This is a genomic window from Tritonibacter mobilis (assembly GCF_001681715.1).
GTDB classification, from domain to species: Bacteria; Pseudomonadota; Alphaproteobacteria; order Rhodobacterales; family Rhodobacteraceae; genus Epibacterium; species Epibacterium mobile.
Genome location: NZ_LNWY01000014.1, coordinates 57,672 through 115,342 on the forward strand (window position 1 = coordinate 57,672; position 57,671 = coordinate 115,342).

Below are 57,671 nucleotides of genomic sequence, written 5' to 3' on the forward strand. Positions count from 1 at the left end.
GCTTATGCAAATCCTCGACGACGATCATGTCATGTAATCCCCTGCCGTCATATTTCGCGGCCCTTTTATTTGGAACAGCCCGAGGCACTTGCGGCTCCCGGGCTGATCAGATCTCTAATGTGCGAAGATGGCCCGCCTTAGCGGAATTTCACCGTCACGTTCTTTCCGTCCTGAACTTCGATCTCACGGAAGGAGCCTGCGCTCTCGCCGGGACCGATGAGGTTCACGCCGGTCGCGCCCTCATAGTCGATTTCACCGCCGTTGGCGAGAATTTCGAGCGCTTTGCCCAGCTCACCGGGGTTGATTTTCTCACCCGGGGCGTTGGCGACTTCGGTGATCTTGGAGACGTAATCTTTGGGATCAACCGAACCGGATGCCTGCATCGCGAGCAGGAAAAGTGCTGCCGCATCATAGGATTCCGGGGAATAAGCGGAGGTGCCGTCAAAGCCCAACTCAGAAGCCTTGCCCGCAAAGATTTCGGCACCTTCGCTGTCGGAACCTGCGATCTGACCAAAGGAGCCGTTGAGGTCCGAACCGACGTTTGTCGGCAGCGAATCACCGATCATGCCGTCGGGCAGGCCGAAGGTGTCGAATGCACCGGTATCGAGCGCACCCTGAATGATGCCCAAACCACCTTGATCCAGGTAGCCCGCAACCACAAGGATGTCGCCACCCGCAGATGCCAGCGCCGCGACCTCGGCAGAATAGTCACCTTTGCCATCTTCATGTGCGGTCACGATGGTCACTTCACCGCCAGCGGCTTCGAAGGACGACTGGATCGAATCCGCCAGACCCTTACCGTAGTCATTGTTGGTGTAGGTGATGGCGATGCTATCGACGCCGCGATCAGCAAGAATCGACGCCATGATCTCGCCCTGACGGGCGTCCGAGGGGGTGGTGCGGAAGAACAGACCGTTGTCTTCCATAGAGGTCAGACCCGGCGAGCTTGCGGAAGGAGAAATCATCACCATGCCGTTCGGGATCGCGACGTTTTGCAGGATCGCACCGGTCACACCGGAGCAGTCGCCACCCACGATGCCGCTTGCACCCTCAGCGATCAGCTTTTCGGCGTTTGCAGTAGCGAGACCGTTATCAATACATCCGGTATCTGCGCGCAGCGGCGTTACTGTTGCGCCATCGAACAGTTTGCCGGACTCGGAGACCTCGGACATGGCGAGTTCGGCGCCAGACGCCATGGTCGGTGCCAGAGATTCGATCGGGCCGGTGAAGCCAAACAGGATGCCGAGTTTGACTTCCTTGGGTTGGCCCTCTGCAAACGCGGTGCCAGCGCTCAATGCGATGGCTGCAGTCGCGGTCAGCAGTTTTTTCATTTGAAAACTCCCTTGTTGGAACAATGTTGTTCGAGAGGAACCCTATGCAAGCCCCGCAGGAAAGGGAAGAGCGATCAGACAGGCTTTTTGTTACGTTACATTGTCTGCGCTAACACCTCTGCATCAAAGGAGAAAGCCAATGCTACGACCCTTTGCCGTGATCGCGGCACTCACGTTTGGAGCCACCATCCTGCAGTCCATTTCCGCAATCGCAATGGAAAGCTCGCAAGGTGAACTGCGGGTTGAAAAAATGGCGGATGGCTTTGATGTTCCTTGGGCTTTTACCTTCCTGCCCGACGGTGCGATGCTGGTAACAGAACGAGCCGGGCAACTTTGGTACCTGAAAGGTGATAGGCGTCATCAGGTCAAAGGCGTGCCAAATGTTGCGGCTGACGGGCAGGGTGGTTTGCTCGACGTTGTGGCCGCGCGGGACTTTCCCCAAAGCCGGACTGTTTACCTGACTTTCTCACGCCCACAGGGACGCGGTGCCGGAACCGCTGTGGCGCGTGGGCGGCTTAGTTCCGATGCCACACGATTCGAGGATATCAAAGTGATATTTGAGGCCACACCCGGTGCGCGCGGGGGGCGTCATTTTGGCTCTCGCGTGCTCGAAGCGCAGGATGGCAGCCTGTTTGTAAGCCTCGGAGAGCGCGGCGACCGTCCCAGCGCGCAGGATCTGGCGCGCGAGCAAGGATCAATCATCCGCATTCTGCCGGATGGGCGTATTCCCAGTGATAATCCCTTTGTCGATGTTGCGGGCGCACGTCCTGCAATCTGGTCTTATGGCCATCGAAACCCGCAGGGCATGGCGATGGACGCGAAGGGCAATATCTGGGCGGTCGAACACGGTGCGAGAGGTGGCGATGAGGTGAACCGGATTGAGCGCGGTGCAAATTATGGCTGGCCGGTGATATCCTATGGCAGGCATTATTCCGGCCTCAAGATTGGCGAAGGCAGCGCCAAACCGGGCTTGCATCAGCCAGAATGGTATTGGGACCCTTCAATCGCGCCGTCTGGAATGTTGATCTATTCTGGCGCGCTGTGGCCAAAATGGCGTGGCGACATCTTTGTCGGATCGCTGAAGTTCGATTACATATCGAGGCTGTCCGGAACAAAGCTGCAGGAAGTAGAAAAGCTGCAATCCCCCGAGACAGGCCGTATACGTGACATCCGCGAAGCCCCGGATGGCGCGATCTGGTTCGCATCTGAGTATGAGGGGGCCCTTTACAGGATCACCCCAGAGTAGACGTCAGGTGATCTGACGCACACCTTTGCTGCCACGCTCGCGATAGGGCGTTGTGTCATAATGTGCCCGGTAACATTTGGAAAAATGCGACGGGGAGGCAAACCCGCAGGCCAGCGCCACGTTGATCACACTCATATCTGTCTGCATCAACAGGTTACGGGCCTTTTGCAGGCGCAGTTCCATGTAGTAGCGCTTGGGGCTGCGGTTCAGGTAGCGGCGAAACAGCCGTTCCAACTGACGGGTGGACATGCCGACATCCTCAGCAAGAACCGACGGGCTGATGGGCTCTTCGATGTTTTTCTCCATCATCTGGATCACCATCGAGAGTTTCGGATGGCGTACACCAATACGCGTAGGGATCGACAGTCGCTGGGTGTCCTGATCGGTCCGGATCGATGAATAGATCAGCTGATCCGCCACCAGATTTGCCAGTTCTTCGCCATGATCGTCGGCGATGATCTTCAGCATCAGATCGATCGAGGAGGTCCCACCCGCAGTCGACAGACGGTTGCCATCAATCACAAAGACCGATTTGGTCAGATCAACGTCCTCGAATTCTTCGGCAAAACTGTCAGAGTTCTCCCAGTGGATTGTCGCACGTTTCCCATCCAGCAAGCCCGCTTTGGCCAGCGTGTAGGACGCAGTACAAAGTCCGGCGATCGTCAGCCCCTTGCGCGCCTCGCGCCGAAGCCATGACAAAACCCGCTTCGAGGTCGCTTTCTGAACTTCGATCCCGCCACACACCATGATGGTGTCATCGCGCTGAAGCTCGGAAAAATCAGAATCCACCTGAAACACCGTCCCGGCAGAACAGGTGACGGTTTCGCCACCTTCACCGACGAGGTTCCACGAATAGAGCTCCCGCCCAGCCATCCGGTTGGCAATACGCAGCGATTCCATCGCAGCGGAGAAGCACAGCAATGTGAACTGATCCAGAAGGACAAACGTAAACCGGCGATGTTTACCGCCCGAAGTCAGTTCAGGAAGCGTCTCTGGCTTGGTTTGCATGGCTCGGGTCCTTACAAATCGGGTCTTTTTAGACGGAGCTGGGAAAGCCACGCGACACGGAGGCCGCGAATTCGGGAAACCTGCTCACAGGATAGCGTCCGGGTCAAGATGTGGAAATTCTAAACTGGCCACTGTTAGCGCTCTTATGTATACGCTTCTTTCGTAAATCACGGTTCCAAAGTCATTTTCGGAGTGAAAACCATGAGCAACTGGCAAAAATCGAACTGGCGCAGCAAGCCGCGGGTCCAGATGCCGGACTATACCGACCAGGATGCACTGCACTCTGTCGAAGCGCAGCTGGCCAAGTATCCGCCACTGGTTTTTGCAGGCGAAGCGCGCCGCCTGAAGGCGCAACTCGGCGCAGCCGGCCGGGGCGAGGCGTTCTTGCTTCAGGGCGGCGATTGTGCGGAAAGCTTTGAACAATTCAGCGCCGATGGCATTCGCGATACCTTTAAGGTGATGCTGCAGATGGCGATGGTTCTGACCTATGGCGCAAAGGTGCCGGTGGTCAAAGTTGGCCGTATGGCTGGTCAATTTGCCAAGCCACGTTCCGCCCCAACGGAGACCATCAATGGGGTCGAACTGCCGAGCTATCGTGGGGACATCATCAACGAGCTGGCTTTCACCCCCGAAGCGCGCATTCCCGACCCGAAGAAAATGCTGCAGGCCTACACGCAGGCTGCCGCAACGCTGAACCTGATCCGTGCCTTCTCTACCGGTGGGTATGCAGATGTGCATCAGGTCCACGCGTGGACGCTGGGTTTTACCGAAGGCGATAAAGCCGAAGCCTATCGTGACATGGCGAACCGGATCACCGATACGCTTGATTTCATGAAAGCGGCAGGGGTGACCAAGGACAACGCGCACACGCTGCAGACGGTGGAATATTACACCAGCCACGAGGGCTTGTTGCTCGAATATGAAGAAGCGCTGACCCGTCTTGATTCCACCTCTGGAAAATGGCTGGCGGGATCTGGTCACATGATCTGGATCGGTGACCGTACGCGCCAACCCGATGGCGCGCATGTCGAATTCTGCAGTGGGGTGCTGAATCCGATTGGTCTGAAATGCGGTCCAACCACCACAGCCGACGACCTCAAGGTATTGATGCAAAAGCTCAATCCTGAGAACGAAGAAGGCAAGCTGACCCTGATCGCACGTTTTGGCGCAGGCAAAGTTGCAGATCATCTGCCCCGGCTTGTACAAGCGGTAAAGGACGAGGGTGCCAAGGTTACTTGGGTCTGTGATCCGATGCACGGCAACACGATCAAATCCGCAAGCGGCTACAAAACGCGCCCGTTTGAATCGGTGCTGCGTGAGGTGCGTGACTTCTTTGGCGTTCATCAGGCCGAGGGCACAATTCCGGGCGGTGTTCATTTTGAAATGACCGGTCAGGACGTAACCGAATGCACAGGTGGCGTACGCGAGGTGACCGACGAAGATCTCAGCGATCGGTATCATACAGCCTGTGATCCGCGTCTGAATGCCGATCAATCTCTGGAACTGGCGTTCCTTGTGGCGGAAGAGCTGTCACGTCTTCGGACGCCTGACGATTCTCGCGCCGCGATCTAACGCGCGCAGGCTTTCCTTCAAACTCAACGGCTCGCATTTTTTGCGGGCCGTTTTTTTGTGACCGTTCTCGATTTGCGTCATACTCAAAAAAGAACACCCGGAACGCGTTCTGCGTCCGGGCGTCAATGCTTCAACGTCTATGTCCAGTAGGTTGAAACTTAAGCTAATTCTCGGTGCTTTCGATTCGAATTTTAGTAATCAGTCCCGCGAAACCACAAGGCGCAGGTGTGGTGCGCCATTCTTGAGCTTGCCACCGCGAGGCGGGCGCGACACCAGTTTTTCGGCTTCTGTCGTCGAGACGGTTTCCAGCGCGACCGGCGCGGGTTTTGCGTCCGAGCGAGAGGGCGAGCGCGTGGATTTCAACGCATCCTTGTTTTCGCGGCGGGCGCGATCCAACAAAGAACGGGCCTCATCCATCAAGCTGGTGGATTTACGCTCAAAAGTTGAACGCGGTTCACCAAAGCCGTCCGTTTGCGGCGTTTTATTGGTCAAATCACGCTGTGACATGTCCTGCAGGTGCGGATCGGACACCCGAGGCGTCGCTTTGAACTCCGGAGCAGCCTTCGATTGCTCGTTTTTGGTGATTTTGCGAATCTCACAATTGTCGACGAGGAAGCGCTGCGAAACGCGGCTTGCCCCGCCTTCGGAAACCATCACACCCAGCGCGCGGCTTACATCGCCCAGATCACTGCGCAGTGGCAGCAGGATCATCTTGGCAGTGCGGCTACCGCGAAGGCGTGTTGCCTCAGTGTGCAGATCAAACTCCAGAATGGAGGGATCGTCGAACATATGTTCCAGCGCGGCGCTGACGGTCTTGCGTGACTCGGCGGTGAAGAATGCGGTCAGAGGCATGCCGCGAACTTCCATTCCGGCCAGTTCGTTGACCTTCTGACCAGCAAGACGGAAACGTGCGATCCCCGGTGCAACGCGCTCCAGAATGAAAGTCTGGCTGAGGATATTTTCCAGACCACGCGGATCAACCTGCGAGCGGCTGGGAATGTCGTCGCCACGACGCAGAGCAGTCCAATAAGCCTCGGCCTGACGCAGAGGCGACACGTTTGAGCGTGTGCGAAAGCGATCCATTGCTACCACTTTATCCAACCCTGTCTTCTTGTCTGCGCCGTCGTGACCGCGAAAAATCATTATCTTGTCCTCTGCATCCGGTTCCAGCATCGAAACTTGGCAAGAGGCCCATGCCCAAGTGTTAACGCCGAAGTGGTTACCTTGGAGTTAACATGACACAATCTGAATAAAGTTTGGACCAATAGTTTAATCAATGGTTAACACTTTGGTATAGGCGGTCTCTGCCTTTGCAGTGTGCGGGCATACGCCCGGCCATTGACCCCGCTCTGTGCCACTGTATTCAGGATGCAGGAGGGTCACAGATGACTTTGCATTCGATGACGGGATTTGCCTCCGGGCAGGGCGCGGAGGGCGCATATACATGGGTCTGGGATATCAGGTCTGTAAACGCCAAGGGGCTGGACGTGCGCGTCCGGGTTCCAGATTGGCTAGAAGGCCTTGAAAACGAAATAAAAACCCGCGCGTCCAAAAAACTTGGTCGCGGCAATGTGACTGTTGGTCTGCGCCTTGGCCGCGCGGAGGATTGCAAGGGGCAACTCCATATCAACGCGGCTGCGATGGAGGCGATGCTGGCCGCCATTGCTGCCACACAAGCACAGGCGGCGCAGGTGGGATTGCAACTCGCTCCGGTGCGCGCGACCGATATCCTTCAGATGCGCGGGGTATTGGAACAGGCCACAGCGGAGAATGAATCCGAACATCTGGTTAAGCGGCTCCTATCCGAATTCGACTCACTTTTGGCCGACTTTATTAACATGCGTGCGAGTGAAGGTGCGGCTCTGCACGCGGTGCTGACAGAGCAGCTCTCGCGGATTGAGGCCCTGACCGATGCCGCAGCCCAGCGCGCAGCGGATCGAGAGGTCCAGATCAAAGAAACGCTCCAAGCCAATCTCGCGCGCGTGATGAGCAACAGCGACGGCGCAGATGCGGATCGCGTGGCCCAAGAACTCGCATTGATCGCAGTAAAAGCCGACGTGACCGAAGAACTCGACCGGCTGGTGGCCCATGTGGCTGCCGCGCGAAAACTGATCGGGCAGGGCGGTCTGGTGGGACGCAAGCTCGACTTTCTGATGCAGGAATTCAACCGCGAGGCCAACACACTCTGTTCAAAGGCGCAGAACGCGGCCTTGACCGAGGTGGGATTGGAACTCAAAACCGTGATCGACCAGATGCGCGAGCAGGTTCAAAACATAGAATAAGGAGAGCACCCTCATTATGGCACACTCAAAAGCACAGCGACGGGGCCTTCTCATTATCCTGTCTTCTCCCTCCGGTGCGGGGAAATCAACATTGGCCAAGCGGCTGCGGGCCTGGGACAGCGACATCAGCTTTTCGGTGTCGGCCACCACACGGCAGCCGCGCCCCGGTGAGGTCGACGGGCAGGACTATCACTTTGTGTCGGTGGATTCGTTCAAACATGACGTGGCAGATGGCGAGATGCTGGAACATGCGCATGTGTTCGGTAATTTCTACGGCTCACCCAAGGGGCCGGTGCAGAAGGCCATCAATGAAGGCCGCGATGTGCTATTCGACATTGACTGGCAGGGCGCGCAGCAGATCACCAATTCGGATCTCGGCAAACACACGCTGTCGATCTTCTTGTTGCCGCCCTCCATCACCGAACTGCGTCGTCGCCTGGAAAGCCGGGGGCAGGATGATGCCGAGACCATCCAACGCCGCATGCAAAAGAGCTGGGACGAGATCTCGCACTGGGGCTCCTACGATCATGTGCTGATCAACGAGGATCTTGATGAGACCGAAGAGGCACTGAAGACGATCATCACGGCCACCCGCCTGCGCCGCATTCAACAGCCTTCGCTGATCGAACACGCCCGCACCCTGCAACAGGAATTTGAGGATCTGTCATGAGCATCTACGCGCTTGGTGAACACCGCCCGCAAATCCACGCAGATACCTGGGTTGCCCCGGATGCCAATCTGATTGGCAAAGTTGTGCTGGAAGAGGGGGCCTCGGTCTGGTTCGGCGTCACCATCCGCGCCGATCACGAGGAAATCCGCATCGGGCGTGGCTCCAATGTGCAGGAAAACGTGGTCATGCATATCGACGCAGGCTATCCGCTGACCATCGGCGAAAACTGCACCATTGGCCATAAGGTCATGCTGCATGGTTGCACCATTGGCGAGAACTCCCTGATCGGGATGGGGGCGACCATCCTGAACGGCGCCAAGATTGGCAAAAACTGTCTGATCGGGGCGGGCGCGCTGATTACGGAGAACAAGGAAATTCCTGATAATTCTCTGGTCATGGGCGCACCGGGTAAGGTGGTGCGCGAGGTGGATGCCGCCCTCGTCGCCAATTTGACCGCCAGCGCCGTGCACTATCAGGAAAACATGCGCCGTTTCAAAGCGGAGCTGAAGGAGATTTGACCGTGAAGAATTCCCGCCCCTCCGTGATCCGCCCGCATGGTCTGCTTGAGAGTGCAAGCCATCCTGTGGTGACTCCGCTCAGCCCCTCGGTGGTCTATGCGTCCGAAACCCCGGATGCGCTGGACGATCAATATGAGGGCCGCGTGCATGGCTATACCTATTCCCGTGAGGGGCATCCCAACGCCGATGTGATCGCGCGGCGGCTTGATGACATGGAGGGCACAACCGGGGGCGTTGTGACCGGCTCCGGTATGGCGGCAGTCTCCGCAGTACTCATGGGGCTGTTGCAGACAGGTGATCATGTCATCGGTGGCGATCAGCTTTATGGGCGTTCGCTGCGGCTGATGAAAGAAGACCTGCCGCGTCTGGGGATCAACACGTCTCTGGCCAATCCCGGCGACGTCGATGCAATCCGCGCCGCGATCCGCCCAGAGACCAAGCTCATTCTGGTGGAGGCGGTGTCGAACCCAACGCTTGCGGTGGCCGACATCGACGGAATCGCCGCGCTGTGCCGGGAACACGGCATTCTGCTGGCGGTGGACAACACCTTTACCACGCCTCGCGCGTTCAAACCGTTTGAGCATGGCGCGGATATTGTCATCCACTCCGTCACCAAACTGCTTGCGGGCCACTCCGACGTGATGCTGGGTTATGTGGTGGCCAAGGACCCCGCGCTCAATGATCGGATGCGGGTGTTTTCCGTCACCACCGGTATGACGCCGAGCCCGTTTGATTGCTGGTTGGCAGAGCGGGGGCTGTTGTCCTTTGATCTGCGTTTTGACCGCGCCGAGGCCACGGCAGCGCGTCTGGCCGATCACATCGCTGGGCTGCCGGGGGTGAAGCGCGTCATTTACCCGACGCGCCAGGACCACCCGGATCATGCCCGCGCGCAGGCGCTATTGAAGGGCAAGGGCTGCAACATGGTGAGCTTTGAACTCGACGGCGGTCGCGAGGCGGCCAATGCGTTTACCCGCGGGGCCGAAGGGCTGTCCTTTGCGCCGACGCTTGGGGATGTGGGCACCACGCTCTCGCACCCGGCCTCTTCGTCACACCGCGCCCTCACTCCGGAATATCGCGCAGCACTTGGTCTGCACGAGGGGTTCTTTCGCGTGTCGGTCGGGCTGGAAGACCCAGACACGCTTTGCGCGATCTTTGAGGCAGCAATCAACTCTGCCATGTCATAGTTACATTCAAACCCTAAGAAGGCCGTCACGACGCAATGACGAGGCAAAAAATCATGTCGCAAGAGCTGATCGACGGGCTGCTGGCCGCGTTTCCGATGCCTGCCGTTCTGATCGATCAGACTGAGCGTTTGATTGCGGCAAATGTCGAAGGCGCAACCCTGCTTGGCCCTCAGGTGATCGGGCGCCATTTTGCCACCATCCTGAGGCAACCCAATGTGACCGCCGCAATCGAGTCCTGTCTGTTGGATCGCAAACCGCGCACGGCGCGGCATCTGTCCAATGACGGCGCGCAAGATACCACCTTTGAGGTCACATTGCGCTATGTTCCCGGCGTTGGAGCGGTCAATGGCGGTGCGGTGCTGATCTGTTTTGACGACATCACAGATCGCGAGCACGCCAGCCAGATGCGTCGTGATTTTGTCGCCAACGTCAGCCATGAGCTGCGCACGCCTCTGACTGCATTGATGGGCTTCATTGAAACGCTGCGCGGCGCGGCCCGTGACGACGCCAATGCGCGGGATCGTTTCCTTGAAATCATGGAAGGCGAAGCCAGCCGCATGAACCGGCTGGTCGGCGATCTTTTGTCGCTGAACCGGGTTGAGAGCGAAGAGCGTGTGCGCCCCAAAGAGCGTATAGATCTGGTGGCGTATCTTAGCTCTACCATCAAATCACTCGGTCCCATCGCAGAGAGCGGTGGTCGCAACCTCACTCTGGACGCGCCAGATATGCCGATTGAAATTCCGGCGGACCCCGACCAGATTCAGCAGGTTTTCACCAATCTCATCGAGAATGCGCTGAAATACGGTGGTGAGAATGTCACTGTCTCTCTTACGGCGCTGGATCGCGATCCGGCGCTCAGATGTCCTGCGGTGCGGGTACAGGTGATAGATGATGGCCCCGGTATTGATCCAGTGCACCTGCCACGCCTGACGGAGCGGTTTTACCGCGCCGACAACCACCGCTCGCGCGAGCTGGGCGGGACGGGGCTTGGGCTTGCGATTGTGAAACACATCATCAATCGCCACCGCGGACGCTTGCGGGTCGAAAGCGATCTGGGAAAAGGCGCGACCTTCACGGTCATCTTGCCGCAATAAACCTGTCGCGACCTCGATCACGCCCACTTCACATGCCCCAAGAGGGCAAATCTGCCATTTTGTGACAATGGGTTAATCAATCAGATCGCGTGCACGACGCACGTAATACGTGTTTCATTCAACATTGCCGGGCGGCGGACCAAGTGTTTCGGTTTTTTTTCACTTCAGGGCTGCGGTTGTCATACAGCTGTTACACAGCTGTCACAAAAGCCACATCTGAGCCTTCTAGGAGGGGCTCAAGATCATCTTGGGGGTGATCGTAAACTTCTTAAACTCATGGAGACTTCAATGTCCTTTGTGAAACTGACCGCATCCACCCTGGCCATCGCCGCCGTATCGGCCACCGCAGCTGCTGCGCGTGATCAGGTGCAGGTCGCAGGCTCCTCCACCGTTCTGCCTTATGCTTCGATCGTTGCGGAAGCCTTTGGCGAGAACTTTGACTTCCCGACACCGGTTGTCGAATCCGGCGGCTCCTCTGCTGGCCTTAAGCGTTTCTGCGAAGGCGTTGGTGAGAACACCATCGACGTTGCAAACGCCTCCCGCGCGATCAAAGAAAAAGAGATCAAGGCCTGTGCCGAAGCTGGCGTGACCGACATCATCGAAGTCCGCATCGGCTATGATGGCATCGTGTTCGCCTCCGACATCAACGGCAACGGGTTCGAATTCACCCCGACCGATTGGTTCCTGGCACTGTCCGACAAAGTTTCCGTTGACAGCAAGCTGGTCGACAACCCGAACAAAACCTGGGCTGACGTGAACGGCGACTTCCCGGCACAGGCCATTCAGGCGTTCATCCCCGGCACCAAGCACGGCACCCGTGAAGTGTTCGAAGAAAAAGTGATCCTCGCAGGCTGCGAAGAAACCGGCGCGTTTGAGCTGTTCAAAGAAGCCAATGGCGGCGACGAGAAAGCAGCTGAGAAAGCCTGTATCGCTCTGCGCACCGACGGCGTGTCTGTGGATATCGACGGCGACTACACCGAGACCCTCGCACGTATCGAATCCAACAAAGACGGCATCGGCGTCTTTGGTCTGGCCTTCTACGAGAACAACACCGACAAGCTGCAAGTCGCAACCATGTCCGGTATCGTTCCCTCCACCGAGTCGATCGCAACTGGCGAATACCCGGTCTCCCGCCCGCTGTTCTTCTACGTGAAGAAAGCCCACATCGGCGTGATCCCCGGCCTGAAAGAATATGCTGAGTTCTTCGTCTCTGATGAAGTTGCAGGCCCCGACGGCCCGCTCTCCGAGTACGGCCTTGTTGCTGACCCGGAACTGGCAAAAACTCAGGAAGCTGTTGCTTCTGAAGCAACCATGGGCGGCAACTCCTAAGAGCCCCGCGCACGGTTAAACCAGGCCGGGGCGGATCATACGTCCCGGCCTTTCGTATCAAAAGCAAACCTGTTTCCCCTTAATTTGCACCGTCAAACGGAGCTCTTGATGCCCACCTTCTGGCTTGTCCTCGCCCTGATCGCACTGTCGGTCGCCGGTTTCTTCCTCGGCCGCAATCGCGCTCTGGTTTCCGCTGGCGGAAACTCCAAGGACCTTCACTCGCTGCCCTCTTACTACGGGCACAACGTGGCGCTCTCGGCCTTGGTGCCAGCGCTCGCACTTCTTGCAATTTGGTTGCTGGTGCAGCCAATGATCATTGATCAGCGGGTATCAAGTATGATCCCCGAAGAAACAATTTCTGAAGGGTCCACCATTGGCCTCGTTATGAGTGACGTGCGTCGGGTCGCCGAAGGGCTTGATCTGGCGGTGGCCGAAGGGGCAATGACCCAAGAACAGGCCCGCAATCTGCGCAGTGAGTTTTCTGATGTGCGCGGACGTCTGGGCGAAATCGGCGTGGCCCTTGGCGCGGATGTGCGCCCCGAAGTGCTGCGCGCCGCTCAAACCTACCGGACCCTTTCGAACACCGGCAATATTGCAATGACCGTGATGGTTGCCTTGGTCGCGCTGGGTGGGTTTGGCTGGTCTTATGGCCGCACACACAAGGATTTTCGTGCCCGCAATGTGGTCGAGCAAGGCATTCTGGCGCTGCTGATCCTTGCAGCCTCGCTCGCGATCCTGACCACCATTGGTATTGTGTTGTCGATGCTGTTTGAGACACGCAACTTCTTCTCGCTGCATTCCTGGACCGACTTCTTCTTTGGCGGCACATGGGCACCAAACTTCCGCGGCGACTCGGATCTGTCGATCCTGCCGCTTCTGTGGGGTACACTCTATATTTCAGTGATCGCATTGCTGGTCGCTGTTCCAATCGGTCTGTTTGCAGCGATCTATCTCAGCGAATACGCCAGCAAAACAACGCGCTCTTTTGCAAAACCACTTCTGGAGATCCTCGCCGGTATCCCGACCATTGTTTATGGCCTCTTTGCGCTTCTGACTGTCGGTCCAGCACTTGTGCGGTTCTTTGGTCAGGGCGAAAACGGCATCCTTGGGGTCGAGTGGATGAGTGGCGCAACCTCTGTTCTGACCGCAGGCGTGGTGATGGGCATCATGCTCATTCCCTTCGTGTCGTCGCTTTCGGATGACATCATCAACGCGGTGCCTCAGGCGATGCGCGACGGCTCTCTGGGTCTGGGCGCAACCAGATCCGAGACCGTTCGTCAGGTGGTCATGCCCGCAGCGCTTCCTGGTATTGTCGGTGCCGTCCTGCTGGCCGCCTCACGCGCGATTGGCGAGACCATGATTGTGGTTATGGGGGCAGGGGCGATTGCGAAATTCTCGCTCAACCCGCTGGACTCCATGACAACAATCACCACCCGGATCGTCAGCCAGCTGACGGGTGATACTGACTTTGCCAGCCCCGAAACGCTGGTCGCCTTTGCCCTTGGTCTGACTCTCTTTGTGCTGACCCTCGGCCTTAATGTTCTCGCGCTCTATATCGTGCGCAAATATCGGGAGCAGTACGACTGATGACCGATCATAGCCAAACTCCCGCCTCCGGAGACGTCCCTATGCCTCGCAAACATGGCAACTCCCTGCTCGAACTGACGGATCGCACCAAGCGCCGCAACGCCGCCGAGGCCCGGTTCAAGGCCTATGGCATCGCGGCCATTGCGGTCGGCCTGTTGATGCTGGTGGTTCTTGTGACGACCATCTTCAGCAAAGGCTTAGGCGCCTTCCAGCAGACTTTCATCACGCTTCAGGTGGAGCTTTTGGAAGAGAAACTCGACAAAAACGGCAACCGCGATCTGGACGACATCAAGAAGGTCACCACCTTCGGATATGCCCCGATCATCCGCAACGCCGTAGAGACGAAAGTGACCGAGCTGGGTGTCGAAACACCGCTCAAGGGCAAAGACATGGCTGGGCTTCTGTCCAAGGACGCCGCAGCAACCTTGCGCGAATTTGTCATCGCCAACCCCGACGAGATCGGCAAAACGGTCGAATTCCGCTTCCTCGCTCAGAGCCGCGTTGACGGTTATCTGAAAGGGCGCGTGAGCCGTGATAGTATTGAGAACGACAAGAACATCTCTGCCGAGCAACTCGATCTGGTGGATGCGCTTGTCGCAGCGGATGTGATCGAGAAGACCTTCAATCTCGACTTTATTCTCGGCGCGGATGCATCGGACGCGCGCCCCGAAGCCGCAGGCATGGGGGTCTCCATGCTGGGCTCGCTCTTTATGATGTTTGTGGTGCTGGCGCTGGCATTGCCTATTGGTGTGGCGGCCTCGATCTACCTGGAGGAGTTCGCACCGCAGAACTGGCTCACCGACATCATCGAAGTGAATATCTCAAACCTCGCGGCGGTTCCGTCGATTGTGTTTGGTATTCTGGGGCTTGCGGTCTTTATCAACTACATGCACCTGCCGACCTCTGCGCCGCTGGTGGGGGGGCTGGTTCTGACCTTGATGACGCTGCCGACCATCATCATCTCTACCCGCGCGTCGCTGAAGGCGGTTCCGCCGTCTATCCGTGATGCCGCGCTTGGTGTTGGTGCGTCCAAAATGCAGGCGGTGTTTCACCATGTCCTGCCGTTGGCCGCACCGGGCATTCTGACCGGAACCATCATCGGTCTGGCGCAAGCGCTTGGCGAAACCGCACCGCTTCTGCTGATCGGCATGGTGGGCTTCATCGCCTCAAACGCACCGGATAGCATTGCCTCAGGCCTGCTTTCACCCAATTCTGCCATGCCCGCGCAGATCTATGAGTGGGCCAAGCGCGCTGACCCGGCGTTTTACGAACGTGCCTGGGGCGGTATCATCATTCTGCTGGTCTTCCTGATCACCATGAACACACTGGCCGTGATCTTGCGCCGCCGATTTGAACGCCGCTGGTAAGAGGGGGCACTACAATGAACGATATGACAGCAATGGATAGCACCGTGGAAACCCAACGTACCAAGATCGCAGCCAATAGCGTCAACGTCTATTACGGCGACAGCCATGCCATCAAAGACGTCAACGTCGAGATCGAGGACAAGACCGTCACCGCCTTTATCGGCCCATCGGGCTGCGGCAAGTCGACGTTTCTGCGCTGCTTGAACCGTATGAACGACACGATTGATATCTGCCGCGTGACGGGCGATATCCTGCTGGAAGGCGAAGACATCTACGACAAGCGCGTCGACCCGGTTCAACTGCGCGCTCAGGTCGGTATGGTCTTTCAAAAGCCAAACCCGTTCCCGAAGTCGATTTATGACAACGTGGCCTACGGCCCGCGCATTCACGGCCTTGCAAAGAACAAGGCGGAATTGGATGAAATCGTTGAGAAATCTCTGCGTCGCGGCGCGATCTGGGATGAGGTCAAAGACCGTCTTCATTCCCCCGGAACAGGTCTTTCTGGGGGGCAGCAGCAGCGCCTGTGTATCGCACGCGCCGTTGCCACCGAACCTGAGGTTCTGCTGATGGACGAGCCCTGTTCCGCGCTTGACCCAATCGCCACCGCCCAGGTCGAAGAACTGATCGACGAGCTGCGCGAAAACTACTCGGTCGTGATTGTGACGCACTCCATGCAACAGGCCGCCCGTGTGAGCCAGAAGACCGCGTTCTTCCACCTCGGCAACCTTGTGGAGTTCGGCCCAACTGGTCAGATCTTTACCAACCCAGAAGATCCGCGCACCGAAAGCTACATCACTGGCCGTATCGGCTAAGTTGGAGAAATATCAAATGGTTGAACAACATATTGCATCTGCATTCGACCGCGATCTAGAGGCCATTCAGGCCCGGATCATGAAGATGGGCGGCCTTGTTGAGGCAGCCATCATGGAAGGCGCTCGCGCACTTGAGGCCCGCGATGAAGAACTCGCAGCAAAAGTGGTCAAAGACGATGCGGCGATCGACGGCCTTGAGGAACTGATCAACGAGGATGCAGCGCGTGTCATCGCCATTCGTGCGCCCGCCGCGGTTGATTTGCGCGTGGTACTGAGCGTTATCAAAATCTCGGGCCATCTGGAGCGTGTCGGTGACTACGCCAAGAACATGGCAAAACGCACCGGCGTTCTGGCCCAAAGCCCGGCCGTTGCCGACAGCGCAGCAGCCCTGCGCCGGATGGCGCGCGAGGTCGAGCTGATGCTCAAGGATGCGCTCGATAGCTACATCCAGCGCGACGATGAATTGGCCCGCGACGTGATTGATCGTGACCGCGATGTGGACCAGATGTATAACGCTCTGTTCCGGGAATTCCTGACCCATATGATGGAAGATCCGCGTAACATTACATCCTGTATGCATTTGCATTTTATTGCAAAAAACATCGAACGCATGGGCGACCATGTCACCGCGATTGCCGAGCAGGTTGTCTATCTGGTGACCGGCAACAAACCCGAAGAAGAGCGTGCTAAAGCCGACACCACGTCGGTCACGACGCAGGAGATCTAAGCTATGGCAGTCGATCAGCCCACTGTTCTGGTCGTCGAGGACGAACTGGCTCAGCGTGAAGTGCTGGCCTATAATCTGGAAGCCGACGGCTTTCGGGTGATCAAGGCGGAAAATGGCGAAGAGGCATTGTTGCTCGTTGAAGAGGATATGCCTGACATTATCGTTCTGGACTGGATGATGCCCAATCTCACCGGGATTGAGATTTGTCGTCGCCTGAAAACACGCACTGATACGCGTGGGATTCCGATCATCATGCTCTCGGCGCGCTCTGAAGAGGTAGATAAAGTGCGCGGACTGGAAACAGGCGCGGACGATTACGTGGTAAAACCCTATTCCGTGATCGAGTTGATGGCGCGGGTGCGCACGCAGTTGCGGCGGGTCCGTCCTGCCACGGTCGGTATGCGGCTGGAGTTCGACGACATCATTCTGGATGCGGAAACGCATAAGGTGAGCCGATCTGAGCAACCACTGAAGCTGGGCCCGACTGAGTTCCGCCTGCTGTCTACCTTTATGGAAAAACCGGGTCGGGTTTGGAGCCGCGAGCAGTTGTTGGACCGTGTTTGGGGACGGGACATCTACGTGGATACCCGCACTGTCGACGTCCATATCGGGCGTTTGCGCAAGGCGCTGACCCAGCATGGCGGCGACGATCCGGTCAGAACCGTGCGCGGCGCAGGCTACGCCCTCGGCTAGAATCCTACATCAATATGTTTGCGTAATGAGTTCTAACGGCTTCGGAATTTCCGGAGCCGTCGTTACATCCGGCTGATCTATCTTGGCAACGGATCTTCGGGTTGAGCCTGCCCGGCGAGCCATTCCCGAAACTGGGACAGGCCACTATGACGGGACTTCGAAGTTGGCCAGACCAGATAATACGCGCCGCCTATGTCCTCTGAGGCATGATGAAGCGCAACCAGGCGACCCGTCGCCAGATCCTGCTCCACCAGATAATCAGGCATCAAAGCGACGCCCAAGCCATGCAGCGCGGCTTGGCTAATGGTGGAGAATTGATCATAGATCGTGCCGCCAAGATTTCCGTCAGTAGGCACATTCTGTCGTGCAAACCAATCTGACCACGCATGCGGGCGGGTCTGGATGTGCAGCAAGGGCAGGGAGAGGATATCTCGGGGTGCCTCGATTTTGGCACGACCCGCCAAATCCGCCGAACACACAGGGACAAGCTGTTCGTGCTTTAGCAACAGCGCCTGTGTTCCTGGCCAATCCGCGTTTCCAAAATGTATTGCCGCATCAAAGCTCTCTGATGCGAAGTTAAACGGAGCCAAGCGCGTGGACATATTGATTGTCACATCCGGGTGACGACGGGAAAACTCCGGTAGGCGCGGCATTAACCAACGCATGCCAAAGGCAGGCAATATCGCAAGATTGAGGCTTCCGGCCAGAGGCGCAGATTGCAGCTGGAGCGTTGCCTTAGCAATTCGATCCAATGCATAGCGCACCTCTTCGGCATAGGCCGTCGCATCAGGTGTCAATGACAGGGATTTTCCCTCGCGCACCACCAGTTCTACGGCCAACTGCCGCTCGAGTGCTTGCAACTGACGGCTAACGGCACCTTGCGTCAGCGACAACTCCGCCGCAGCTGCAGACGCACTGCCCAGCCGGTCCAGCGCTTCGAGCGCACGCAGCGAGGCAATGGAGGGAAGGAAACGGCGAGGCACAGACATGTATGAGGTATTGTCATATGTGATTGCGAAAGTCTCGCTGTTTTTTGCAGCTTCACGAGCTTAAGGTCTCGTCAACACTTTCACAGGAGGTCCCCATGCTGGATGACAAACCTACCCTTCGCGCAAAAGATGCACCTGACCTTGGCCGCTTCAGCTGGGACGATCCCTTGCGCCTTAGCGATCAGCTGACCGAAGATGAACGCATGATCGAAGCGTCTGCTCGCGCCTATGCACAGGAAAAACTTCAAAGCCGCGTGACTGACGCTTATGAGAACGAGCAGACCGATCCCGAGATCTTTCGCGAAATGGGCGAGATGGGGTTGCTGGGCACCACGATCCCCGAGGAGTACGGTGGACTGGGCGGTGGCTATGTGTCCTACGGGCTGGTCGCGCGCGAAGTGGAGCGCGTGGATAGCGGCTACCGTTCGATGATGTCGGTTCAAAGCTCGCTGGTGATGTATCCCATCTATGCCTATGGCAGCGAAGAGCAGCGTCAAAAGTACCTGCCGAAACTGGCATCTGGCGAGTGGATCGGCTGTTTCGGCCTGACGGAACCGGACGCCGGCTCTGACCCCGCCGGAATGAAAACCCGCGCCGAAAAAACAGATGGCGGCTACCGGCTCACTGGCTCCAAGATGTGGATCTCGAACTCACCAATCGCGGATGTGTTCGTCGTTTGGGCCAAGTCTGAAGCGCATGGCGGCAAAATCCGCGGGTTTGTGCTGGAAAAAGGCACCAAGGGCCTGTCCGCACCGAAAATTCAGCAGAAAATGTCTCTGCGTGCATCGATCACCGGTGAGATCGTCCTGGACGGTGTCGAGGTCGGTGAAGATGCGTTGCTGCCGCATGTCGAAGGTTTGAAAGGGCCGTTTGGCTGTTTGAACCGGGCACGCTATGGCATCAGCTGGGGCGTCATGGGCGCGGCGGAGGCCTGCTGGCACGCCGCTCGCCAATATGGTCTTGATCGCCACCAGTTTGGCCGCCCCTTGGCGAACACGCAGCTGTTTCAGTTGAAACTTGCCAATATGCAAACCGAAATCGCGCTTGGCCTGCAAGCCTCTCTGCGTGTTGGACGACTGATGGATGAGGCCAACGCGGCGCCGGAGATGATCTCCATCGTGAAGCGCAACAACTGCGGCAAGGCGTTGGAAATCGCCCGTCATGCGCGCGATATGCATGGTGGCAACGGCATCAGCCTCGAGTTCCAAGTGATCCGGCACATGATGAACCTTGAGACGGTGAACACCTATGAAGGCACCCATGATGTGCACGCGCTGATCCTCGGACGCGCGCAAACCGGTCTGCAGGCGTTTTTCTAAACCTTAACGCGACACAATAATGCAAAACCGCCCTTGCAATTATGCAGGGGCGGTCATTTTGCGGGGGTTCCCTTATGACGCCCGCCCAGCAATTCCAATTGCAGAACAAGCCTCTCGATGAGACCTTAATGCTCGGGTTAACAGCGCGGCCTGAAACTCCTTAGCGAATTGGGAGCGCTGTTAATCTTTCTTAAGGGTGCGCAGTATGATTTGCGTTCATGGCTGCATAACCTCATCATTGACATCGTCGCACGTCATTTTTTGCAAATTCCGTGATTTAGGATTTGTTAGGGCTGCGGTCGGGCATTGTCGCAAAACCAGCAGTGCGAGTGGCGCTACGCCCCTCCGCCATTCAGTTAACAGCCTCTGCATCTTTTCCGTAACCCTGACACGGCTGATAGAGAAACACCTGCAAAATTGAAGGGCGAGAGCCAGCGCGACCCTCGCGGTCCGGTTCATCACTCGTCCATATTGCGCATCCGACTGCCTTTGGGGTCAAACAGCGCGCCCAGATGCACAGTTGCCGTGAACTTTTGCCCTGCGATATTGACATCAACCTGATCACCACCGACGAACCCGGCTTTGCAAAATGCCAATGCAACTGGACGTCCGACCCGATAGCCAAAGGCACAAGAGGTGGTGTGCCCGATGATCTGATCTCCTGAATAAACAGGTTCATGCCCCAGTGGCACCGCATCTGGATCATCAAGTATGAGCGATACCACTTGATGTGTGGCAGAAGTTTTTCGTTTCTCTTCAATAGCCTCTGCGCCAATATAGCCGCCAGATTTGCGCAGGGCAAAGCCTAGACCAACGTCCAATGGAGTGACATCGCTGTCCAGCTCATGCCCCATGGCGGAAAAGCCTTTTTCAATTCGCATCGACGTCTGTGCATAAAGACCCGCTGGCGCGGCTCCGGCTTGGGTCAATGCGCGATACACATCTTGTGCATGGGCGGCGCGACAGGTGATTTCCCAGCCCGCTTCGCCCACATAAGATAGACGCGCAGCCCGAATATGATGGCCGGCAATGGTCGCTTCGCCATGTTTGAAGTAATTTATCTGCATCAGGCTTTCGGCACCGACCGCGCTAGCGATCTTCGCAGCCTCCGGCCCCATCAATCCAAAAGTCGCGTATTCTTCCGTTGTATCACAGATAGTTACATCGTAACCCTCACCGTGTAGCAGGAACCACGCCTTATCGCGTTTTATGGCTGCGGTTCCAACAAACAGGCGATAGTGATCCTCTGCAATTCGTTGCGCCGTGATGTCGCTCTCAAAGGTGCCGCGTTCATTCAACACCGCCGTATAGATGACAGATCCAGGCGCGCGTGCCATTTGCCCTGCGCAAACATGCAAAAGGAATGCCTCTGCGTCCGGCCCCGTTACGTCAATTTTGCCAAAGGAAGAGGCATCAAATATCGCAGCGCGTTGGTGCGCGGCCTCGACTTCTGCGGCGACATTGGCAAACCAGTCGGGCTTGTCGAACCGAAGTTTTGGTTCTGCGGTTTTACCAAAGTACAGCGGACGCTCCCAGCCATACACTTGGCCAAACTGCGCCCCAGCCGCACGATAGTCGCTATCGACGGGCAGGGGGCGCAGATCCCGGGCGGTTGAGAGCTGCTTGCCCGGGTATGCGATTTCGTAATGGGTTCCGAGGATTTCTGGCGCTCGGGCCATCAGATGATCAAGCGAATTGAAGACAGGTGCAAAGCGTTTGGCGTCTGCCTCAGACAAATCGTAAGCGGGCGCGCCATGCACGATTGCATGCGCAAGGTTCATGCCCGCGCCACCGCCCGATGCGATGCCAACGGAGTTCATGCCACAGCCAAGGAAGAGCCCACGGGTTTCTGCAGTTTCACCCAACATGAATGTGCCGTCCGGTGTAAAACTCTCAGGCCCATTGAGCAGCATTTTAACCTCAGCCGTTTCCAGCGCGGGCAGGCGGTGTAGAGCGTTGAGCATCATCGGTTCGAAATGATCCCAATCCTCTGGCAACAGAGCAAATTCGAAACTCTCATCCAGGATGCCGGGCGCAATCGGTTTGCCCATCGGTTCAAAACACCCCACGAGGAGGCCGCCAGAATCGTCGCGGATGTAAAGATGGTTGTCGTGATCCGACAGCGTTGGCGTGTTTCCTTCGATCCCATCGATCGGCTTCGTCAGCAGATAGAAATGCTCACAAGCGAGGGCAGGGACCTCCGCACCGGCCATGGCCCCGACCTCACGTGACCAAAGCCCCGCACAGAGCGCGATTGCGTCACACTTCACCACACCTTGCGTGGTTTCAACTCCCTTTACGCGCCCGTTTTCCGTAAGAATGCCAGTGACGCCTGTTCTTTCAAAGATACGTGCGCCCAGTAACTTAGCGCCCTTAACTAAGGCGGCGCAGACATCGGAAGGCGACACGCGGCCATCGTCCGGTGACCAAACAGCGCCGAGCACATCATCAGCGTTCATCAACGGCCAGCGCTCTTTGGCTTCTTCAGGCGAAATCGAGGTTGCGTCGATCCCATAAGCATGCGCCAGCGCCTCTTGTCGTTTGATGTGGGTAAGGCGGTCCGGATTTGTCGCGAGCGACAATGACCCTTTTTGAATCCATCCCACGTTTTGCCCGGTTTCACGCTCAAGCTGGCTGTATAACTCGACCGAATATTGGATCATCCGTGTGAGATTGCGCGAATGACGCAAGGCGCGCACTTGGGCTGCAGAATGCCATGTGGTGCCGGATGTCAGTGCATTGCGCTCCAGCAAAATGGCATCATTCACGCCCATCTTGGCGAGGTGATACAGGGTCGAACACCCCATAATTCCGCCGCCGATGACGACGACAGATGCATGAGCGGGAAGGGAGGTGGACATGAGTTTGTTCCATTTCTGCGGCAGTAGATGTTGCTTGCCGATGGGTGGGTCACGCGAAAAGCCTTGATGAAATCACAAATCCCGTCAATGTAGGTGAAAAATAACATTCGTTATCAGGTCGCAATGCGCTGACGCAGGTGAGAACTTGGACCCAACCATCAGAAATAAAACAATAACCCGCCTCAAAGAGGAAATCCCCGAGCTGTCACCCCGGCTGCAAGTGGCGGCAAAGTACATTGTCGATCACCCTGCGGATTTTGGCCTCGACTCGATCCGCGACACGGCGCGAAAGGCGGATGTGTCGACCTATACGCTTGTGAGAATTTCAGAGCGGCTGGGCTTTGACAGCTATGAGGACATGCGCGATCCATTTCGCGTGGCTCTGGTAGCTCCGACACAATTCATTGACGCGCCGGAGTGGATCAACAGATGGCGGGAAAGCGGTGAAATTGGACAAAAACAGGCCGAAGCCGCGCTAAATTCTATGGCGATTGTGCAGCGTAGTTTGGAGGGGCAGAACCTCAAACAGCTGCAACGGGTGGCGGAAATGCTATTGGACGCCAAGAATGTCTATTTGACGGCTGTGCGCGCAAGCTATTCAATTGCTTACTATTTTCACTATGTGGGGCGCATGGCGCTGCCTTCGTTGCAGCTGATTCCACGCCATATCAACAGTGCCATTGATGAGTTGAATTACGCTGACGAGGGCGACGTGATGATCGCTATCACACTTACCCCGTATTCTCGTGAAACCATCGAAGCCTGTGAATTTGCACGAAAAAAAGGCGTGAAGCTGGTGATGATCTCCGATAGTGAGGTCATTTCTTCAAATTTCACCCCTGAAGAAACTCTGGTTGCATCTACACTAAGCACACATCACTTTGGGTGTTATACGGGCGTTATGGCTGTGGCCGAAAATCTCGTGTCATTGCTGGTTGCTTTGGGGGGGCAGGATGTGAAGGACAGAATCACGTCGTACGAGACCTTACGCAAAGACAACAACGCCTATTGGGTGGCGAAGAAAAAACATTAGTTATGTCGTGACTACAAAAATAACTTGTGGAAGCATCGCCCGCATACTATCGGCACCGCGACCGATTTCGGTTTTAAATCAGGGAGAGAACTTATGGTCCTCAAACAAACACTTCTCGCATCTGCTGCAACTGTTGCTCTGGGCTTTGCCGGCGCGGCATCCGCAGCTGAGCAACAGTTCATCACCATCGGCACCGGCGGTGTGACAGGCGTTTATTACCCCACTGGTGGCGCGATCTGCCGCCTGGTGAACAAAGACCGCAAAGAGCACGGCATTCGCTGCTCGGTGGAATCCACCGGTGGTTCTGTTTACAACACCCGCACCATTCGCGAAGGCGAGCTGGAGTTCGGTGTTGTTCAGTCCGACGTGCAAAAAGCGGGTCTCGACGGCACCGGCGCATTTGAAGCAGACGGTCCTTTTGAAGGCCTGCGTGCACTGTTCTCGGTCCACCCCGAGCCGATGCACCTGATGGCACGCAAGGATGCAAACATCGCATCCGTTGAAGATCTTAAAGGCAAGAAGGTCAACATCGCGAACCCCGGTTCCGGTACCCGCGTTCTGGCTGACACGCTGATGCAATATTCTGGCCTGAGCGCCGATGATTTCGCACTTGCGGCAGAGCTCAAGTCTTCTGAGCAGGCGGCAGCGCTGTGTGACGGCAAAATCGATGCAACCATCTGGGCCTCCGGTCTGCCGAATGGCTCGAGCCAGGAAGCAACCTCGTCCTGTGACGTGAACATCGTACCGCTGTCGGGTGAAAACATTGACACTCTGCTTGCTGAGAACACGCCTTACGCGGCTGCAACCATCCCCGGTGGTATGTACCCAGGTAACCCGGACGACATCCCGTCCTGGGGTCCGAAAGCAACCTTTGTGACCTCCGCTGATGTGTCTGACGACGTGGTCTATGCGGTTGTGAGCGCGGTGTTTGAAAACTTTGATGACTTCAAGAAGCTGCACCCGGCCTTTGCACGTCTCACCGAAGAAGAAATGGTGAGCGATGCGCTGTCCGCAGAGATCCACCCCGGCGCGATGAAGTACTACAAAGAACGCGGCTGGAAGTGATCCTGTCACTTTTCTCGTAAAATCAAAGGCTTTCGCTCCTGCATTCAGGGGCGAAAGCCGTTTTCGTTTCAACAAGAGTGTATAACAAACCGGGTGGGGACACGATGACAGATAATCAAAGCGCCGCGGCTCAGGAAGATCGTTCACTTGACGATTTTGTAGCCGACAGCGACACCGGCGGCCGTTCGCCGCGAGATGCATTTGGGCGCAATGCGCTTTGGTATTTACCGCTCGTTTGGTCTCTATATCAGCTTTGGATCGCGTCACCGTTACCGTTCGTTCTTGGCGTAGGTGTTTGGAATGATACGCAAACCCGTGCCATTCACCTTGGCTTTGCGGTGCTCTTGGCCTTTATTGCGTTCCCCGGTTTTAAGACGAGCCCGCGCCATCATATCCCGATCCCGACTTGGATTATTGGCATAGTTGGCGCGCTTTGTGCTTCGTATCTGTTTTATGCCTATGCAGGAGTTGCGGCGCGCTCCGGTGCCCCCAACCAGACGGATATCGTTGTCGCGGTCATCGGTTTGGTGCTGCTTTTGGAGGCGGCGCGACGCAGCCTTGGCTTCCCGCTGATGGGCGTGGCACTGTTTTTCTTGGCGTATGTCTTCTTTGGCTCGTCGCCGTGGCTGCCCGAAGTGGTGCAGTGGAAGGGCGCCTCAATCAACAAAGCCATGAGCCACATGTGGCTCACCACCGAGGGCGTCTTTGGTGTCGCACTTGGCGTATCTTCTGGTTTTGTGTTTCTTTTCGTACTGTTCGGCGCGCTTCTTAATCAGGCCGGGGCAGGGAACTACTTCCTGAAACTGGCCTTTGCCGCCTTGGGACACCTGCGCGGTGGCCCGGCAAAAGCCGCCGTCATCGGCTCTGCTGCGACGGGTTTGATTTCCGGATCGTCCATCGCCAATGTGGTTACGACTGGCACGTTCACCATTCCGCTGATGAAACGTGTGGGCTTTCCCGCCACCAAGGCTGGCGCGATCGAGGTCTCCTCGTCGATCAACGGCGTTTTGACACCGCCCGTGATGGGCGCAGTGGCCTTCCTGATGACCGAGTACGTCGGCATTCCATACGTCGAGGTCGTGAAGACTGCGATTATCCCAGCGGCGATCTCTTACATCGCTCTGGTCTATATCGTGCACCTCGAAGCGCTCAAAATGGGCATGAAGGGCTCTCGCCGGATGCATCCGGTCAAGTTCTTCCTCGGTGCGATTTTCACCATTGCCATTTCTATCATCATCGGTGGCGGAACCCTGTGGCTTTGTGGTGTGTTTGTGAATGCGCTCGAAGGGATCGCAGGTGGGGCCAGCACGTGGCTGATTGTGGCGATCATGGCCGTTCTCTATGTTCTGGCTCTCAAAGTTGCGGCGGCGCATGAGGATCTGGAAATCAGCATCGAGTCGATGCAGAACCTGCCGCCCACGCGTGAGATCTTTAAGACCGGCATTCACTACATCATGCCAATCCTGTTGCTGATGTATCTGCTGATGATCGAGCGCAAATCGCCGGGCCTTTCGGCCTTCTGGTCGTCGGTTGCAATGTTGGTGATCCTCGCCACTCAAAACCCGATCAAGGCGATGTTCCGCGGGCAAGACAATGCAATTGCTGAATTTAAGCAAGGTGTTGCAGACATCTTTGAAGGTCTGATCATCGGTGCACGCAATATGATTGGTCTGGCCTGTGCCATGGGTGTCGCTGGTATCATTGTTGGTGCGGTGACCCTGACAGGGATCGGCCAGGTGATGGCGGAGTTTGTTGAATTCCTCTCCGGTGGCAGTGTCATGCTGATGCTGATCTTTGTTGCGCTGATCTCCATTGTGCTCGGCATGGGTTTGCCCACAACCGCCAACTATATCGTGGTAAGCTCGCTGATGGCGGGTGTTGTGGTGGAACTTGGCGCGCAAAACGGTCTGATCGTACCGCTGGTCGCGGTGCATATGTTCGTGTTCTACTTTGGGATTATGGCGGATGTGACACCGCCTGTGGGGCTTGCGAGCTTTGCCGCAGCTGCGATTTCCAAAGGCGATCCACTGCGCACAGGTTTTCAGGCGTTCTTCTACTCAATCCGGACCGCATTGTTGCCGTTCCTGTTCATCTTCAACACCGATCTGTTGCTGATTGATGTGGGTCCGGTTGAGGCAGTTTTCGTCTTTATCGTGGCGATGATTGCGATGCTGCTGTTCGCGGCATCCACAATGAACTATTTCATTGTGAAATCAAAGATCTGGGAAAGTGCGCTGCTGCTTCTGGTGGCTTTCACTCTGTTCCGTCCGGGCTTCTTCCTCGATCAGCTGCAACCTGCGTTTGAAACCCGTCCGGGGTCTGCGGTCTATGAGATGGCCGAGAACGTGGAAGATGGCGGAACATTGCGTGTGCGTCTGATGGGTGAAAGCCTTGAAGGCGATATGGTCGATGCGCGTTTCCTGCTGCCGCTGGGTGAGCAGGGTGCCGATGGTCAAACCCGTCTTTATGACGGCGCAGGCATTGAGTTCCGCGATGAAGATGGCAAGATCTATGTGGACAATCTGAACTTCGGCGGTCCAGCAGAGCAACTTGGCATCGATTTCGACTGGGAGCTGGTCGAGATGGAAGTTGAGGCAGATCGCATGCCGAAAGAAATCTTCTATCTGCCGGCGTTCCTGATCCTTGGTTTCGTCGTCTTCCTGCAACTCGGCCGGAAGCGCAAAGAAGAAGGAGTAGCCTGATGACCAGACACGTACTTTGCGCTGTCGACCTGACGCATATGGATGCTGAAGAGGCATTGCTGAAACGGGCAGCGGAGCTCGCTGAATTCTACGGAGCCACGCTCAGCGTGGTGACCGTAGTCCCGGACTATGGCATGAGCATCGTGGGCTCGTTTTTCAAAGACGGCACCATGAAGGAGGCGGTCAAAGAAGCGGACCGCCAACTACATGCCTTTGTTAAAAAGGTCGTGCCAGACATGAAGGGTGTCCAGCACATCGTTGAAGTTGGGGCAAATGTCTACGAGATGATCCTTGATGCGATCAAACGATCAGAGGCTGACTTGGTGGTCATGGGTGCACATAAACCGGAGTTGATGGACCGGCTGCAAGGACCGAATTCAGCGCGTGTGGCGCGATATGCCAAATGCTCGGTTCTGATCGTGCGGGACTAATACCGGCTGATAGTGAACAAAAAACGCGCTCCGAATTGGGGCGCATTTTTCGTATCAGAGAGGTGGCATACAACCTCCCATATGTTCATCCTATAATCAGTATTATGTAAAATACAACTACAGGATGAGGAAGAGCATTACTCCTAATAAAGCTCAGCCAAACAAATCATGTGCCAGTTCAAGGGCTTCAACTAGGCGATCAACCTCTTCGCGGGTGTTATACATCCCAAAGGACGCACGACACGTTGCAGTAACGCCAAGATGATCCATCAACGGACCGGCACAATGATGACCCGCGCGTACGGCAACGCCTTTCTTGTCGAGGATCGTCGAGATGTCATGCGCATGTGCAGCGCCCTCAAGCGTCAGGCTGAAAATAGCAGCTTTACCCGGTGCATGCCCCTGAATGTTCAGCCAGTTCAATCCTTTGAACCGCTCAGCTGCATAATCGCGCAAGTCCGCCTCATGGGCCGCGATCTCCGCCATTCCGACATTCATCATGTAATCTAGCGCGACACCAAATCCGATGGTTTGGACGATCCCGGGCGTTCCAGCCTCAAATTTCATTGGCGGATCATTGTAGATTACCTGATCCTTGGAGACTTCCTTGATCATGTCACCACCACCAATGAACGGACGCATTTCTGCCATTCGCTCGGGACGAATGTAGATCGCGCCAGATCCCGACGGGCCGTAGAGCTTATGTCCGGTCACCGCATAGAAGTCACAGCCAAGATCCCCAACATCTACGGGCATGTGAACCGCACCTTGCGATCCATCCACAAGTACCGGAACACCTTTTTCATGCGCGCCAGATGTAATGGACTTTACATCAACAACAGTTCCCAAGACATTGGAACATTGTGTGGTTGCGATCAGTTTTGTTTTAGGTGTGATCGCATCCAGAACCTTTTGCGGATCGAGGCTTCCGTCCGCTTCAGTGTCCACCCATTTCAGAACCACACCCTGACGTTCCCGTAGGAAATGCCACGGAACGATATTCGCATGATGCTCCATCACCGACAGTATGATCTCATCCCCAGCTTCCATCCGGGGCATCGCCCAGGCATAAGCCACCAGGTTGATGCCTTCGGTGGTGCCAGAATTTAGGACAATGTGATCCTCATCCGCAGCGTTCAGGAACTTGGCAATAATTCCGCGCACGCCTTCATACTTCTCGGTCGCAAGATTAGAGAGGTAATGCAAGCCACGGTGAACATTAGCATATTCCTCAGCATATGCTTTGGTCACCGCATCAATCACAACCTGTGGTTTTTGCGCGGACGCACCATTGTCGAGATAAGTCAGCGGTTTGCCATTCACTTCGCGCGACAGGATCGGAAAGTCAGAGCGGATTTTTTCGACATCATACATTGGACGTCTCCAGAATTGTGGGAAGGAACAATCCCATCAGGATCAGAACGGCGATCATGGCGCCGATACCCGCAAGGACTATGACACCGGCGGATCTTGCCATGGAATTCAGACCAAAACCTACGTTGGTAAAATGTGCAAGCACATAGAGCCCGTAGACCGCAGCCGCGAGGTTAAACAGCACAGCAACGGGTGTGATCACGAAAACAAGAACAATCGCAATCACTTGCACAATGATATTCACGATGCGCAGCCATACGAGCAAACCCAGAATAGTGGTGAAGTTGGCCTCTCGCCCCATCCATTTCGCAGCGGTGATCGAAGCGATCGTATAACTCAACTGAAGAACAACGAGAAACACACCAAACATCGCCGGGCTCAGCCCCGGAAAGAGTGTGTTCGATGGATAGCCAAGCAGGTATCCCTGCACCGCGTAGAGAAAAACGCTCAGCACGACATTCAATGCGAAACCGGTCCAGACCACATCAAAGCTAAGTTGCATTGATATGATCCGGCGCGCAGCACTGGCCGGATCAGTGACAGTTTCCACCAAGAGGTCTTTGAAATTCATTAGTTTTTACCCCAATAGGCCTCGATGAGACCGGAGATCCAAAACCAAAGGAATACGACAACCCACAAGATACCGACGGCGCTCAAGGCTGGTCCGGGTCCAATGAACCCCGCGACCAGTCCATTCAGGAGCAACAGAGGAGAGGATGCAAGCATCGCCCAAAACAGTGCGAGGCGACCACAGTATCCATCCCCCTGCCCGCCTATCATGCGCATCAGGAAATGAGAAATCATCGCAAGCGCATAAAGAGCCAACGGCGCGATGAATATGATACCCAACAGCGCACCGCCCAGAAGCATGTTCAACTCCTGCCCGGTCAAATGCGCCTCACGCGCAAGCCGGGGCATTTGCGCGATGAACATCAGCACACAAGCCCCCATTACAAAAGCCAAAAGCCGGTCTTCTCTTGGCCCCATAGCGAGAAGCCGCGCAATTACCTTGCGCGGCCCCCGATACGTCGCCGTAATGTCTGCGGTCACAGCCATGCCAGACCTCAGCGCCGCCGGGCGAGCCAGCCGTAAAGGCGGTCGTTGATGCTGGCGGCGATCTCGTCATCCTCGATCTCTTCCACTGCCTCTGCGAGGAAAGCAAGCGTCATCAGGTCGGTTGCTTCCGATTCAGGAACGCCACGAGAGCGCAGATAGAAAAGCCCATCCTCATCAATCGCACCTGAGGTGGAGCCATGCGAGCAGGCCACATCATCAGCGTAGATCTCAAGTTCTGGTTTGGCGAGGAATTGGCTGTCGTCATCCAAAAGCAAAGACTGAGAAATCTGATATCCATCAGTCTTTTGCGCGCCTTCTTTCACCAGAATTTTGCCTTGGAAAACGCCAGTTGCCCCGTTGCGCAGAACCTTTTTGAAAACCTGACGGCTCTCGCAGTTCACCGCGTCATGGGTGACAAAAACAGTGTCATCATGGTGAAAATCACCGTCGCCCACACAGGCACCCGCCACATGCGCCACGGCATCATCACCGAGGAACTCAACCACAGCTTCGTTGCGGGTCAGGACGCCATTTACCGTGAGCGTAAAGCTCTTGAACACGGCCTCTGTTCCCAAGCGCGCAAAAAGATGCGTCGCCGCACGACGCTCGTGATCACGTCCCTGAGCGCGCACCAAGTGGAGCGTGCCGTTGTCCGCGATATCAATTTCCATTGCCTTGTTAAAACGCGATGCGGCCGGGCCGTTTTCAAGGATCGTCGCCTCGGCACCGCTGTCCACCTTGATCACATGATGCAGGATCGCATCGGAGCTCTCAGTTTCGTGACGGTAGACCAGATTGATCGGTTTGGACGGCTTTCCGGTAACATGAACAACCACACCATCGGTTGCAAAAGCGGTGTTGAGCGCGGCCAGAGGGCGCTCAACCGGTGTTTGACCGCGCGCTTCAAGAACACCGTATATGTCCTTGGCCCAATGAATATCTTTGCCTTGGATTTCAGCAAGGCGTTCGATGTTCACACCCTCCAGAGAGAGATCATCGGAGGCCTCAGCATCAAAGACACCATCGACAAAAACGATGCGAATGCGATCAAACGTATCAAACATCGGTGCTTCGCCGCTGTCGAACACAGCTGCATTCGGCGCGTCCGCAGAGGTCAGCGTGTCAGGACGGGTGTATTTCCAATATTCATCACGCCGGTCTGGCAGGCCCATGGTCTGAACCCGCGATACGGCCGCACGGCGCGCAGCATCGAGACATCCGCCTTCGGGCAGAGACAGAGACGCAAGACGGGCCTCTGTCGTCGATTGTTTCAGCTCAGGAAGTGCCATTATGCCACCTCGGACAGGATGTCTGCGTAACCGTTGTTTTCAACTTCGAGCGCCAGCTCGGGTCCACCGGTTTTTACGATGCGACCATCCGCCATGATGTGAACGACGTCAGGTTTGATGTGATCAAGCAGACGCTGGTAGTGCGTGATGACAAGGAAACCCCGACCCTCGTCGCGCAGCGCGTTCACGCCGTCGGCAACCAGTTTCATGGCATCGACGTCAAGACCGGAGTCGGTCTCGTCGAGAATGCACATTTTTGGCTCCAGCATCGCCATCTGCAGGATTTCGTTGCGCTTTTTCTCACCACCAGAGAAGCCAACATTGACCGGGCGCTTCAGCATTTCGGCGTCGATCTTCAGTTCTTTGGCTTTCTCGCGCACGTGCTTGAGGAAATCCGTGGCCGACAGCTCTTCTTCGCCACGGGCCTTGCGCTGAGCGTTTACCGCAGTGCGCAGGAAGGTCATGTTGCCCACGCCGGGAATCTCGACCGGGTATTGGAAGGCAAGAAAAACACCAAGTGCAGCGCGCTCTTCCGGTTCCAACTCCAGCAGTTCTTCGCCCAGCAAAGATGCGGACCCTTCGGTCACCTCGTAGCCATCCTTGCCTGACAGAACGTAGGACAAAGTGGATTTACCGGAACCGTTCGGGCCCATGATCGCATGCACTTTGCCTGCCTCGACGGTCAGGTTTACGCCTTTGAGGATCTGCTTGTCTTCTTCCTCAAGTTTCACGTGTAGGTTTTTGATTTCGAGCATATCTTTCGCCTTTTTCTTGTTGCAGCTGGCGCCTGAGGCACATGCTGCGTGTCGGAGGTTCGTCAGCTTTCCACATCCGTTTGGATCGGTTTGATGACGTAATTCTTATTCGTTTTGTAACGCTGCAGCGTGTCGCAGATCTCATATCCCATTCGTGCGATCAGTGTGTGGAACGCGTCGTCATTTTCTTGATCGACCTCTACCAATAGCGCAGGCTGGCATCGTCTAATCGTATCCTGAAGGCCAGAAAGAACTTGTATTTCCATGCCTTCCACATCGATCTTAATAAAGTCGGGGTGGTCATTTTTCAGAGCCAGATCACCTGTTGTGATTTCAATATCGCCCTCTCCCGGCAACATTTTCGCGGCCCCGAGATTTCGATCCCGCAGCTCCATCCCAAAGCCCACACGCGGCTCTGCGCCCAATCCTTTTCCAAGGTGGCTCATGTCGTATTTCGTCGCGAGCCCGTTAGCGGAGATATTCGCCAGCAGCAGCTTTAGCGCCTTTGGATTGGGTTCAAATGGAATGACCCGCGCCGCCGACAGAAAGACCGCCGCATAGAGACCGTGGTTCCCCACATTAGAACCAATGTCTACGAACGTACCGCCAAGAGGGAAAAGAGATTTGATAACAGCGAGTTCTTCCTCTTCGTAGAAGCGCCCTTCTCGATGAGAGCGTTGGATCGGGTCACGCTGCATATCAACAGAGAACACCATGCGCTGACCATAAATCTCGCTGGTATAGAGAGACACCTCCGGGAATCCCACGGATTTCCCAGAGGAAATTCGATCGATGAATTCACGAAGTTGGAGAGGATCAAAAAGCACGGCTTATTCTCTGACTAGGTTAACCGATCACGACAGCGGTGCCGCTGGCCGAGACCATCAACATCGATTGGCCGACGACTTCATAGTCGAGGTCGACGCCCACAACTGCATTTGCGCCAAGCGCACGCGCGCGGTCTTCCAACTCGCTCAGCGCCGTTTCGCGTGCGTCTTGCAGCTTGCTCTCATAAGCGCCTGATCTTCCACCAACAATGTCGGTGATCTGGGCAAAAACATCGCGGACAACATTCGCGCCCATGATCGCCTCACCCACAACGATGCCCTTGTATTCGGCAATCTGGTAGCCCTCAACGGAACCGGTGGTCGTAACGATCATGGTGCGGTCTCCTTTTTGTCCTTGCCAAGGGCCGGACATCAGCCAACAGATCCTTCGAGCGAAATCGCAACCAGCTGCTGCGCTTCCATCGCGAATTCCATCGGCAGCGCTTGCAGCACATCCTTGCAGAAACCGTTCACAACCAGTGCGACCGCCTCTTCTTCGTCCATGCCACGCTGGCGGCAGTAGAACAGCTGATCGTCATCCACCTTGGAGGTTGTCGCCTCGTGTTCGCAGCGCGAGGAATTGTTCTTCACCTCGATGTAAGGCACTGTATGCGCACCACATTTGTCGCCGATCAGCAAGCTGTCGCATTGGGTGTAGTTGCGAGAATTTTTCGCCTTCGGATGCATCGAGACCAGACCGCGATAGGTATTCTGGGCCTTGCCGGCGGAGATCCCTTTGGACACGATCCGGCTCTTGGTGTCTTTGCCAAGGTGGATCATTTTGGTGCCGGTGTCGGCCTGCTGCATATTGTTGGCGATGGCGATCGAATAGAACTCGCCCTGGCTCTCGTTGCCGCGCAGGATGCAGGACGGGTATTTCCATGTCACGGCAGATCCGGTCTCAACCTGCGTCCACATCACCTTAGCACGGTCGCCGCGGCAATCAGCCCGTTTGGTCACGAAGTTGTAAATGCCGCCCTTGCCGTTCTCATCGCCGGGGAACCAGTTCTGAACGGTGGAATACTTCACCTCGGCGTCTTCTTCGATGATGATCTCAACCACAGCGGCATGCAGCTGAGCGGTGTCGCGTTGCGGTGCAGTACAGCCTTCCAAGTAGCTGACATAGCTGCCTTTATCGGCAATAATCAGGGTGCGCTCAAACTGACCGGTGTTTTCCGCGTTGATGCGGAAATAGGTGCTGAGCTCCATCGGGCAGCGCACACCCGGCGGCACGTACACAAACGAACCGTCAGAGAAGACAGCAGAATTGAGCGTCGCATAGAAATTGTCAGACACAGGCACCACGGTGCCGAGGTATTTCTTCACCAGCTCAGGATGCTCGCGGATCGCTTCTGAAATAGAGCAGAAAATCACGCCCGCTTTTTTCAGTTCTTCCTGAAAGGTTGTGCCGACGGACACAGAGTCAAACACCGCATCCACAGCAACCTTGCGACCCTCGGAGGGCGCATCTTCTGCTCCCTCAACGCCCGCAAGAATCATCTGCTCTTTCAATGGGATGCCGAGCTTTTCGTATGTAGCCAACAACTTGGGGTCGACTTCATCAAGCGACTTTGGCTTCACTTCCATGCTTTTGGGGCGCGCGTAGTAGTACTGATCCTGAAAATCAATCTCAGGATAGTTCACCATCGCCCAATTCGGCTCTTTCATGCCCTGCCAGCGCTCAAACGCTTGCAGGCGCCATTCGGTCATCCACTCCGGCTCTTCGTTTTTCTCGGAAATCAGGCGCACGATATCCGGGTTCACGCCTTTGGGGGCGTATTCCATCTCGATATCGGTGTCCCAACCGTATTTATACGTGCTGACCTCGCGCACCGCATCCACGGTTTCCTGATCAACGCCTTCCTTGGCTTCGAATTGGTCCAGAGCGGCCATCGTCTTCTCCTGAACTCACGCCGAGCGGGCGCGATGTTTCTTCTGTTTGGCGCACCACGCTTCTGCAAAGCGCAGCACATCCGTTTCGGTCGTGTCGGCCCCGAGCGATACGCGGATCGCCCCCTGAGCCGTCATCTCATCAAATCCCATTGCGGTCAGAACGGCGCTCGCGCGCACCTTGCCGCTGGAGCAGGCACTGCCTGCGCTGATCGCAAAACCTGCCAGATCCATCTGCATCACCTGCGTCTCCCCCTTCCATCCGGGGGTCGCAAAGCAGGAGGTGTTTGGCAGGCGGCGCGCATCCTTACCTACGAAAATAGTGTCCGGGCACTCAGCCGCAACCGCCTTTTCTAGAATATTTCTAATTTCTGCAACCCGGTCCCAGACCCCGTTGTCCAGATCCTTTGCGGCCACTTCAGCTGCGGCACCAAACCCTGCGATTCCAATCACATTTTCGGTCCCCGAGCGACGCCCCATTTCCTGGCCACCACCTTTGATCTGCGCCGCTAGGTCGGTGCCACGCTTAAGCACGACCGCACCGATACCTTTGGGGCCGCCGAACTTGTGCGCGGAAATCAACGCCATGGTTGCGCCCATCCAGTTGAAGGCGACCGGCAGCTTGCCAAAGGCCTGCGTTGCATCTGTGACCGCAAGCCCTTCGGGCAGGTCCTGAATGACACCCGTCTCGGAGTTCGCCAGTTGCACGCAGGAGTTTTGTGGGTCTGTCACACGCACGCGCCCAGAAGGATCAACCGCCAAATCCTCGACAGTCCAGGCCCTTACGGCATCATGCTCAAGCGTTGCGCCGTGAAGGTCGCGCCCCATAAGAGCCAAAGCAGCGCCCTCGGTCGACCCAGATGTAAAAACCACATCGGCACCATCCGCACCAAAGGCAGCAGCAATCTGGGCACGGGCGCGTTCAACCACAGCCTTGGCCGCACGCCCTTCAGCGTGAACCGACGACGGATTGCCACAAACGTCCATGGCCGCAATCATCGCGGCGCGCGCCTCGGGGCGCAGCGGTGATGTGGCATTGTGATCTAGATAAACACGAGTCATGGAGTCATATTTTTATTGTTGCAGAACATTGTGGTCTTGGTGCCAGCATTCAGGCTGGCCACGTTGTCTTATTCATCGACCACCGAGAACAAGTTCGGAACGGCCGGGCAAGGCGCCAGTTCATTGGCGATGACATCAGACAGCCGGGTTTGATGCAGGAACACATACACATGTGCGCTCAACCCTTCCCACAATCTGTTGGTCAGGGATTGCGCACGACTCCCGCTTGATCCCCCAGACGCACCTGCCCCTTTGTGCATCGCATCAACAGTCTCATCAACGGCCGCAAGAATCTCAACCACACGGATCTCCGACGCAGGTCGGGCAAGACGGTAGCCTCCGCCCGGTCCACGCACAGAAGCGACCAGACCGCCACGGCGCAGCTTTACGAAGAGTTGCTCTAAATAAGGCAAGGAAATATCTTGTCTTTTGGAAATGTCGGCCAGGACAACCAGACCTTCTGACGGTTGCAATGCAATGTCAGCCAAGGCCACCATTGCGTACCGTCCTTTTGTCGAAAGCTTCATCTGCTAACCCTTTTGTCGAAAAAGCAGCAAATGATTGACGATAGCCCTGTCAATGCGTATCTCAGCTTGACACGGTGCCGGTCCTTCACCTGCGCCTCTTTAGAATAGTTCTAAGGTGTCGGATAGAATTCGTCAAGTATTTGTCTCCGCCACCTCGCCAAAAAGCAGAGTAGGATCAACCCACCCATGCCTGAGGTCATTTTCCCCGGACCCGAAGGACGCCTGGAAGGCCGTTATCACCCGCAGAAGGAAAAGGATGCGCCGATTGCAATCGTGTTGCACCCGCATCCGCAATTCGGCGGCACCATGAACAACAAGGTGGTCTATAACCTCCACTATGCGTTCTACAACATGGGCTTTACCGTACTGCGGTTTAACTTCCGTGGCGTGGGCCGATCGCAAGGTGAATACGATCAGGGCGTCGGCGAACTCTCGGATGCCGCGTCCGCTTTGGATTACCTGCAGTCGATGAACAACAACTCCAAGCATTGCTGGGTTGCGGGCTTCTCCTTTGGGGCCTGGATCGGCATGCAGCTGTTGATGCGTCGCCCGGAAATCACCGGGTTCATCTCGGTTGCGCCGCCTGCGAACATGTATGACTTCTCGTTCCTGGCGCCCTGCCCGTCCTCCGGCCTGATCATCAACGGCACCGCAGACCGCGTGGCCCCGCCTGCGGATACGGTGAGCCTTGTGAACAAACTTCACGAGCAAAAAGGCATCACCATCACCCATGATGAGATTGAGGGAGCAGATCACTTCTTCCAAGAGCCGCATATGGACACGATGATCGGAAATGTCTCCGATTACGTCAAACGGCGCCTCACTGAGACCACCCGCTGATGTCGACGCTGGACACACTGGCTGCAAAGCTGGCGGAGGATACCCTCAAGGTCCAGGACGCACTTGGTGAAGACCGCATGTATATGGAGATCGCCCAGGTTCTCGGGGCGGCCTCCCAATCTCTCGAAGAAGCTTTTCTGACAGAGGTTCGAATTCGCCTTGCCGAACGCAAGGCGCGCGACTTTCTCAACAAACGGCTTGAGGCTGCTAAGGCAGCACTCGAGGCAGAGGCACGAAACCAACCATGACAACCCATCTTGTGCAGCAGTTCGAATTCCTCTCTGAAATCGAAAGGCTGCGCGGGGTGGAGCGGCAGAATCTCCTGCTCGATGGCAGCCGGGTTGAGAACTCGGCCGAACACAGTTGGCATCTTGCACTCTATGCGCTGGCCTTTGCGCCCTATGCACCGCCGGCGGTGTCAATCCCGCGCGTCATTCAGATGCTTTTGCTGCATGACATCGTTGAAATCGACGTTGGCGATCATCCCATTGACGAACCCACTGACTGGACTGCCGTAGCCAAGGCCGAGGAGCAGGCCCAGAAGCGGATCTTTGGCCTGTTGCCAAAGGTGCAGGGGGATGAGTTGCAATTGCTCTGGCGGGAGTTTGAGGCCGCAGAAAGTGCCGATGCACGCTTTGCAAAAGCGTTGGACTACTGCCAGCCTATCTTCCAAACGCTTTGCGCTGTTTCGCCTCCTGAGGATCACCTTCGTGTGGTTCGTGAAAACCTGACCACCGGCCGCGCAACCACCCTGAAGGACCGCTTTCCAGAGGCCTATACAGCGGCGCTTGAACTCATCAATGGTGCAGAGGTCAGCGATCTTGATTTTGCTGCAAGGCTCGCCTTCGTGTCCGAGGCGGACCGGTTGAAGTCTATCCTGCGCGCCTCTCGCATTGCCTCCGGTCAACGCTATGAGAATTCAGCAGAACACAGCTGGCACATTATGCTTTATGCGTGGATCTTGGCGCCCTACAGCGTGTCACAAGTCGATGTGACGCGCGTTTTGACCATGCTGCTGCTGCATGATCTGGTGGAAATCGATGCCGGTGATGTCCCGATCCACTCAAAGCTTGACGCAGATGCGCTCGCACGGATCGAGGCAGAGGAACTGGCAGCAGCACAACGCATCTTTGGCTTCCTTCCAGCAGCCCAGACTGAGGAATGCCTGAAGATCTGGCAGGAATTTGAAGCCGCAAACAGCAGCGATGCCATCTTTGCAAAATCCATCGACCGGGTGCAGCCGGTGCTGTTGAATATCGCGACCGGTGGCGGCAGTTGGATTGAGTATAACGTCACCCTGCCCCAGCTTGAGAGCCGGGTCGGCGCTAAGATCGCGCGTGGCGCGCCACAGGTCTGGGCATATGTGCGCGCGCAACTGTTGCCGTGGTTTACAGAGCGCGGCAGGCTTTAACCCCACATTGGTGTGAACAGAAAGCCTCGGGGGCAATTTCCCCTCTTGCGCCAGTCTGCAAGGCAGGATTTGAGGGTAAAGTCACCGCAACTTACCCTGCAGGTGGCGTCATGACGCTAGAGGACACGCCATGCATTATCTCTATTTGATGGCCGCTGTATTGGCCGAAACCATTGGCACCACCGCCCTTCAGGCCAGTCAGCAATTCACCCGGCTGGTGCCGTCAGTGATTGTTGTCATCGCTTACGCTGTGTCTTTCTTTTTGATGAGCCTTACGCTCAAATTCATGCCAGTTGGTATCGTTTACGCAATCTGGTCTGGACTGGGGATTGTTCTCATTGCGGCGATTGGCTTCCTTGTCTTTGGTCAACGCATTGATCTGCCAGCAATTGCGGGAATGGCGATGATTATCGGCGGCATCCTTATAATCCATCTGTTCTCGACCAGTTCGGGGCATTGAGGCCTCCGAACTTGCAAGAGATGTCGCGGCAGTGCGGCGACAGTTGTAGGTTTGTCCCTCTTTTGCACTAGCCATGGGGGCTTTATCGGGGTATGCGCCCGGCAACCCCAATCAAAGGCATACCTTATGGACCTGCGCAATATTGCGATCATCGCGCACGTTGACCACGGCAAAACCACACTGGTTGACGAGCTTCTGAAACAATCCGGCGCCTTCCGCGAAAACCAGGCCGTGGCAGAACGCGCCATGGACTCCAACGATCTGGAACGCGAACGCGGCATTACCATTCTGGCGAAAGCCACCTCTGTGGAATGGAACGGCACCCGTATCAATATCGTCGACACCCCCGGCCACGCCGACTTTGGTGGCGAAGTAGAGCGCATCCTCTCCATGGTTGATGGTGTGGTGCTGCTGGTGGACGCTGCCGAAGGCCCGATGCCGCAGACCAAATTCGTGACCTCCAAGGCGCTAGCGCTGGGTCTGCGCCCCATCGTGGTGCTGAACAAGGTCGACAAGCCCGACGCTGAGCCAGACCGCGCGCTGGATGAATGCTTCGATCTCTTTGCCAACCTTGGTGCAGATGATGATCAGCTTGATTTCCCGTCCATGTATGCCTCCGGTCGCTCCGGCTGGGCTGATATGGAACTCGATGGCCCGCGCAAGGATCTCTCGGCGCTGTTTGACCTCATCGTGAAGCACGTCCCCGCCCCTAAGCAGATCGCGCAGAAGGATGAGCCCTTCCGCATGCTGGCCACCACGCTCGGCTCCGACCCCTTCATGGGCCGTATCCTGACCGGCCGTGTTGAGAGCGGCACGCTCAAGGTCGGCGACAACCTCAAGGCCCTGAGCCGTGAGGGTGACCTGATCGAGAATTTCCGCGCCACAAAGATCCTTGCGTTCCGCGGCCTTTCACAGCAGCCGATTGACGCAGCTGAGGCTGGTGACATCGTAACGATTGCAGGTATGACCAAGGCAACCGTTGCAGACTCGCTGGTGGACACATCGGTCACTGAGGCCCTGCCCGCGCAGCCGATCGATCCGCCGACCATCACCGTGACCTTTGGTATCAACGACAGCCCGCTCGCGGGTCGTGACGGCAAGAAAGTCCAGTCGCGCGTGATCCGGGATCGCCTGATGAAAGAGGCGGAGCTGAACGTGGCGATCGAGGTCACCGACACCCCCGGTGGCGAGGCGTTTGAGGTCGCGGGCCGTGGCGAATTGCAGATGGGCGTTCTCATCGAGAACATGCGCCGCGAGGGCTTTGAACTCTCTATTTCGCGCCCGCAGGTTTTGTTCAAAGAAGAGAACGGTCAGCGCATGGAGCCGGTCGAGGAAGCCACCATTGACGTGGATGACGAATACTCCGGCGTGGTGATCGAAAAGCTCACCGGCAACCGCAAGGGCGAGCTCGTAGAGATGAAGCCCGCCGGTGCAGGCAAGACCCGCATCATCGCCCATGTCCCGTCACGTGGCCTGATCGGCTATCACGGCGAGTTCCTGACCGACACCCGCGGCACCGGCGTTCTGAACCGCGTGTTCCATGGCTGGACTCCGCACAAGGGCTCCATTCCGGGCCGTCGCGCTGGCGTTCTGATCTCCATGGAGAACGGTCAATCCGTGGCCTATGCGCTGTGGAACCTCGAAGAGCGCGGCAAGATGTTCATCGGCGCCCAGGCCGACGTTTACACCGGCATGATCATTGGCGAGCACAGCCGCGACAATGACCTTGAGGTAAACCCGCTCAAGGGTAAAAAGCTGACCAACGTGCGCGCCTCCGGCTCTGATGATGCTGTGCGCCTGACCACGCCGGTCACGCTCTCGCTGGAAGAGGCAATTGCCTACATCAACGACGACGAGTTGGTAGAGGTGACGCCGAACTCCGTACGCCTGCGCAAGCGCTACCTTGATCCGCATGAGCGGAAGCGGATGGCAAAGGCCAACGGCTGATAGCCACCTAGAATATGCAAAGAGGCCCGGTCGTATTCGACCGGGCCTCTTCATTTCTGCATGTTAAATCAGAGAACAGGAACAAAATCCTCTATTTCCGCATCCTCTGCTGTGTATCGACAGAAGGACCCGGCGGGCACGGATTGCCAGCACTCTCCTTTATGCAAGGGTTCAGACACCACCAAACGCCCGCGGCCGTCGGCTGTCTTACTGCTGTAAACGGTCGGTGCCAGATGATCGGAGGCATAACGCACTGCATAAAGCGCGCCGCCGCAGCTAAAGGCGGCACCAATCCGCATATGCGGTGTGTGGCCGAACTCTCGGCTCAGGCTTTCGAGTTTCCCGACCGCCCGCTGCATCGCGCCTTTGGGGTCCTCATAAAGCCCCTCCGCGATGGCGATCAGGAACAACGCCTCACTGTCCGTTGCCCCCTTACGCGCGCCATATAGTTCGTCCGGGATCATCATGTCGGCACGGCGGCGGAAATTCTCAAATCCGCCAACCTGACCGTTGTGCATAAATGACCAGCACCCATGCGTGAAAGGATGGCAATTGTTGCGGCTGGTTGCGGTGCCGGTCGAGGCGCGTACATGCGCCAAAAACAGACCGGAGCGCACCTGATGAGTGATCGACCGCAGGTTGGGATCAGACCACGCCGGATGCGTGTCTCGGTAGAGACCCGGCTCCTCGCGGCTATCATACCACGCAATTCCGAACCCATCGGCATTGGTTTGTGTTTTGCATTCAAAGGCATGGATCGATTGTGCGACCAGCGATTGCTCTGGTTTGCACACAACTTCATCCAGATAGACTGGAGCGCCGATATACGCGGCCCAACGGCACATGGTGTTCTCCTCGACTCGTCGCGATATTCTGTCACCGAGACGTCAAGGCACTGTTAATCATGAAAAAGGGCCACGCGAAACGCGCAGCCCAATCTTCTGTTTTGCACAGGTTTTCCCTGCTCAAGCGTCGGTTTCAACAACCATCAGTTCCCGCTCAGAGGCATCGCGCGCGTGACTCAGCGCCTCCTGGTACTCGGGGCTGTTGTAGCACTCGACGGCGGCCTCAACACTGGGGAATTTTGCGACCACATTGCGCGGACGCTCCTTGCCTTCCAGCTGAACAAAACGCCCGCCGCGGGCGATGAACGCGCCGCCGTACTTGGCGATTGCCGGGCCCGCCAGTTCGGCATATTTGCCGTAGGCGTCAGCATCGGTGACGGTCACATGAGCGATCCAGAGTGCGGGCATGTCTATTTTCCTTCCAATAGTGCTTCGGCGGCCTTGATGGCCTCTGCGGCGCCAGCAAAATCCTTGCCCCCGCCCTGCGCCATATCAGGACGGCCACCGCCGCCCTTGCCGCCAACCGCCGGAACGGCCGCTTTCAGCACATCGACAGCCGAGATGTCACCGGTCAGATCGTCGGTCACACCAGCGGCGACCGCAACCTTGCCGTCATCCTCGGCGATCAACAGGATCACACCGGACCCGATCTTCTGCTTATGTGCATCGATCAACCCACGCAGATCCTTGCCGGACACCCCCTGAAGCGCCTGACCGAGGAAGGTTTTTCCACCGATCTCCTTGGTTTCCGCGCCGCCGTCAGAGCCACCGCCCATGGCGATCTGCTGTTTGAGATTCGAAATCTCATTTTGCAGGGCCTTGCGTTCATCCATCAGAGTTTTCAGACGATCCATGACATCGGCAGGCTGCGCCTTGAGTGCTCCGGCAACCTCCGCCATTCGGGCCGCTTCGCGCTCCAAGTGGTCAAAGGCTGCCGCACCGGTCAGTGCCTCGATCCGGCGCACCCCAGCAGAGGACGCGCTATCCCCGAGGATCACAAAGGTCCCGATATCGCCGGTCTGTTTTACATGCGTGCCACCGCAAAGCTCGATGGAGTAGGTATCACCATCGGCACCCTTGCCGGTGTCGGCGCGCCCCATGGAGACCACGCGCACTTCTTCGCCGTATTTCTCGCCAAAGAGCGCCTGCGCGCCCAAGGCACGGGCATCATCCGGGGTCATGATCCGCGTACTCACCGGAGAGTTTTGGCGAATAAAATCATTCACTTCCGAGGCGATCTTCGTCAGGCCTTCTTGGCTGACGGCCTTGTTGTGGCTGAAATCGAACCGAAGACGCTCCGCCGCATTGAGCGAGCCCTTCTGCGCCACGTGTTCACCAAGCGCGTTGCGCAGAGCCTCGTGCAGCAGATGTGTCGCAGAATGGTTGGCACGGATCTGGCTACGACGAGTATGATCTACTTCCACCGCCGCGCCGCTGCCCACGGAAATCTCGCCTTCGGTTACCTCGGCGATATGCAGGAACAGACCCTCGACTTTTTTGGTATCGGTGATCCGCGCTGCGCCGCCTTCAACGGTCAACACGCCAGTGTCACCCACCTGGCCACCGCTCTCGCCATAAAACGGGGTCTGGTTCAGAATGATCTGGACGCTGTCGCCTTTGGTCGCTTTGTCGACCTTGGCACCATCCTTAACCAATGCAACGATCTGCCCCTCGGCTTTCTCGGTCTCATAGCCCAGGAATTCGGTCGTGCCCTCAGCATCCACGATGTCGAAGTAGACTTTGACATCCGCAGCGTCCCCCAGACCAATGCCACCGGCACGGGACTGCTCTTTTTGAGCCTTCATCGCAGCATCAAAACCATCGGTGTCGACCTCAACCCCTTTGGCGCGCAGGGCGTCCTGGGTCAGATCCAATGGGAAGCCGAAAGTATCGTAGAGTTTGAACGCGGTCTCACCGGGCAGCACGTCGCCTTTGTCGAGGTCGACGGAGGCCTCGTCCAGTAATTTCAAACCACGGTCCAAGGTCTTGAGAAAGCGGGTTTCTTCCTGCTCAAAGGTCTCCTCAATGAGCGCCTGCCCCTGCCCAAGCTCCGGATAGGCCGCGCCCATCTGGCTGACCAACGCCGGCACCAGCTTGTGCATCACCGGGTCGGTCGCCCCCAACAGGGAGGCATGGCGCATGGCGCGGCGCATGATACGGCGCAGCACATAGCCCCGTCCCTCGTTGGAGGGCAGTACACCTTCGGCAATCAGGAAGGAACAGGACCGCAAGTGGTCGGCGATGACGCGATGGTGCACGTTCTGATCGCCGAACGGATCACTGTTGGTGACCGTCGCCGAGGCCTCGATCAGGTATTTGAACAGGTCGGTCTCGTAGTTGTCATGAGTGCCCTGCAACAACGCCGCGATCCGCTCCAGCCCCATGCCGGTGTCAATCGACTGCATGTCGAGATCAACCATGGACCCATCTGCAAAGCGCTCGTTCTGCATGAACACGAGGTTCCAGATCTCGATAAAGCGATCACCGTCTTCCTCGGGCGAGCCCGGAGGGCCACCCCAGATGTGATCGCCGTGGTCATAAAAGATCTCGGTGCAGGGACCGCAGGGACCGGTGTCGCCCATCTGCCAAAAGTTGTCAGAGGTCGCGATGCGGATGATCCGATCCTCTGGAACGCCAACTTTCTTCCAAATTTCAAAGGCTTCGTCATCGGTGTGATAGACGGTTGTGTAGAGCTTGTCCTTGGGGATATCAAACTCGCCGGTGATCAGCTCCCACGCAAAAGGGATCGCCTCGTTCTTGAAATAATCGCCAAAGGAGAAGTTTCCGAGCATCTCGAAAAACGTGTGGTGGCGCGCAGTGTAGCCCACATTGTCGAGGTCATTGTGTTTACCGCCAGCACGCACGCATTTCTGCGCAGAGGTGGCGCGCACATAATCACGACGGTCCACGCCGGTGAAGCAGTTCTTGAACTGCACCATGCCGGAGTTGGTAAACATCAGCGTTGGGTCATTGCGTGGCACCAACGGGCTTGAGTCTACGACCTCATGGCCCTGCTTGGCAAAATAGTTCAGAAAGGTCGACCGGATGTCGTTCAAGCTGGGCATGTCAACGCGGCTCTCTAGATGTGATTGGAACAGTCCAAAGCGGTTTATCGCGCCCATGCAGGGCTGTCCACCGCCCAAAGCGCATGTGGCAGTTTCCCAAAGAAAACAGTGGGATTGAGCGCTATTTTTTGATCATAAGATCGCCGTTGGAAAACGACCCGGCACGTTCGACTGAACAGAGTATCCCTCGCAGGCGCAGTGCACGGTTTTCTGGCAGGTTCACCCAATCCTTGGCCGCGGTGCCATAGCGGGCTTTCCACTTGACGCAGCCATCGTTGAAGACGTCAGACACCCGCAACGCGGCGCTGCCCACCTGCAACAGCTGTCCGGCGAGCAGGTTTTCCTCGGAAAGATCCATATCCACGATGAATGTATCGCCGGGGTGTAGCACCTCCTCGCGATTGCGCCAGACCAGATCAAGCACGCGCTTTGACAGGATGCAGACCTGAATGCCGGGATGCGCGGTGCCATCTTCCAGCGTCAGCCACGGGCGGCTGGACCAACGCTCGCCGGGGATGCCGCCCTCAGGCGTCACCGAGATTTTCTCGACAAAGCGGCGCTGATTGTAGGCCGGACGCAGGCACAACATGGAAATGGCCGCCCGATCTTTCGGGGCGGCCATCACATGCGGCAAGGCCGCATTCAGTTCCTCAGGGGTGACGTGCATCGTCAGCCTTCGAACAGGACGTCATCATCCTGCGCCTCGGGCGGCATATCGAAATCAAGCCCATGGGCAGCGCGGATCTTATCTTCGATCTCCAGCGCAATGCGAGAGTTCTCGCGCAGATAGGTCTTGGCGTTCTCACGCCCCTGCCCGATCCGCTCATCCCCGTAAGAGAACCACGCGCCGGATTTGTTGACCACGCCCGCAGCAACACCAAGGTCGAGCAATTCGCCCATCTTGGAGATGCCCTCGCCATACATGATGTCGAACTCGACCTGCTTGAACGGCGGTGCGACCTTGTTCTTTACCACCTTAACGCGGGTGGCGTTGCCGACAACTTCATCCCGGTCCTTGATCGAGCCGATGCGGCGAATGTCCAGACGTACGGAGGAATAGAACTTCAGCGCGTTACCGCCGGTGGTGGTTTCGGGCGAGCCGAACATCACGCCGATTTTCATGCGGATCTGGTTGATGAAGATCACCATGCATTTCGAGCGGCTGATGGAGCCGGTAAGCTTGCGCATCGCCTGGCTCATCAGGCGGGCCTGCACGCCGACGTTGCTGTCGCCCATGTCGCCCTCAAGCTCTGACTTCGGGGTCAATGCTGCCACGGAGTCGACGATCACCATGTTCACCGCACCGGAGCGCACCAGCGTATCGGTGATCTCAAGCGCCTGTTCACCGGTGTCGGGCTGCGAAATCAGCAACTCGTCCAGATCCACGCCCAGTTTTTTAGCGTATTGCGGATCAAGCGCGTGTTCCGCATCCACAAAGGCGCAAACACCGCCCTTTTTCTGCTGTTCCGCAATACAGTGCAGCGTCAGCGTGGTCTTACCGGAGCTCTCCGGTCCATAAATCTCGACAATGCGGCCCATCGGCAGGCCGCCGATGCCAAGCGCGATGTCCAGACCAAGCGAGCCGGTGGAGCTTGCCTCGATCTCTTGCAAGGCTGTGCCATCGCCGAGTTTCATGATCGAGCCCTTGCCGAACTGTCGTTCGATTTGGGCAAGCGCGCTGTCCAAGGCTTTCTGCTTGTCGCCGCTCTTCTTGTCGTCCTTCATGGTCAATAGATCCGCCATAGTACCCGTATCCTTCTCTATGTGTCACACCCGGAGGCAGACGACAATGACTGCTTTGTTCTCTTATTGTTCCTTATGGGGTCAAAGCAAGAACATTGCAAGGGAATTTCATGTCTCTCTACGGGACTGGCAACATGGTTAAGGATCGGTTTACAAAACCCTGACACATTGAACTATTTGCCGGAGCTTTAACGTCATGATGGTATTTTACCGCGCACGGCTGGTGCTGTTATCGGTTCCGAAAACCGGCACAACCGCGCTGCAATCCGCGCTCCGGCCACATGCGGATCTGGTGATTTCAGATCCGCCAGAGCTCAAACACTCGCCGCTCTACCGCTATAATCGCTGGGTTCGACCGATGTATGAGAAGGTGTGCGGTGCGGAGCTGGAGGTGGTTGCCATCATGCGCGAGCCGATCAGCTGGCTTGGCAGTTGGTATCGTTTTCGCCAGAGACCGCATCTGGATGGGCGGCCAACCTCGACCAAAAACATGAGCTTTGATGAGTTTGTCACCGACTATTGCCGCGGCAAACGCCCGCCGCATGCCAATGTCGGCAGTCAGGCGAAGTTTCTGGAGGCACAACCCAACGGCTGCCGTGTGACGCATCTCTTCGCCTATGAGAACCTCGCGCTCTTTCATGCCTTCATGCAGGATCGCACCGGCATTAGCTACAACACGCAGCAGGAAAACGTCAGTCCCGATGGTGATCTGAGCCTGAGTGCAGCCACCGAGGAAAAACTAAAGCGCAAACACCCGGAGGAGTTCGCGCTTTATGGGGCGATCTCGGGCTGAGACGGCCTATTGCAGCTGTGACTGCACCGTTTCGGTCAACTGGCTGAGCGAGAAGGGTTTGGCCAGAAACACCGAATTTGGCACATCCGGTTCCGCATCGCCAAACGCCCCTTCGGAATAGCCCGAAACAAACACCACCTTGGTGCCGGGGCGTTCCTCAAGCGCTTTGCGCACCCATGTGGGGCCGTCCATGCCCGGCATGATGACATCGGTGACAAAGACATCGACACTGAGGTTCGGGTCTTCCAGCGTCTCAAGCGCCTCCTCTGCGGATTCGGCCTCAAGCACCGTGTAGCCACGCATCCTGAGCGCCCGTGATGCAAAGGCGCGCACCGGGGCTTCATCCTCAACCAGCAATACGACCCCTTCACCATGCTGCGCGGTTGGAGCTTTGGCCTTGGTTTGCGCTACGGTTTCGTCAACGCTTGCCGAAGCGTCGCTGCGATAAACCGGGAAGTAGAGCGTGAATTTGGTGCCCTGATTCAGAACGGAATCAACAAAGATAAAGCCGCCAGTCTGCTTGATGATACCATAGGCGGTGGACAGGCCGAGACCTGTGCCTTCGCCCGTGCGCTTGGTGGTGTAGAAGGGTTCAAACACCTTTTGCAGCTTGTCCGGCGAGATACCGGTGCCTTCGTCGCTGACCTGAATAGTCACCCATTCCCCCGGCGGCACAACGGCGCGGTCACGCTCCAAGGCGGTGTCGAGCGCGACCACCTCAGTCTCGACGCGAATTTCACCGCCATGGGGCATCGCGTCACGCGCGTTCACCACGAGGTTCATCAATACCTGTTCCAACTGGCGCTTATCCGCACGGATGGAGCGCATCACAGGATCATGGCTGAGTGTCAGCGACACCTTTTCCCCAACCAGCCGATTGAGCAGATGCGTCAGGTCAGAAAGTGTTTCGCGCACATCCAACACCTCGGGCTGCAAGGTCTGCTTGCGCGAGAAGGCCAAAAGCTGGCTCACGAGGGCGGCGGCGCGGTTGGCGTTTTCATGGATCTGGATCAGATCGCCATAGTCCTGATCCCCTTGGTCGTGGCGAAGCAACAGCAGGTCGCAGTGACCCGAAATCGCCGTAAGAAGGTTGTTGAAATCATGCGCAACGCCACCGGCAAGTTGACCGATCGCCTGCATTTTCTGGCTTTGAACGAATTGCGCCTCAAGGGTCTTCAGCTCTGTTGCGTCATTGAGCACCGCCATCAGCAGCGTTTCACCATCCTCGATAATGCGCGTGAGCGTGACCTGAACAAAGACTTCTTTGTCGTCACGCGACACGCGCAGGAATTCGGACTTATGCGGCGCAAGCCCCTTGGCCGTCTCTTGCAGCCAGTCGTTCATGGGGCGGCCCAGCCCCTCCATCAACTGGCCGAGTTGTACGCCCTCAGCCTCTTCGATGCCCAAAAGGCGCATAGCCATGCGGTTCACTGACAAAACCTCGCCGCCCGGACGCACCTTCAGAAGCGGAACCGGCAGGCTTTCGAACCCGGTATGAGGTCCGCTGTCCTCGACCACCGCTTTCATGAAATAAATCTCACTGCGGCCTTGCCCGCGGGCATGTTCGCTGACCAGAACTTCCACAGGACCGCTCTTGGTCATGATGGTATTGATGCGCCCCGGAATGACCGGCAGCGATGTAAACAGGCGTTCAGTGGATTTCACCCGCTCCCCAATCAGGCTGCGCGCAGACTCGTTCATGAACAGAACCGCGCCAGTACGTCCTACGGAAATCATCGGAACGGGGCTTGCATCAGCGGTGCGCCCAGTCGGTCGGTCCCCCATGTCCTCGACGCGCCAAAGAAAGCTGCCGTTGGCCATTTCATGCACCGCGAGACGCACATTCCCACGGCGCGTGACGATATCTTCGCGCGCTGAGCCTTCGAGCTTGGCGCGGCTTTGCAGACGGAACAGGACGGCAGAAGGATTGGCCAGAACCGATCGCAATGTTCCTGAGATGGTGTCGCTTTCCGTGCCTTCAAACCGCTTGAGCGCCGCTGTGTTACAGGCGTGGATGACACCGTCATCGTCGGTGACAAAACTGGCGGAGGCATCTTTGTCGATAAAGCCGGTCAGCAATTCACTCGCCATGGCACGCGCACCCTGACGTACCCGGGTCTGGATCAGGATCATCGCAGACACGCCACCTAGCGTCAGGCCGACCGCGACCAATGCCCGGCCGATCCAATCCGGTATCGGCAAAATCCAAGGCAGCACGATCAGCAGCGCCGACAAGAAAAAGGTCGCCACCAGTCGCGCCTGTTCCGGCGTCTGAATTTTCAGGCTGGGGACGATAGAGGACGAGCGACCAATCATTGCGGCTCCGTTAACAATCTTCATGCCGCACTATCACGGCATGCATGGTTAAAGCGAGGTTAACCACAGCACCGGATCGAGAAACTTTCCAATAGTTTAATGCTATCCGGCCCGCTGGAACACCGACACATAGAACCCGTCCGTTCCAGTATGCACATGCCATGCTCTCTCGCTCAAGTGTTCCCAGCCCGTGTGACGCGCCAAGAAATCCTGCGTTTGTTTGTGATTTTCGACATCCAGCATCGAACAGGTCGCAAAGGCCAGAACACCCCCATCCGCCACCAGCTGGGCTGCATCATCGAGGATCTTCGATTGCAGCGCGACGATCTCATCCAGCGCATCTTGCGTCAGTCGCCATTTGCCTTCGGGATCTCGGCGCCATGAACCACTTCCGCTGCAAGGCGCATCGCACAGCACCAGATCAAAAGGCGCACTCTTCGACAGCTCCGCCGTATCGAGGCAGGTGATATCGGCCCCCGCACGTGCCGCGCGTTCCGGGATGTCACGCATGCGCCGTGGATCTGCGTCATGTGCGTAAACTGTCCCATCGCGTAATGCCGCAATCGCCAGCGCCTTACCTCCGCCGCCGGAACAATAGTCCAGCACACGGGGGGTATTTTGCAATGGCAACGCATTCACTACTGCCTGACTGGCCGCGTCTTGCAATTCCACAAAGCCTGAGAGGTAGCTTTCGGCGTTTTTCACCCGCCGCGCACCCTCCGTCACGACCAACGCTGTCGGTGACGCTTCATGAGGCTCCGTAGAGATACCTTCGTGCTGCAACCTGCTGATTGCAGCATCACGATCCCCCTTCAGGAGGTTTACACGCAGGTGAACCGATGCGCGCGCTCTCAGCGCTTGGGCCACGTCTTCCGTTTGCGCGCCAAGGCTGCGCGCGAACATCGGCCAGAGCCACTCCGGGATATCGTTTTTTTCTGCGTCGCTCTCAAATGTGCCAACATGCGCTTGCTCGGACTCGCTCAATGGCGTGGGCGCATGTCCCTGCCCTGTAAACAGGTCTGCTGGATCAATGCCCTGATCGCGGCACGCACCAATCATCACACCCCGCCCCGTCTCAGTGCCCCCCAAGGCAGCATAAGACCGGCGGCACCGCAGCGCCTGATAAACATGATCACGCACGGCGGCGCGGTCCTTTGAACCGGCAAATCGGCTGCGACGGCCCCAATTGGTCAGGGTTTTTTCCGCCGCCTGACCCGCGAGGATTTCGTCGAGAATTTCAATAGCCGCTTGTACGCGTGCGCCCGGTGTCATGACAGCATCCAATCCAGAAGACGCCATGCGATACGCAGGCGACGTTTCAGTTAGATGCCTCTCTATCGTCCGCGACCTGCGCGCCACAAGCGCTTTTGGCGCTTGACGGCAAGACAGGTTGGTCAGGTGGCGCGACGTCGGCGGCGACCGGCACCACGCCCGCCCTCGGATCCTGCGGTGTTAAAACTCACCGAAGGCAAGGTCACCACGCTTTCCAAGATCGGGAAAGGATCGGCGGAATTGGGGATCGCGGAGGCGTTTACAAAATGCTCCTGAAAGCGGGGCTCAACTGCGGTCTCGATCTTTTCGATCTGGCGCACCGTGTCCTCGATCTCGCGCCGGGCATTGGTGTTTAGCAGCGCGATCCGCGCCCCGGTCCCTGCCGCATTGCCTGCGCTGGTGACTTTGTCGAGCTGACAATCCGGGATCATCCCCAAAACCATCGCGTGTTTGGCAGAGATATGCGCCCCAAAAGCCCCCGCCAGCACGACGCGGTCCACCGTGTCGACGCCGATCTTATCCATCAGCAGACGCGCCCCGGAGTAAAGCGCCGCCTTGGCCATCTGGATCGCGCGGATATCGGGGTTTGTAACCGTGATGCGCGGACCACCCTCGGCGCTGCCATCCCACAAAAGATAGGCATTGGTGCGCCCCTCGGGAACGCAACGCACGCTGCCTGTTTGCTCAGCAGAGCCAATGAGACCAGACGCATCCAACAGGCCCGCCAGTCGCATCTCAGCAATCACCTCAATGATGCCAGATCCGCAGATGCCGGTAATTCCCGTGGTTGCGATGCTTTGCTCAAACCCGTCCTCGTCCGACCATATCTCTGAGCCAATCACACGAAAACGTGGCTCTTTGGTGATGGGATTGATCTCGACGCGCTCAATAGCACCCGGGGCTGCGCGTTGCCCAGACGAGATCTGCGCGCCCTCAAATGCGGGACCGGTTGGAGATGAGCAAGCAAGGACTTTATCATTATTTCCCAGTAGGATCTCGGCATTTGTTCCCACATCAACCACAAGCACGAGGTCTTCGGATTTATCCGGTGCTTCGGATAGCGCAACTGCGGCAGCGTCCGCGCCGACGTGGCCAGCGATACAAGGCAGCAGGTAGACGCGCGCTGTGGGGTGGAGGTTCAAGTCAAGATCGCGCGCCTCAAGCGCAAGCGCATCTGACGTCGCCAGCGCAAAGGGGGCCTGACCCAGTTCAAATGGATCGATCCCCAAGAACAGGTGATGCATCACCGGATTGCAGACAAACACGGCGTCCATAATCAGCGCCTGATCAATCTGTGCTTCTTTGGAAATTTGCACGAACAGGGCGTTCATGCCGTCGCGCACGGCGCGGGTCATCTCCTGATCACCGCCCTTGTTCATCATCGCATAAGAAACGCGGCTCATCAGGTCTTCGCCAAAACGGATCTGCGGGTTCATAATGCCAGACGACGCCAGAACCTCACCGCTTTTGAGGTCACACAGATGCGCCGCAATCGTGGTAGAGCCGAGATCCACCGCCAGCCCATAGATACTGCCCTCATAGTAGCCAGGCCAGATATGCATGATGCGCGGTGATTGACGATCAACCCCCAGATGCACGGCAACGGTGACCTTCCATGCGCCTTTACGCAGTGCGGGTTGCATCTGTCTTAGGATATGAAGATCGGCTTTTACACCTTTGACATCCCACTGCTTTTTCAAAGCTTCACACAGTCGCTCCAGATCACCGGAGGGTTTGTGCATATCGGGTTCTTCCACCTCGACATAGAAAAGCCGGATCGAGGGGTTCATGACAATATCACGCGCCTCGGCCCGCTTTCGCACCACCTGTTTGTGCACCTGGCTTTCCGGTGGGACGTCGATCACAACGTCTTTTTCGATCTTGGCCTGACAGCCCAGTCGACGCCCGTCGATCAATCCACGCTTATCCTTGTAGCGCTGCTCAACCTTGTTCCATTCGGACAGGGCATCATCGGCAACCGTCACGCCATGTTTGGAGAATTCACCATAAGAGGGCGTGATCTGGCATTTGGAACAGATGCCACGGCCACCACAGACGGAATCAAGATCGACCCCGAGTTGACGTGCGGCCGTAAGCACTGGTGTGCCAACAGGAAATCGTCCACGTTTGCCGGATGGTGTGAACACGACGAGGGGATCGTTCGACATGTCTCTAGCCCTTGAGTACTGCGCAGTTGATGCGGAGCATATGGCAGTTTTCAAACCAAGAAAGTCGAACACCGCCGTTTTCTGTTCCATCGGCGGCATTTGGTATCTATCCCTGAACAAGATCAGGAGCTTTCCAGCCAATCGAGGATCTCTTGGCGATGCTCATCAAGCTTTGGTGCAGGGGGTCGGGTGCTCGGATCAGCTAACGCGCTCATCTTGATTGGATTTCCCGCAGCCACATATGCGGGTTTCCCCGCCTGATCGAGCACATCAACCACCATATTGCGCGCACGTATCTGCGGATCTTTCAAAACCTCGGCCACATTCTGGATCGGCCCGGTCGGAATGCCCGCTTCTGTAAGCAGGTCGATCCAATGCTGTTTGCCCTTTTCTAATGTAACAGCCTCAATCAACCGCTTGAGTAGGCGCGCATTTTCACACCTTGCGGGATTGGTTGCGAAACGCTCATCTCCGGCAATCGGAAGTCTCAGCGCCTCGCACAGGCGCGCGAACAAAACGTCATTTCCCGCCGCAATCACAAAGAGCCCATCTGACGCATGAAAGGTCTCAAACGGTGTGATTGAGGGGTGCCGGGCACCGGATGGCCGCGGCGCCTCGCCACTGATTGTGGTCAATGCAATCGCATGCTCCAACATGGCGAGTTGGCAATCCAGCATCGCGATGTCTACTTTCTGGCCCACTCCGGTCTGCTGTCTGTGGAGTAAAGCTGCCAAAATGCCCTGCGCCAAGAACATACCGGCTGCAATATCGCCGATGGAGGCCCCGACGCGAACCGGCTCTCGGTCACGCTCTCCGGTGATCGACATCACACCACCACGGGCCTGAACCACCATATCATAGGCCGGGCGCTGACTGTCAGGCCCGCTATGCCCAAAGCCAGAAACCGCACCATAGATGAGTTTCGGAAACTTCGTGTGCAGATCCTCCCAGCCGTATCCCAAACGCTCCATAACACCGGGGCGATAGTTCTCTAGAATCACATCCGATCTCGACAATAATTCCTCAAAAACAAGACGATCATCAACATTCTTGAGGTCGAGCGCGATGCTTTCCTTGCCGTGATTGATGGTCGCGAAATAGGCGCTCTCACTGTCTTTGAACGGCGGGAAAGCGCGGGTGTCGTCACCCGAACCGGGACGTTCCACTTTGATCACGCGCGCGCCAAGGTCAGCAAGCGTCATCGAGGCATAAGGCCCCGCGAGTACATGTGTCAGATCCAGAATGATCAATCCATCGAGAGGGGCGTTCATAGTCATCTCCGCGCGCAAAATTCACAGGTTTGCAATATCCGGCTGTTGCGACAAATCCTTGATCTGCATCAGCCTCCGGCCAAATTGGTGCCGCGTTGCGGCGAAAAATGTCCAGCCCCCCCTTCCCCCTTTTGCAGAACTGTGCAATAGGGTCACCGCCAAACGGTGTTTTGCATGGGGAAGACAGATGCAGATTCGTGAGGCTCTCACCTTTGACGATGTTTTGCTGGTTCCGGCCGCATCCAGTGTCCTGCCAAATACGGCAGACACACGCACGCGGGTGACCCGTGCTATCTCGCTTAACATTCCGCTTCTGAGTTCTGCGATGGACACAGTAACGGAATCGCGCATGGCGATCACCATGGCCCAGGCGGGCGGTATGGGCGTGATCCACAAAAACCTCGACGTTGAAGAACAGGCCCGGCAGGTACGCCGGGTCAAGCGTTTTGAGAGCGGGATCGTCTACAATCCCATCACACTGCGTGCGGATCAGACATTGGCAGATGCCAAGGCGCTCCAGGAGCGGTACCGCGTGACCGGTTTCCCGGTTGTCGATAACAATGGCCGCGTGGTCGGGATCGTCACCAACCGGGACATGCGCTTTGCGTCCGATGACAAAACGCCTGTATCGGTAATGATGACCTCCGATAAACTCGCCATGCTGCAAGAGCCGGCAGAACGCGAAGAAGCCATCTCCTTGATGAAAGCACGGCGGATCGAAAAGCTCCTTGTGACCGACAAAGATGGCAAGTTGACCGGTCTTTTGACTCTGAAGGACACGGAACAAGCGGTGCTAAACCCCACAGCGGTGAAGGACAACTTGGGCCGCCTTCGTGTCGCCGCGGCAAGCTCCGTTGGCGACAGCGGGTTTGAGCGCTCCGAAGCGCTGATCGATGCGGGCGTTGATGTCGTTGTGGTTGATACTGCGCACGGTCATTCGGCGGGCGTGATCGAAGCCGTCAAACGTATCAAAGCCTTGTCGAGCGATGTTCAGGTTATTGCAGGCAATGTCGCAACCGCCGCCGCCACCCAGGCGTTGATCGACGCTGGTGCGGATGCGGTCAAGGTTGGCATTGGTCCGGGCTCCATCTGTACCACGCGGATGGTCGCTGGCGTGGGTGTGCCCCAGCTCACAGCAATCATGGATTGCGCAAGCGCTGCGGGCGATACGCCTGTGATCGCCGACGGTGGCATCAAATTCTCTGGCGACTTCGCCAAGGCCATCGCAGCGGGCGCGTCCTGCGCCATGGTTGGGTCCATGATTGCGGGCACAGACGAGTCTCCGGGCGAGGTCATCCTCTATCAGGGCCGGTCGTTCAAATCCTATCGCGGTATGGGGTCCATGGGCGCAATGGCGCGCGGCTCTGCCGATCGCTATTTCCAAAAAGACGCGGCCAGCGACAAGCTGGTGCCCGAAGGGATCGAAGGTCAGGTGCCCTATAAAGGTGCAGCTGGTGCGGTGATTCACCAACTGGTCGGCGGTCTGCGGGCTGCCATGGGATACACCGGCTGCGCGACCGTGGATGACATGCGCAAGAATTGCGAATTCGTTCGCATCACAGGCGCTGGGCTTAAGGAAAGCCATGTGCACGATGTGCAGATCACGCGTGAGTCCCCGAACTACCGGATTGGCTAAGCGCCCTGCGAAAATATCTAAAGAACGGGCCGGAACAAATTGATGTTCCGGCCTTTTTACTCTTAGCGGCCTTTGAACAATCCACCAAGTATGCCACGCACAATGCGTCGGCCCGTGGTGCCTTTCAGTTCCTTGATCACAGCTTCTGACATAGCAGAGGCAAAGGTATCCCCCCCACCAATCCGCCGCGCCGTAGAGCGACCAACCCGGCTTCCACTATAGCGTCTGGCGGCGCTGAATTCGCGTACCACAGGATCTGGCGCGGCATCGGCCTGCTCTTCTGCTTCGGCTGCCTCTTGCGCGGCTCGTGTGGCCCGCTCTTTTAATATCTCATAGGCCGACCTGCGATCTACAGGTTCGTCATATTTCCCTGACATTGCAGAATCTTGCATCACGGCTTTACGTTCAGCTGCCGTGATTGGTCCAAGTTGACTGGAGGGGGGACGAATAAGCGTGCGCTCGACCACGCCGGGCACAGCTTTCTTTTCGAGCATCGATGTCACGGCTTCCCCTACGCCGACGTCGCGGATTGCGTCTTCTGTCGAAAAACGTGGGTTCTCGCGGTAGGTCTCAGCTGCGAGCTTCAGCTTTTTGCGATCCCGCGCGGTGAACGCCCGCAAGGCGTGCTGGATGCGATTGCCAAGCTGGCCTAGGATATCCTCTGGAATGTCGTCCGGAGATTGCGTGACAAAATAGACCCCGACGCCTTTGGATCGGATCAGGCGAGCCACCTGTTCTACCTTATCAATCAGTGCCTTAGGCGCATCTTCGAACAGCAAATGCGCCTCATCGAAAAAGAACACCAGCTTGGGTTTTTCGGGATCACCCACCTCGGGCAAGCTCTCAAACAACTCGCTCAGAAGCCACAGCAGGAACGTCGCGTATAGTTTTGGCGAGGCCATCAGCTTATCAGCGGCAAGGATGTTCACCATACCACGTCCCGTATCATCATGGCGCATGAGGTCATGCAGATCCAAAGCAGGCTCGCCAAACATGCGCGCACCTCCCTGGTTTTCCAGCACCAGAAGACGGCGTTGAATCGCACCGATAGATGCGGTTGAAACATTTCCGTACCGCAGCGACAGGCTGTCCCGGTTCTCGCCAACCCAAACCAGCAGCGCTTGCAGATCTTTGAGGTCCAACAGCGCAAGCCCCTGCTCATCCGCAAGCCTGAAGGCTATATTCAATATGCCTTCCTGTGCCTCGCTCAGTTCCAGCAACCTTGAGAGCAGCAGCGGCCCCATCTCGGCAACTGTGGTCCGCACGGGATGGCCCTGTTCGGCAAAGAGATCCCAAAAGGTGAC

General features: G+C 56.9%; 51 protein-coding genes (2 of these 51 cut by a window edge). 25 read left to right on the forward strand and 26 right to left on the reverse strand.

Features of this window, described 5'->3' with window-relative positions; translation table 11 throughout:
• Both UB90_RS23305 and UB90_RS13805 read right to left on the reverse strand, forming a co-directional pair.
• Positions 1-28, reverse strand: partial view of an ABC transporter ATP-binding protein gene (locus tag UB90_RS23305; protein ID WP_005615641.1) — the beginning only. 764 nt of this gene lie to the left of the window's left edge; the window shows 28 of its 792 coding nt (coding positions 1-28); it begins with the start codon at positions 26-28; the stop codon falls past the left edge of the window.
• A gap of 109 nt (positions 29-137) precedes the next feature.
• Positions 138-1,331 carry an ABC transporter substrate-binding protein gene (locus tag UB90_RS13805; RefSeq protein WP_009176219.1) on the reverse strand — a complete coding sequence of 398 codons (1,194 nt, stop codon included), beginning with the start codon at positions 1,329-1,331 and terminating at the stop codon, positions 138-140.
• A gap of 139 nt (positions 1,332-1,470) precedes the next feature.
• Here UB90_RS13805 and UB90_RS13810 point away from each other — a divergent pair, with 139 nt between their 5' ends.
• A complete protein-coding gene (locus UB90_RS13810; RefSeq protein WP_065324066.1) occupies positions 1,471-2,577 on the forward strand; it encodes a PQQ-dependent sugar dehydrogenase in 1,107 nt (368 codons plus the stop codon).
• Positions 2,578-2,580: 3 nt separating this feature from the next.
• On the opposite strand, the gene UB90_RS13815 is transcribed toward UB90_RS13810, so the two are convergent.
• The gene (locus UB90_RS13815) at positions 2,581-3,585 is read right to left on the reverse strand and encodes a GlxA family transcriptional regulator (protein ID WP_065324065.1); all 1,005 of its coding nucleotides are present in this window, start codon (positions 3,583-3,585) and stop codon (positions 2,581-2,583) included.
• 201 nt (positions 3,586-3,786) lie between these two features.
• On the opposite strand from UB90_RS13815, the gene UB90_RS13820 reads away from it, so the two are divergent.
• On the forward strand, positions 3,787-5,157 hold the full coding sequence (locus UB90_RS13820) for a class II 3-deoxy-7-phosphoheptulonate synthase (protein WP_009176907.1): 1,371 nt from the start codon (positions 3,787-3,789) through the stop codon (positions 5,155-5,157).
• A gap of 198 nt (positions 5,158-5,355) precedes the next feature.
• Here the strand turns inward: UB90_RS13820 and UB90_RS13825 are convergent, their stop codons facing one another.
• Positions 5,356-6,300, reverse strand: coding sequence for a PAS domain-containing protein (locus UB90_RS13825; RefSeq protein ID WP_065324112.1), 945 nt, complete (start codon positions 6,298-6,300; stop codon positions 5,356-5,358).
• A gap of 242 nt (positions 6,301-6,542) precedes the next feature.
• Between UB90_RS13825 and UB90_RS13830 the strand changes: the two genes are divergently transcribed.
• From UB90_RS13830 to phoB, 11 genes are all read left to right on the forward strand, one after another.
• On the forward strand, positions 6,543-7,439 hold the full coding sequence (locus UB90_RS13830; RefSeq protein ID WP_065324064.1) for a YicC/YloC family endoribonuclease: 897 nt from the start codon (positions 6,543-6,545) through the stop codon (positions 7,437-7,439).
• 16 nt (positions 7,440-7,455) lie between these two features.
• Positions 7,456-8,109, forward strand: a complete 654-nt coding sequence (gene gmk / locus UB90_RS13835; protein ID WP_005615620.1) for a guanylate kinase — start codon at positions 7,456-7,458, stop codon at positions 8,107-8,109.
• Positions 8,106-8,627 carry a gamma carbonic anhydrase family protein gene (locus UB90_RS13840; protein WP_065324063.1) on the forward strand — a complete coding sequence of 174 codons (522 nt, stop codon included), beginning with the start codon at positions 8,106-8,108 and terminating at the stop codon, positions 8,625-8,627. The genes gmk and UB90_RS13840 overlap by 4 nt, the downstream gene beginning before the upstream one ends.
• Before the next feature lie 2 nt (positions 8,628-8,629).
• Positions 8,630-9,811, forward strand: coding sequence for a trans-sulfuration enzyme family protein (locus tag UB90_RS13845; RefSeq protein WP_065324062.1), 1,182 nt, complete (start codon positions 8,630-8,632; stop codon positions 9,809-9,811).
• Positions 9,812-9,864: 53 nt separating this feature from the next.
• Positions 9,865-10,905, forward strand: coding sequence for a sensor histidine kinase (locus UB90_RS13850; RefSeq protein ID WP_065324061.1), 1,041 nt, complete (start codon positions 9,865-9,867; stop codon positions 10,903-10,905).
• Positions 10,906-11,193: 288 nt separating this feature from the next.
• Positions 11,194-12,234: a substrate-binding domain-containing protein gene (locus tag UB90_RS13855; protein WP_065324060.1), complete on the forward strand. Its 1,041-nt coding sequence runs from the start codon at positions 11,194-11,196 to the stop codon at positions 12,232-12,234.
• Positions 12,235-12,342: 108 nt separating this feature from the next.
• Positions 12,343-13,821: a phosphate ABC transporter permease subunit PstC gene (gene pstC, locus UB90_RS13860; protein WP_065324059.1), complete on the forward strand. Its 1,479-nt coding sequence runs from the start codon at positions 12,343-12,345 to the stop codon at positions 13,819-13,821.
• Positions 13,821-15,188, forward strand: coding sequence for a phosphate ABC transporter permease PstA (pstA, locus tag UB90_RS13865; RefSeq protein WP_065324058.1), 1,368 nt, complete (start codon positions 13,821-13,823; stop codon positions 15,186-15,188). The genes pstC and pstA overlap by 1 nt, the downstream gene beginning before the upstream one ends.
• Before the next feature lie 14 nt (positions 15,189-15,202).
• Entirely contained in the window at positions 15,203-16,000 is a 798-nt protein-coding gene (gene pstB / locus UB90_RS13870) for a phosphate ABC transporter ATP-binding protein PstB (protein ID WP_065324057.1), read from the forward strand.
• 16 nt (positions 16,001-16,016) lie between these two features.
• Positions 16,017-16,727 (forward strand): phosphate signaling complex protein PhoU, encoded by a 711-nt coding sequence (gene phoU, locus UB90_RS13875; protein WP_005615600.1) that lies wholly within the window; start codon positions 16,017-16,019, stop codon positions 16,725-16,727.
• A gap of 3 nt (positions 16,728-16,730) precedes the next feature.
• A complete protein-coding gene (gene phoB / locus UB90_RS13880) occupies positions 16,731-17,420 on the forward strand; it encodes a phosphate regulon transcriptional regulator PhoB (RefSeq protein WP_005615597.1) in 690 nt (229 codons plus the stop codon).
• Between the two features lie 77 nt (positions 17,421-17,497).
• Here phoB and UB90_RS13885 read toward each other — a convergent pair whose 3' ends face one another.
• Positions 17,498-18,409, reverse strand: a complete 912-nt coding sequence (locus UB90_RS13885; protein ID WP_065324056.1) for a LysR substrate-binding domain-containing protein — start codon at positions 18,407-18,409, stop codon at positions 17,498-17,500.
• A gap of 95 nt (positions 18,410-18,504) precedes the next feature.
• On the opposite strand from UB90_RS13885, the gene UB90_RS13890 reads away from it, so the two are divergent.
• Positions 18,505-19,728, forward strand: coding sequence for an acyl-CoA dehydrogenase (locus UB90_RS13890; RefSeq protein ID WP_065321837.1), 1,224 nt, complete (start codon positions 18,505-18,507; stop codon positions 19,726-19,728).
• 458 nt (positions 19,729-20,186) lie between these two features.
• On the opposite strand, the gene UB90_RS13895 is transcribed toward UB90_RS13890, so the two are convergent.
• Positions 20,187-22,589, reverse strand: coding sequence for a GcvT family protein (locus tag UB90_RS13895; RefSeq protein WP_065324055.1), 2,403 nt, complete (start codon positions 22,587-22,589; stop codon positions 20,187-20,189).
• A 145-nt stretch (positions 22,590-22,734) separates the two neighbouring features.
• On the opposite strand from UB90_RS13895, the gene UB90_RS13900 reads away from it, so the two are divergent.
• From UB90_RS13900 to UB90_RS13915, 4 genes are all read left to right on the forward strand, one after another.
• The gene (locus UB90_RS13900) at positions 22,735-23,622 is read left to right on the forward strand and encodes a MurR/RpiR family transcriptional regulator (RefSeq protein WP_065324054.1); all 888 of its coding nucleotides are present in this window, start codon (positions 22,735-22,737) and stop codon (positions 23,620-23,622) included.
• A gap of 93 nt (positions 23,623-23,715) precedes the next feature.
• The gene (locus UB90_RS13905; RefSeq protein WP_065324053.1) at positions 23,716-24,687 is read left to right on the forward strand and encodes a TAXI family TRAP transporter solute-binding subunit; all 972 of its coding nucleotides are present in this window, start codon (positions 23,716-23,718) and stop codon (positions 24,685-24,687) included.
• 104 nt (positions 24,688-24,791) lie between these two features.
• The gene (locus tag UB90_RS13910; protein WP_065324052.1) at positions 24,792-27,389 is read left to right on the forward strand and encodes a TRAP transporter permease; all 2,598 of its coding nucleotides are present in this window, start codon (positions 24,792-24,794) and stop codon (positions 27,387-27,389) included.
• On the forward strand, positions 27,389-27,820 hold the full coding sequence (locus tag UB90_RS13915) for a universal stress protein (protein WP_065324051.1): 432 nt from the start codon (positions 27,389-27,391) through the stop codon (positions 27,818-27,820). Before UB90_RS13910 ends, UB90_RS13915 begins: the two co-directional genes overlap by 1 nt.
• A 153-nt stretch (positions 27,821-27,973) precedes the next feature.
• Here the strand turns inward: UB90_RS13915 and UB90_RS13920 are convergent, their stop codons facing one another.
• The 10 genes from UB90_RS13920 to iscR all read right to left on the reverse strand — a co-directional run bounded on the left by UB90_RS13920 (position 27,974) and on the right by iscR (position 36,600).
• Positions 27,974-29,194: a cysteine desulfurase gene (locus UB90_RS13920; RefSeq protein WP_065324050.1), complete on the reverse strand. Its 1,221-nt coding sequence runs from the start codon at positions 29,192-29,194 to the stop codon at positions 27,974-27,976.
• Positions 29,187-29,765, reverse strand: a complete 579-nt coding sequence (locus UB90_RS13925; RefSeq protein ID WP_065324049.1) for a YIP1 family protein — start codon at positions 29,763-29,765, stop codon at positions 29,187-29,189. The genes UB90_RS13920 and UB90_RS13925 overlap by 8 nt, the downstream gene beginning before the upstream one ends.
• Positions 29,765-30,250, reverse strand: coding sequence for a hypothetical protein (locus tag UB90_RS13930; RefSeq protein ID WP_065324048.1), 486 nt, complete (start codon positions 30,248-30,250; stop codon positions 29,765-29,767). Before UB90_RS13930 ends, UB90_RS13925 begins: the two co-directional genes overlap by 1 nt.
• Before the next feature lie 8 nt (positions 30,251-30,258).
• The gene (locus UB90_RS13935) at positions 30,259-31,539 is read right to left on the reverse strand and encodes a SufB/SufD family protein (RefSeq protein WP_009176798.1); all 1,281 of its coding nucleotides are present in this window, start codon (positions 31,537-31,539) and stop codon (positions 30,259-30,261) included.
• Positions 31,539-32,294, reverse strand: a complete 756-nt coding sequence (gene sufC, locus UB90_RS13940; RefSeq protein ID WP_005615554.1) for a Fe-S cluster assembly ATPase SufC — start codon at positions 32,292-32,294, stop codon at positions 31,539-31,541. Before sufC ends, UB90_RS13935 begins: the two co-directional genes overlap by 1 nt.
• Positions 32,295-32,356: 62 nt before the next feature.
• A complete protein-coding gene (locus UB90_RS13945; protein ID WP_065324047.1) occupies positions 32,357-33,121 on the reverse strand; it encodes an FkbM family methyltransferase in 765 nt (254 codons plus the stop codon).
• 19 nt (positions 33,122-33,140) lie between these two features.
• Positions 33,141-33,455 (reverse strand): heavy metal-binding domain-containing protein, encoded by a 315-nt coding sequence (locus UB90_RS13950; RefSeq protein WP_005615548.1) that lies wholly within the window; start codon positions 33,453-33,455, stop codon positions 33,141-33,143.
• A 38-nt stretch (positions 33,456-33,493) separates the two neighbouring features.
• Complete coding sequence (gene sufB, locus UB90_RS13955) at positions 33,494-35,014, reverse strand: Fe-S cluster assembly protein SufB (RefSeq protein WP_005615545.1); 1,521 nt, start codon at positions 35,012-35,014, stop codon at positions 33,494-33,496.
• Positions 35,015-35,029: 15 nt separating this feature from the next.
• Complete coding sequence (locus tag UB90_RS13960) at positions 35,030-36,073, reverse strand: cysteine desulfurase family protein (protein WP_065324046.1); 1,044 nt, start codon at positions 36,071-36,073, stop codon at positions 35,030-35,032.
• A 68-nt stretch (positions 36,074-36,141) separates the two neighbouring features.
• The gene (iscR, locus tag UB90_RS13965) at positions 36,142-36,600 is read right to left on the reverse strand and encodes a Fe-S cluster assembly transcriptional regulator IscR (protein WP_005615538.1); all 459 of its coding nucleotides are present in this window, start codon (positions 36,598-36,600) and stop codon (positions 36,142-36,144) included.
• 186 nt (positions 36,601-36,786) lie between these two features.
• On the opposite strand from iscR, the gene UB90_RS13970 reads away from it, so the two are divergent.
• From UB90_RS13970 to typA, 5 genes are all read left to right on the forward strand, one after another.
• Positions 36,787-37,440, forward strand: a complete 654-nt coding sequence (locus UB90_RS13970; RefSeq protein WP_005615535.1) for an alpha/beta hydrolase — start codon at positions 36,787-36,789, stop codon at positions 37,438-37,440.
• Positions 37,440-37,688, forward strand: a complete 249-nt coding sequence (locus UB90_RS13975; protein WP_005615533.1) for a hypothetical protein — start codon at positions 37,440-37,442, stop codon at positions 37,686-37,688. Before UB90_RS13970 ends, UB90_RS13975 begins: the two co-directional genes overlap by 1 nt.
• Entirely contained in the window at positions 37,685-38,851 is a 1,167-nt protein-coding gene (locus UB90_RS13980) for an HD domain-containing protein (RefSeq protein ID WP_065324045.1), read from the forward strand. Before UB90_RS13975 ends, UB90_RS13980 begins: the two co-directional genes overlap by 4 nt.
• Before the next feature lie 130 nt (positions 38,852-38,981).
• Positions 38,982-39,311, forward strand: a complete 330-nt coding sequence (locus tag UB90_RS13985) for a DMT family transporter (protein WP_005615529.1) — start codon at positions 38,982-38,984, stop codon at positions 39,309-39,311.
• 126 nt (positions 39,312-39,437) lie between these two features.
• The gene (gene typA / locus UB90_RS13990; RefSeq protein ID WP_065324044.1) at positions 39,438-41,258 is read left to right on the forward strand and encodes a translational GTPase TypA; all 1,821 of its coding nucleotides are present in this window, start codon (positions 39,438-39,440) and stop codon (positions 41,256-41,258) included.
• 68 nt (positions 41,259-41,326) lie between these two features.
• Here the strand turns inward: typA and UB90_RS13995 are convergent, their stop codons facing one another.
• The 5 genes from UB90_RS13995 to recA form a co-directional block, all read right to left on the reverse strand.
• On the reverse strand, positions 41,327-42,103 hold the full coding sequence (locus tag UB90_RS13995; protein ID WP_065324043.1) for a class II glutamine amidotransferase: 777 nt from the start codon (positions 42,101-42,103) through the stop codon (positions 41,327-41,329).
• 120 nt (positions 42,104-42,223) lie between these two features.
• On the reverse strand, positions 42,224-42,511 hold the full coding sequence (locus tag UB90_RS14000; protein WP_065324042.1) for a DUF1330 domain-containing protein: 288 nt from the start codon (positions 42,509-42,511) through the stop codon (positions 42,224-42,226).
• A 2-nt stretch (positions 42,512-42,513) separates the two neighbouring features.
• Entirely contained in the window at positions 42,514-45,168 is a 2,655-nt protein-coding gene (alaS, locus tag UB90_RS14005) for an alanine--tRNA ligase (protein ID WP_065324111.1), read from the reverse strand.
• A gap of 121 nt (positions 45,169-45,289) precedes the next feature.
• On the reverse strand, positions 45,290-45,835 hold the full coding sequence (locus UB90_RS14010) for a hypothetical protein (protein ID WP_065324041.1): 546 nt from the start codon (positions 45,833-45,835) through the stop codon (positions 45,290-45,292).
• Between the two features lie 2 nt (positions 45,836-45,837).
• Entirely contained in the window at positions 45,838-46,911 is a 1,074-nt protein-coding gene (gene recA, locus UB90_RS14015) for a recombinase RecA (protein ID WP_009179137.1), read from the reverse strand.
• A gap of 196 nt (positions 46,912-47,107) precedes the next feature.
• Here recA and UB90_RS14020 point away from each other — a divergent pair, with 196 nt between their 5' ends.
• Complete coding sequence (locus tag UB90_RS14020) at positions 47,108-47,704, forward strand: gamma-glutamyl kinase (protein ID WP_065324040.1); 597 nt, start codon at positions 47,108-47,110, stop codon at positions 47,702-47,704.
• Between the two features lie 6 nt (positions 47,705-47,710).
• On the opposite strand, the gene UB90_RS14025 is transcribed toward UB90_RS14020, so the two are convergent.
• The 4 genes from UB90_RS14025 to UB90_RS14040 form a co-directional block, all read right to left on the reverse strand.
• Positions 47,711-50,020, reverse strand: a complete 2,310-nt coding sequence (locus tag UB90_RS14025) for an ATP-binding response regulator (RefSeq protein ID WP_065324039.1) — start codon at positions 50,018-50,020, stop codon at positions 47,711-47,713.
• Between the two features lie 102 nt (positions 50,021-50,122).
• Positions 50,123-51,292 (reverse strand): RsmB/NOP family class I SAM-dependent RNA methyltransferase, encoded by a 1,170-nt coding sequence (locus tag UB90_RS14030; protein WP_065324110.1) that lies wholly within the window; start codon positions 51,290-51,292, stop codon positions 50,123-50,125.
• Positions 51,293-51,414: 122 nt separating this feature from the next.
• On the reverse strand, positions 51,415-53,460 hold the full coding sequence (locus UB90_RS14035; protein ID WP_065324038.1) for an ASKHA domain-containing protein: 2,046 nt from the start codon (positions 53,458-53,460) through the stop codon (positions 51,415-51,417).
• A 122-nt stretch (positions 53,461-53,582) separates the two neighbouring features.
• Positions 53,583-54,731, reverse strand: a complete 1,149-nt coding sequence (locus UB90_RS14040; RefSeq protein ID WP_065324037.1) for a CaiB/BaiF CoA transferase family protein — start codon at positions 54,729-54,731, stop codon at positions 53,583-53,585.
• Between the two features lie 187 nt (positions 54,732-54,918).
• Between UB90_RS14040 and guaB the strand changes: the two genes are divergently transcribed.
• Complete coding sequence (guaB, locus tag UB90_RS14045; RefSeq protein WP_039983778.1) at positions 54,919-56,367, forward strand: IMP dehydrogenase; 1,449 nt, start codon at positions 54,919-54,921, stop codon at positions 56,365-56,367.
• Positions 56,368-56,429: 62 nt separating this feature from the next.
• On the opposite strand, the gene UB90_RS14050 is transcribed toward guaB, so the two are convergent.
• Positions 56,430-57,671, reverse strand: the 3' portion of a protein-coding gene (locus tag UB90_RS14050) for a helicase HerA-like domain-containing protein (RefSeq protein WP_065324036.1). It continues 303 nt past the right edge of the window; 1,242 of the gene's 1,545 nt are visible here — the last part of the coding sequence; its start codon lies beyond the right edge, outside the window; the stop codon is at positions 56,430-56,432.

What these genes read in the sequence shown, in the direction of transcription:
- UB90_RS13810 (WP_065324066.1), top strand. Translation starts at nt 1,471, where the DNA reads ATGCTACGACCCTTTGCCGTGATCGCGGCACTCACGTTTGGAGCCACC.
- UB90_RS13975 (WP_005615533.1), top strand. Translation starts at nt 37,440, where the DNA reads ATGTCGACGCTGGACACACTGGCTGCAAAGCTGGCGGAGGATACCCTC.
- UB90_RS13960 (WP_065324046.1), bottom strand. Translation starts at nt 36,073, where the DNA reads ATGACTCGTGTTTATCTAGATCACAATGCCACATCACCGCTGCGCCCC.
- pstB (WP_065324057.1), top strand. Translation starts at nt 15,203, where the DNA reads ATGAACGATATGACAGCAATGGATAGCACCGTGGAAACCCAACGTACC.
- UB90_RS13930 (WP_065324048.1), bottom strand. Translation starts at nt 30,250, where the DNA reads ATGGCTGTGACCGCAGACATTACGGCGACGTATCGGGGGCCGCGCAAG.
- recA (WP_009179137.1), bottom strand. Translation starts at nt 46,911, where the DNA reads ATGGCGGATCTATTGACCATGAAGGACGACAAGAAGAGCGGCGACAAG.
- UB90_RS13950 (WP_005615548.1), bottom strand. Translation starts at nt 33,455, where the DNA reads ATGATCGTTACGACCACCGGTTCCGTTGAGGGCTACCAGATTGCCGAA.
- UB90_RS13825 (WP_065324112.1), bottom strand. Translation starts at nt 6,300, where the DNA reads ATGATTTTTCGCGGTCACGACGGCGCAGACAAGAAGACAGGGTTGGAT.
- UB90_RS13980 (WP_065324045.1), top strand. Translation starts at nt 37,685, where the DNA reads ATGACAACCCATCTTGTGCAGCAGTTCGAATTCCTCTCTGAAATCGAA.
- UB90_RS13995 (WP_065324043.1), bottom strand. Translation starts at nt 42,103, where the DNA reads ATGTGCCGTTGGGCCGCGTATATCGGCGCTCCAGTCTATCTGGATGAA.
- phoU (WP_005615600.1), top strand. Translation starts at nt 16,017, where the DNA reads ATGGTTGAACAACATATTGCATCTGCATTCGACCGCGATCTAGAGGCC.
- UB90_RS13805 (WP_009176219.1), bottom strand. Translation starts at nt 1,331, where the DNA reads ATGAAAAAACTGCTGACCGCGACTGCAGCCATCGCATTGAGCGCTGGC.
- alaS (WP_065324111.1), bottom strand. Translation starts at nt 45,168, where the DNA reads ATGCCCAGCTTGAACGACATCCGGTCGACCTTTCTGAACTATTTTGCC.
- UB90_RS14025 (WP_065324039.1), bottom strand. Translation starts at nt 50,020, where the DNA reads ATGATTGGTCGCTCGTCCTCTATCGTCCCCAGCCTGAAAATTCAGACG.
- UB90_RS13925 (WP_065324049.1), bottom strand. Translation starts at nt 29,765, where the DNA reads ATGAATTTCAAAGACCTCTTGGTGGAAACTGTCACTGATCCGGCCAGT.
- pstA (WP_065324058.1), top strand. Translation starts at nt 13,821, where the DNA reads ATGACCGATCATAGCCAAACTCCCGCCTCCGGAGACGTCCCTATGCCT.
- UB90_RS13910 (WP_065324052.1), top strand. Translation starts at nt 24,792, where the DNA reads ATGACAGATAATCAAAGCGCCGCGGCTCAGGAAGATCGTTCACTTGAC.
- sufC (WP_005615554.1), bottom strand. Translation starts at nt 32,294, where the DNA reads ATGCTCGAAATCAAAAACCTACACGTGAAACTTGAGGAAGAAGACAAG.
- UB90_RS14035 (WP_065324038.1), bottom strand. Translation starts at nt 53,460, where the DNA reads ATGTCGAACGATCCCCTCGTCGTGTTCACACCATCCGGCAAACGTGGA.
- UB90_RS13885 (WP_065324056.1), bottom strand. Translation starts at nt 18,409, where the DNA reads ATGTCTGTGCCTCGCCGTTTCCTTCCCTCCATTGCCTCGCTGCGTGCG.
- typA (WP_065324044.1), top strand. Translation starts at nt 39,438, where the DNA reads ATGGACCTGCGCAATATTGCGATCATCGCGCACGTTGACCACGGCAAA.
- UB90_RS13920 (WP_065324050.1), bottom strand. Translation starts at nt 29,194, where the DNA reads ATGTATGATGTCGAAAAAATCCGCTCTGACTTTCCGATCCTGTCGCGC.
- UB90_RS13935 (WP_009176798.1), bottom strand. Translation starts at nt 31,539, where the DNA reads ATGGCACTTCCTGAGCTGAAACAATCGACGACAGAGGCCCGTCTTGCG.
- UB90_RS13985 (WP_005615529.1), top strand. Translation starts at nt 38,982, where the DNA reads ATGCATTATCTCTATTTGATGGCCGCTGTATTGGCCGAAACCATTGGC.
- pstC (WP_065324059.1), top strand. Translation starts at nt 12,343, where the DNA reads ATGCCCACCTTCTGGCTTGTCCTCGCCCTGATCGCACTGTCGGTCGCC.
- UB90_RS14020 (WP_065324040.1), top strand. Translation starts at nt 47,108, where the DNA reads ATGATGGTATTTTACCGCGCACGGCTGGTGCTGTTATCGGTTCCGAAA.
- UB90_RS14010 (WP_065324041.1), bottom strand. Translation starts at nt 45,835, where the DNA reads ATGCACGTCACCCCTGAGGAACTGAATGCGGCCTTGCCGCATGTGATG.
- gmk (WP_005615620.1), top strand. Translation starts at nt 7,456, where the DNA reads ATGGCACACTCAAAAGCACAGCGACGGGGCCTTCTCATTATCCTGTCT.
- iscR (WP_005615538.1), bottom strand. Translation starts at nt 36,600, where the DNA reads ATGAAGCTTTCGACAAAAGGACGGTACGCAATGGTGGCCTTGGCTGAC.
- UB90_RS13830 (WP_065324064.1), top strand. Translation starts at nt 6,543, where the DNA reads ATGACTTTGCATTCGATGACGGGATTTGCCTCCGGGCAGGGCGCGGAG.
- UB90_RS13850 (WP_065324061.1), top strand. Translation starts at nt 9,865, where the DNA reads ATGTCGCAAGAGCTGATCGACGGGCTGCTGGCCGCGTTTCCGATGCCT.
- UB90_RS13820 (WP_009176907.1), top strand. Translation starts at nt 3,787, where the DNA reads ATGAGCAACTGGCAAAAATCGAACTGGCGCAGCAAGCCGCGGGTCCAG.
- UB90_RS13815 (WP_065324065.1), bottom strand. Translation starts at nt 3,585, where the DNA reads ATGCAAACCAAGCCAGAGACGCTTCCTGAACTGACTTCGGGCGGTAAA.
- UB90_RS13840 (WP_065324063.1), top strand. Translation starts at nt 8,106, where the DNA reads ATGAGCATCTACGCGCTTGGTGAACACCGCCCGCAAATCCACGCAGAT.
- UB90_RS13895 (WP_065324055.1), bottom strand. Translation starts at nt 22,589, where the DNA reads ATGTCCACCTCCCTTCCCGCTCATGCATCTGTCGTCGTCATCGGCGGC.
- UB90_RS13855 (WP_065324060.1), top strand. Translation starts at nt 11,194, where the DNA reads ATGTCCTTTGTGAAACTGACCGCATCCACCCTGGCCATCGCCGCCGTA.
- sufB (WP_005615545.1), bottom strand. Translation starts at nt 35,014, where the DNA reads ATGGCCGCTCTGGACCAATTCGAAGCCAAGGAAGGCGTTGATCAGGAA.
- UB90_RS13905 (WP_065324053.1), top strand. Translation starts at nt 23,716, where the DNA reads ATGGTCCTCAAACAAACACTTCTCGCATCTGCTGCAACTGTTGCTCTG.
- UB90_RS14030 (WP_065324110.1), bottom strand. Translation starts at nt 51,292, where the DNA reads ATGACACCGGGCGCACGCGTACAAGCGGCTATTGAAATTCTCGACGAA.
- guaB (WP_039983778.1), top strand. Translation starts at nt 54,919, where the DNA reads ATGCAGATTCGTGAGGCTCTCACCTTTGACGATGTTTTGCTGGTTCCG.
- UB90_RS13970 (WP_005615535.1), top strand. Translation starts at nt 36,787, where the DNA reads ATGCCTGAGGTCATTTTCCCCGGACCCGAAGGACGCCTGGAAGGCCGT.
- UB90_RS14040 (WP_065324037.1), bottom strand. Translation starts at nt 54,731, where the DNA reads ATGAACGCCCCTCTCGATGGATTGATCATTCTGGATCTGACACATGTA.
- UB90_RS13915 (WP_065324051.1), top strand. Translation starts at nt 27,389, where the DNA reads ATGACCAGACACGTACTTTGCGCTGTCGACCTGACGCATATGGATGCT.
- phoB (WP_005615597.1), top strand. Translation starts at nt 16,731, where the DNA reads ATGGCAGTCGATCAGCCCACTGTTCTGGTCGTCGAGGACGAACTGGCT.
- UB90_RS14000 (WP_065324042.1), bottom strand. Translation starts at nt 42,511, where the DNA reads ATGCCCGCACTCTGGATCGCTCATGTGACCGTCACCGATGCTGACGCC.
- UB90_RS13890 (WP_065321837.1), top strand. Translation starts at nt 18,505, where the DNA reads ATGCTGGATGACAAACCTACCCTTCGCGCAAAAGATGCACCTGACCTT.